The organism is Kineosporia sp. A_224 (assembly GCF_002198655.1).
Taxonomy (GTDB): Bacteria; Actinomycetota; Actinomycetes; order Actinomycetales; family Kineosporiaceae; genus R-H-3.
In genome coordinates this window covers 1-54,575 of record NZ_MWLN01000107.1, presented here as the reverse complement: position 1 = coordinate 54,575, position 54,575 = coordinate 1, and the positions used below count along the sequence as shown (strand labels likewise).

The 54,575-nt window shown below is 74.4% G+C and carries 54 protein-coding genes and 1 riboswitch (1 of these 55 running past the window's edge); of the genes, 28 read left to right on the top strand and 26 right to left on the bottom strand.

Annotation, left to right across the window (positions count from 1 at the left end; genetic code table 11):
* A protein-coding gene (locus tag EDJALFJO_RS08905) for a PadR family transcriptional regulator (RefSeq protein WP_198950142.1) crosses the window boundary here: on the bottom strand, positions 1-476 show its 5' portion. Its footprint begins 169 nt before the window's first position; 476 of the gene's 645 nt are visible here — the first part of the coding sequence; its start codon is at positions 474-476; its stop codon lies beyond the left edge, outside the window.
* Positions 477-534: 58 nt separating this feature from the next.
* On the opposite strand from EDJALFJO_RS08905, the gene EDJALFJO_RS08900 reads away from it, so the two are divergent.
* A complete protein-coding gene (locus tag EDJALFJO_RS08900) occupies positions 535-1,395 on the top strand; it encodes a class I SAM-dependent methyltransferase (protein ID WP_198950141.1) in 861 nt (286 codons plus the stop codon).
* Here EDJALFJO_RS08900 and EDJALFJO_RS08895 read toward each other — a convergent pair.
* Positions 1,367-1,807, bottom strand: coding sequence for a hypothetical protein (locus tag EDJALFJO_RS08895; RefSeq protein WP_088284287.1), 441 nt, complete (start codon positions 1,805-1,807; stop codon positions 1,367-1,369). The two genes, EDJALFJO_RS08900 and EDJALFJO_RS08895, sit on opposite strands and share 29 nt — an antisense overlap.
* Before the next feature lie 64 nt (positions 1,808-1,871).
* On the opposite strand from EDJALFJO_RS08895, the gene EDJALFJO_RS08890 reads away from it, so the two are divergent.
* Together EDJALFJO_RS08890 and EDJALFJO_RS08885 are read left to right on the top strand one after the other, a co-directional pair.
* Positions 1,872-2,243, top strand: a complete 372-nt coding sequence (locus tag EDJALFJO_RS08890) for a hypothetical protein (RefSeq protein ID WP_088284285.1) — start codon at positions 1,872-1,874, stop codon at positions 2,241-2,243.
* Between the two features lie 73 nt (positions 2,244-2,316).
* Positions 2,317-2,943 (top strand): cupin domain-containing protein, encoded by a 627-nt coding sequence (locus tag EDJALFJO_RS08885; protein ID WP_088284283.1) that lies wholly within the window; start codon positions 2,317-2,319, stop codon positions 2,941-2,943.
* A 12-nt stretch (positions 2,944-2,955) separates the two neighbouring features.
* Here the strand turns inward: EDJALFJO_RS08885 and EDJALFJO_RS08880 are convergent, their stop codons facing one another.
* Positions 2,956-3,915, bottom strand: coding sequence for a hypothetical protein (locus tag EDJALFJO_RS08880; protein WP_088284367.1), 960 nt, complete (start codon positions 3,913-3,915; stop codon positions 2,956-2,958).
* A gap of 91 nt (positions 3,916-4,006) precedes the next feature.
* Positions 4,007-5,947, bottom strand: coding sequence for a substrate-binding and VWA domain-containing protein (locus EDJALFJO_RS08875; RefSeq protein WP_088284281.1), 1,941 nt, complete (start codon positions 5,945-5,947; stop codon positions 4,007-4,009).
* Positions 5,948-6,131: 184 nt separating this feature from the next.
* Between EDJALFJO_RS08875 and EDJALFJO_RS08870 the strand changes: the two genes are divergently transcribed.
* The 6 genes from EDJALFJO_RS08870 to EDJALFJO_RS08845 all read left to right on the top strand — a co-directional run bounded on the left by EDJALFJO_RS08870 (position 6,132) and on the right by EDJALFJO_RS08845 (position 11,075).
* The gene (locus tag EDJALFJO_RS08870; protein ID WP_369812504.1) at positions 6,132-7,028 is read left to right on the top strand and encodes an ABC transporter ATP-binding protein; all 897 of its coding nucleotides are present in this window, start codon (positions 6,132-6,134) and stop codon (positions 7,026-7,028) included.
* Positions 7,012-7,926, top strand: a complete 915-nt coding sequence (locus EDJALFJO_RS08865; RefSeq protein ID WP_088284279.1) for a hypothetical protein — start codon at positions 7,012-7,014, stop codon at positions 7,924-7,926. Before EDJALFJO_RS08870 ends, EDJALFJO_RS08865 begins: the two co-directional genes overlap by 17 nt.
* Positions 7,923-8,834, top strand: coding sequence for an ABC transporter ATP-binding protein (locus EDJALFJO_RS08860; RefSeq protein ID WP_088284277.1), 912 nt, complete (start codon positions 7,923-7,925; stop codon positions 8,832-8,834). Before EDJALFJO_RS08865 ends, EDJALFJO_RS08860 begins: the two co-directional genes overlap by 4 nt.
* Entirely contained in the window at positions 8,831-9,559 is a 729-nt protein-coding gene (locus EDJALFJO_RS08855) for an ABC transporter permease subunit (protein ID WP_088284275.1), read from the top strand. Before EDJALFJO_RS08860 ends, EDJALFJO_RS08855 begins: the two co-directional genes overlap by 4 nt.
* 149 nt (positions 9,560-9,708) lie before the next feature.
* The gene (locus tag EDJALFJO_RS08850) at positions 9,709-10,629 is read left to right on the top strand and encodes a 4Fe-4S binding protein (protein WP_088284273.1); all 921 of its coding nucleotides are present in this window, start codon (positions 9,709-9,711) and stop codon (positions 10,627-10,629) included.
* Entirely contained in the window at positions 10,626-11,075 is a 450-nt protein-coding gene (locus tag EDJALFJO_RS08845; RefSeq protein WP_088284271.1) for a hypothetical protein, read from the top strand. The genes EDJALFJO_RS08850 and EDJALFJO_RS08845 overlap by 4 nt, the downstream gene beginning before the upstream one ends.
* Before the next feature lie 27 nt (positions 11,076-11,102).
* Here the strand turns inward: EDJALFJO_RS08845 and EDJALFJO_RS08840 are convergent, their stop codons facing one another.
* Positions 11,103-11,837, bottom strand: coding sequence for a 1-acyl-sn-glycerol-3-phosphate acyltransferase (locus EDJALFJO_RS08840; protein ID WP_158220349.1), 735 nt, complete (start codon positions 11,835-11,837; stop codon positions 11,103-11,105).
* A 153-nt stretch (positions 11,838-11,990) separates the two neighbouring features.
* On the opposite strand from EDJALFJO_RS08840, the gene EDJALFJO_RS08835 reads away from it, so the two are divergent.
* The 4 genes from EDJALFJO_RS08835 (at position 11,991) to mraY (ending at position 16,263) form a co-directional block, all read left to right on the top strand.
* Complete coding sequence (locus EDJALFJO_RS08835; RefSeq protein WP_088284267.1) at positions 11,991-12,458, top strand: hypothetical protein; 468 nt, start codon at positions 11,991-11,993, stop codon at positions 12,456-12,458.
* Entirely contained in the window at positions 12,455-14,269 is a 1,815-nt protein-coding gene (locus tag EDJALFJO_RS08830) for a DUF5671 domain-containing protein (RefSeq protein ID WP_143448392.1), read from the top strand. The genes EDJALFJO_RS08835 and EDJALFJO_RS08830 overlap by 4 nt, the downstream gene beginning before the upstream one ends.
* 9 nt (positions 14,270-14,278) lie before the next feature.
* Positions 14,279-15,073: a deoxyribonuclease IV gene (locus EDJALFJO_RS08825; RefSeq protein ID WP_088284263.1), complete on the top strand. Its 795-nt coding sequence runs from the start codon at positions 14,279-14,281 to the stop codon at positions 15,071-15,073.
* A gap of 89 nt (positions 15,074-15,162) precedes the next feature.
* Positions 15,163-16,263 carry a phospho-N-acetylmuramoyl-pentapeptide-transferase gene (gene mraY, locus EDJALFJO_RS08820; RefSeq protein ID WP_088284261.1) on the top strand — a complete coding sequence of 367 codons (1,101 nt, stop codon included), beginning with the start codon at positions 15,163-15,165 and terminating at the stop codon, positions 16,261-16,263.
* 29 nt (positions 16,264-16,292) lie between these two features.
* Here the strand turns inward: mraY and EDJALFJO_RS08815 are convergent, their stop codons facing one another.
* From EDJALFJO_RS08815 to EDJALFJO_RS34890, 6 genes are all read right to left on the bottom strand, one after another.
* Positions 16,293-17,393 carry a PotD/PotF family extracellular solute-binding protein gene (locus tag EDJALFJO_RS08815; RefSeq protein ID WP_088284259.1) on the bottom strand — a complete coding sequence of 367 codons (1,101 nt, stop codon included), beginning with the start codon at positions 17,391-17,393 and terminating at the stop codon, positions 16,293-16,295.
* A complete protein-coding gene (locus tag EDJALFJO_RS08810; protein ID WP_088284257.1) occupies positions 17,393-17,911 on the bottom strand; it encodes a universal stress protein in 519 nt (172 codons plus the stop codon). The genes EDJALFJO_RS08815 and EDJALFJO_RS08810 overlap by 1 nt, the downstream gene beginning before the upstream one ends.
* Positions 17,908-19,368 carry an APC family permease gene (locus EDJALFJO_RS08805; RefSeq protein WP_088284255.1) on the bottom strand — a complete coding sequence of 487 codons (1,461 nt, stop codon included), beginning with the start codon at positions 19,366-19,368 and terminating at the stop codon, positions 17,908-17,910. The genes EDJALFJO_RS08810 and EDJALFJO_RS08805 overlap by 4 nt, the downstream gene beginning before the upstream one ends.
* A gap of 93 nt (positions 19,369-19,461) precedes the next feature.
* Positions 19,462-20,505: a DNA polymerase IV gene (locus EDJALFJO_RS08800; RefSeq protein WP_198950140.1), complete on the bottom strand. Its 1,044-nt coding sequence runs from the start codon at positions 20,503-20,505 to the stop codon at positions 19,462-19,464.
* Positions 20,506-20,563: 58 nt separating this feature from the next.
* Entirely contained in the window at positions 20,564-22,042 is a 1,479-nt protein-coding gene (gene hemG / locus EDJALFJO_RS08795) for a protoporphyrinogen oxidase (RefSeq protein WP_088284253.1), read from the bottom strand.
* Between the two features lie 120 nt (positions 22,043-22,162).
* The gene (locus tag EDJALFJO_RS34890) at positions 22,163-23,017 is read right to left on the bottom strand and encodes a hypothetical protein (RefSeq protein ID WP_198950139.1); all 855 of its coding nucleotides are present in this window, start codon (positions 23,015-23,017) and stop codon (positions 22,163-22,165) included.
* A 91-nt stretch (positions 23,018-23,108) separates the two neighbouring features.
* On the opposite strand from EDJALFJO_RS34890, the gene EDJALFJO_RS08780 reads away from it, so the two are divergent.
* Positions 23,109-23,930, top strand: coding sequence for a hypothetical protein (locus EDJALFJO_RS08780; RefSeq protein ID WP_143448391.1), 822 nt, complete (start codon positions 23,109-23,111; stop codon positions 23,928-23,930).
* 63 nt (positions 23,931-23,993) lie between these two features.
* Here EDJALFJO_RS08780 and mctP read toward each other — a convergent pair whose 3' ends face one another.
* Positions 23,994-25,685 (bottom strand): monocarboxylate uptake permease MctP, encoded by a 1,692-nt coding sequence (gene mctP, locus EDJALFJO_RS08775; RefSeq protein ID WP_088284249.1) that lies wholly within the window; start codon positions 25,683-25,685, stop codon positions 23,994-23,996.
* On the bottom strand, positions 25,682-25,933 hold the full coding sequence (locus tag EDJALFJO_RS08770) for a DUF3311 domain-containing protein (protein ID WP_088284247.1): 252 nt from the start codon (positions 25,931-25,933) through the stop codon (positions 25,682-25,684). Before EDJALFJO_RS08770 ends, mctP begins: the two co-directional genes overlap by 4 nt.
* A 113-nt stretch (positions 25,934-26,046) precedes the next feature.
* Here EDJALFJO_RS08770 and EDJALFJO_RS08765 point away from each other — a divergent pair, with 113 nt between their 5' ends.
* The 3 genes from EDJALFJO_RS08765 to EDJALFJO_RS33315 are packed head-to-tail and all read left to right on the top strand — an operon-like array spanning position 26,047 to position 28,600.
* A complete protein-coding gene (locus EDJALFJO_RS08765; RefSeq protein ID WP_198950138.1) occupies positions 26,047-27,654 on the top strand; it encodes a sodium:solute symporter in 1,608 nt (535 codons plus the stop codon).
* Positions 27,651-28,259: an RNA polymerase sigma factor gene (locus EDJALFJO_RS08760; RefSeq protein WP_088284245.1), complete on the top strand. Its 609-nt coding sequence runs from the start codon at positions 27,651-27,653 to the stop codon at positions 28,257-28,259. Before EDJALFJO_RS08765 ends, EDJALFJO_RS08760 begins: the two co-directional genes overlap by 4 nt.
* Positions 28,256-28,600 carry a hypothetical protein gene (locus EDJALFJO_RS33315; protein ID WP_143448390.1) on the top strand — a complete coding sequence of 115 codons (345 nt, stop codon included), beginning with the start codon at positions 28,256-28,258 and terminating at the stop codon, positions 28,598-28,600. The genes EDJALFJO_RS08760 and EDJALFJO_RS33315 overlap by 4 nt, the downstream gene beginning before the upstream one ends.
* On the opposite strand, the gene EDJALFJO_RS08750 is transcribed toward EDJALFJO_RS33315, so the two are convergent.
* The 4 genes from EDJALFJO_RS08750 to EDJALFJO_RS34165 are packed head-to-tail and all read right to left on the bottom strand — an operon-like array spanning position 28,578 to position 31,684.
* The gene (locus EDJALFJO_RS08750; RefSeq protein WP_088284243.1) at positions 28,578-29,810 is read right to left on the bottom strand and encodes a DUF480 domain-containing protein; all 1,233 of its coding nucleotides are present in this window, start codon (positions 29,808-29,810) and stop codon (positions 28,578-28,580) included. The two genes, EDJALFJO_RS33315 and EDJALFJO_RS08750, sit on opposite strands and share 23 nt — an antisense overlap.
* A gap of 18 nt (positions 29,811-29,828) precedes the next feature.
* Positions 29,829-30,440: a hypothetical protein gene (locus EDJALFJO_RS34885; protein ID WP_088284241.1), complete on the bottom strand. Its 612-nt coding sequence runs from the start codon at positions 30,438-30,440 to the stop codon at positions 29,829-29,831.
* Complete coding sequence (locus EDJALFJO_RS08740; protein ID WP_088284239.1) at positions 30,422-30,955, bottom strand: hypothetical protein; 534 nt, start codon at positions 30,953-30,955, stop codon at positions 30,422-30,424. The genes EDJALFJO_RS34885 and EDJALFJO_RS08740 overlap by 19 nt, the downstream gene beginning before the upstream one ends.
* 15 nt (positions 30,956-30,970) lie before the next feature.
* Positions 30,971-31,684, bottom strand: coding sequence for a hypothetical protein (locus EDJALFJO_RS34165; protein WP_158220348.1), 714 nt, complete (start codon positions 31,682-31,684; stop codon positions 30,971-30,973).
* A gap of 60 nt (positions 31,685-31,744) precedes the next feature.
* Between EDJALFJO_RS34165 and EDJALFJO_RS08725 the strand changes: the two genes are divergently transcribed.
* Positions 31,745-34,549, top strand: coding sequence for an AAA family ATPase (locus tag EDJALFJO_RS08725; protein ID WP_088284233.1), 2,805 nt, complete (start codon positions 31,745-31,747; stop codon positions 34,547-34,549).
* 32 nt (positions 34,550-34,581) lie between these two features.
* Here the strand turns inward: EDJALFJO_RS08725 and sohB are convergent, their stop codons facing one another.
* A complete protein-coding gene (gene sohB, locus EDJALFJO_RS08720) occupies positions 34,582-35,637 on the bottom strand; it encodes a protease SohB (protein ID WP_198950137.1) in 1,056 nt (351 codons plus the stop codon).
* Positions 35,638-35,772: 135 nt separating this feature from the next.
* A riboswitch (cyclic di-GMP riboswitch) is annotated at positions 35,773-35,852 on the top strand.
* 10 nt (positions 35,853-35,862) lie between these two features.
* Here sohB and EDJALFJO_RS08715 point away from each other — a divergent pair.
* Both EDJALFJO_RS08715 and EDJALFJO_RS34160 read left to right on the top strand, forming a co-directional pair.
* Positions 35,863-36,924, top strand: a complete 1,062-nt coding sequence (locus EDJALFJO_RS08715; protein ID WP_088284231.1) for a Midasin — start codon at positions 35,863-35,865, stop codon at positions 36,922-36,924.
* Between the two features lie 220 nt (positions 36,925-37,144).
* On the top strand, positions 37,145-39,223 hold the full coding sequence (locus tag EDJALFJO_RS34160) for a hypothetical protein (RefSeq protein ID WP_158220346.1): 2,079 nt from the start codon (positions 37,145-37,147) through the stop codon (positions 39,221-39,223).
* Between the two features lie 27 nt (positions 39,224-39,250).
* Here the strand turns inward: EDJALFJO_RS34160 and EDJALFJO_RS08705 are convergent, their stop codons facing one another.
* Positions 39,251-39,850 (bottom strand): TetR/AcrR family transcriptional regulator, encoded by a 600-nt coding sequence (locus tag EDJALFJO_RS08705; RefSeq protein ID WP_088284229.1) that lies wholly within the window; start codon positions 39,848-39,850, stop codon positions 39,251-39,253.
* A 198-nt stretch (positions 39,851-40,048) separates the two neighbouring features.
* Between EDJALFJO_RS08705 and EDJALFJO_RS08700 the strand changes: the two genes are divergently transcribed.
* Positions 40,049-40,726 (top strand): hypothetical protein, encoded by a 678-nt coding sequence (locus EDJALFJO_RS08700; protein WP_088284227.1) that lies wholly within the window; start codon positions 40,049-40,051, stop codon positions 40,724-40,726.
* A gap of 118 nt (positions 40,727-40,844) precedes the next feature.
* On the top strand, positions 40,845-41,738 hold the full coding sequence (locus tag EDJALFJO_RS08695; RefSeq protein ID WP_088284354.1) for an alpha/beta fold hydrolase: 894 nt from the start codon (positions 40,845-40,847) through the stop codon (positions 41,736-41,738).
* Between the two features lie 2 nt (positions 41,739-41,740).
* Here the strand turns inward: EDJALFJO_RS08695 and EDJALFJO_RS08690 are convergent, their stop codons facing one another.
* The gene (locus tag EDJALFJO_RS08690) at positions 41,741-42,157 is read right to left on the bottom strand and encodes a helix-turn-helix domain-containing protein (RefSeq protein WP_088284225.1); all 417 of its coding nucleotides are present in this window, start codon (positions 42,155-42,157) and stop codon (positions 41,741-41,743) included.
* 123 nt (positions 42,158-42,280) lie between these two features.
* Between EDJALFJO_RS08690 and EDJALFJO_RS08685 the strand changes: the two genes are divergently transcribed.
* Positions 42,281-43,135 carry an SDR family oxidoreductase gene (locus EDJALFJO_RS08685; RefSeq protein ID WP_088284223.1) on the top strand — a complete coding sequence of 285 codons (855 nt, stop codon included), beginning with the start codon at positions 42,281-42,283 and terminating at the stop codon, positions 43,133-43,135.
* A 98-nt stretch (positions 43,136-43,233) separates the two neighbouring features.
* Here EDJALFJO_RS08685 and EDJALFJO_RS08680 read toward each other — a convergent pair whose 3' ends face one another.
* Positions 43,234-44,259 carry a uroporphyrinogen decarboxylase family protein gene (locus tag EDJALFJO_RS08680; RefSeq protein ID WP_198950136.1) on the bottom strand — a complete coding sequence of 342 codons (1,026 nt, stop codon included), beginning with the start codon at positions 44,257-44,259 and terminating at the stop codon, positions 43,234-43,236.
* Between the two features lie 160 nt (positions 44,260-44,419).
* Here EDJALFJO_RS08680 and EDJALFJO_RS08675 point away from each other — a divergent pair, with 160 nt between their 5' ends.
* Positions 44,420-46,429, top strand: a complete 2,010-nt coding sequence (locus tag EDJALFJO_RS08675; protein WP_088284219.1) for a S9 family peptidase — start codon at positions 44,420-44,422, stop codon at positions 46,427-46,429.
* Positions 46,426-46,872: an oxidoreductase gene (locus EDJALFJO_RS08670; RefSeq protein WP_088284217.1), complete on the top strand. Its 447-nt coding sequence runs from the start codon at positions 46,426-46,428 to the stop codon at positions 46,870-46,872. Before EDJALFJO_RS08675 ends, EDJALFJO_RS08670 begins: the two co-directional genes overlap by 4 nt.
* Positions 46,873-46,884: 12 nt before the next feature.
* Here EDJALFJO_RS08670 and EDJALFJO_RS08665 read toward each other — a convergent pair whose 3' ends face one another.
* The 3 genes from EDJALFJO_RS08665 to EDJALFJO_RS34155 all read right to left on the bottom strand — a co-directional run bounded on the left by EDJALFJO_RS08665 (position 46,885) and on the right by EDJALFJO_RS34155 (position 50,007).
* Positions 46,885-48,081, bottom strand: coding sequence for an amidohydrolase family protein (locus EDJALFJO_RS08665; RefSeq protein ID WP_088284215.1), 1,197 nt, complete (start codon positions 48,079-48,081; stop codon positions 46,885-46,887).
* Positions 48,082-48,177: 96 nt separating this feature from the next.
* A complete protein-coding gene (locus tag EDJALFJO_RS08660; RefSeq protein ID WP_088284213.1) occupies positions 48,178-48,759 on the bottom strand; it encodes a DUF6221 family protein in 582 nt (193 codons plus the stop codon).
* A 114-nt stretch (positions 48,760-48,873) separates the two neighbouring features.
* Entirely contained in the window at positions 48,874-50,007 is a 1,134-nt protein-coding gene (locus EDJALFJO_RS34155) for a hypothetical protein (protein WP_088284211.1), read from the bottom strand.
* Positions 50,008-50,201: 194 nt separating this feature from the next.
* On the opposite strand from EDJALFJO_RS34155, the gene EDJALFJO_RS08650 reads away from it, so the two are divergent.
* On the top strand, positions 50,202-50,711 hold the full coding sequence (locus EDJALFJO_RS08650) for an STAS domain-containing protein (protein WP_198950135.1): 510 nt from the start codon (positions 50,202-50,204) through the stop codon (positions 50,709-50,711).
* A 28-nt stretch (positions 50,712-50,739) separates the two neighbouring features.
* On the opposite strand, the gene EDJALFJO_RS08645 is transcribed toward EDJALFJO_RS08650, so the two are convergent.
* Positions 50,740-51,486, bottom strand: coding sequence for a DUF6636 domain-containing protein (locus tag EDJALFJO_RS08645; protein ID WP_088284209.1), 747 nt, complete (start codon positions 51,484-51,486; stop codon positions 50,740-50,742).
* A gap of 126 nt (positions 51,487-51,612) precedes the next feature.
* Here EDJALFJO_RS08645 and EDJALFJO_RS08640 point away from each other — a divergent pair, with 126 nt between their 5' ends.
* The gene (locus EDJALFJO_RS08640) at positions 51,613-53,127 is read left to right on the top strand and encodes a catalase (RefSeq protein ID WP_088284207.1); all 1,515 of its coding nucleotides are present in this window, start codon (positions 51,613-51,615) and stop codon (positions 53,125-53,127) included.
* A gap of 123 nt (positions 53,128-53,250) precedes the next feature.
* On the opposite strand, the gene EDJALFJO_RS08635 is transcribed toward EDJALFJO_RS08640, so the two are convergent.
* Positions 53,251-54,168, bottom strand: coding sequence for an SDR family oxidoreductase (locus tag EDJALFJO_RS08635; protein WP_233149756.1), 918 nt, complete (start codon positions 54,166-54,168; stop codon positions 53,251-53,253).
* Between the two features lie 186 nt (positions 54,169-54,354).
* Between EDJALFJO_RS08635 and EDJALFJO_RS08630 the strand changes: the two genes are divergently transcribed.
* On the top strand, positions 54,355-54,575 hold a 221-nt coding region (locus tag EDJALFJO_RS08630), incomplete at its 3' end, for a hypothetical protein (protein WP_143448388.1).

The window sequence follows — 54,575 nt, the reverse complement described above, 5'->3', positions numbered from 1 at the left end:
GCGAGCATCGCCTGGGCCGCCCGGTGCTGGAACGGACCCTCCCCGGCGGCGTACTGCTGCGCGGCGGCGAGATTCTCGACGTTGCGCTCCTCGGCCCAGGTGCGCGCAGCGGCGATGGTACGCAGGGCATCGTTCCGTGTTCCGTGTTCGGCGAAGCTCAGCTTCACCAGCTGCTCGAACTCCAGGACAGGACCTTCGCCCGGCTCCTGGAGCCACTCGGCGAGTGCTCGTCGTCCGGCGTCGGTGATCGAGTACACCGTGCGTGGTCGACGACCGACGGTCTCGTCCACCGCCTCGGCGAGTCCTCGGGCGACCAGCTTCTTGGGCTCCTCGTACAGCTTGCTCTGGGCCCGCGGCCAGACCCGGCCCAGAGTGCGGTCCATCTGGCGGGTCAGCTCGTAGGTGCTCCACGGCTGCACGGCCAGCAGGCCGAGGACGGCGTAGGTGGTCGCGGTCAGGCGAGGAGGAGTTGACACATAGTCTCCTTGGGATGATTCTGGTTACTCCCATAGAGACTACCCGGTTGGAGGAACTGTGACGACGATCGAGACACCGGTCGACGAGTCGAACGCCGACCAGGCCCGGGCCTGGGACGGCGGGGAGGGCGCCTGCTGGGCCGTCCACCACGAGATCCTCGAGTCCTGCCTCGCCCGCTACGACCCGGCGTTCATGGCCGCCGCGGACATCTCCTCGTCGGACCGGGTGCTCGACATCGGGTGCGGAACAGGCGTCTCGACGAGGGGCGCCGCTCGCGCCGCGAGTGCGGGACACGCGCTCGGCGTCGATCTGTCCTCGCGGATGATCGACGTCGCCCGCAGCATCGCCGACGACGAAGGCCTGAGGAACGTCTCCTTCGCCCGGGCCGACGCCCAGGTGCACCCGTTCGCGACGGACGCCTACGACGTGGTCATCAGTCGCACCGGCGCCATGTTCTTCGGCGACCCGACCAAGGCCTTCACCAACCTGAGGCGAAGCCTGCGACCCGGTGGCCGGCTGGCGCTGCTGACCTGGCAACCCCCCGACCGTCAGGAGTGGATCAACGCGTTCTCCCTGGCGCTGGCCGGACGCACCCCGCCCGCTCCGGCGCCTGGAGCCGCCGGGCCGTTCGCCCTGAGCGACCCCGACCATGTGCGTGCTCTCCTCGAGCAGGCGGGATTCACCGAGATCGGTCTCGCCGGGTTCGCGGAGACCACCAGCTACGGGCGGACGGTCCGGGAGGCCCACGCCCTCGTCGTCGGCCTGCTCGGCTGGATGCTCGAGGGGCACGAACCGGGACGTCGTGACGCCGCCGTGGAGGCCCTGCGCACCACGCTCGCCGCGCACCAGACCGACGACGGCGTCCGCTTCGGCTTTGCCGCCTGGGTCGTCACCGCCCGTCGTCCCCGGCAGAGATGAGGGGACCTGCGAGATCCCCGGTGTCAGCCGGAGGCGGCGCTTCCAGGGTGGCTGCGCACATCGCGTCGCCGATCCAGTGCTCGTACTGCTCACCGCTCCAGCCGCGCGAGCCGGTCAGCAGGTGCCATACCTGCACGCTGTTCAGGGTCCAGATGCGATCTCGGGCCTGCTCGACGGTGACGCCGGGTGCCAGTGCGTCCAGGGCGGCGAGCCGCTGGGCGACCATGGTGGTGCCCGCGAGCCGTTCGCCGTCGGTCACGCGCTGCTGGGCGACGAGGTCCTCCTCGCCGGCTGCCGCCCCCGCGGTGACCTGCAGCATGAGTGGTCCCACCCGGTCGAGCAGCTCGCGGCCGAGGCGGGCGTAGCCCTGCAGGAACTCCCGGGCGTCCGGCGTCTCGTACAGGGCGCGCACGTCAGGTCGCTCCGACAGCGGGACCGCCGCGTACTCGACCGCCCTCGGCTGGCAGGCGCAGCTCGTGTCGTACCCGCTGTACCGCGCTGTGGCCCCGGCGGCCTTCGCTGCCTATCACCAGCAGTACAACGAAGCCATCCCCGTCGTCGTCATCGCGCCGGGCTTCCTGACCTTCCTGGCCGGTGCGGCGTTCTACTGGACGCGACCCGCCTCCACACCACGCCCGGTCGCCGCGCTCGTCAGCGTCGCCGGCCTCACCTCGCTGCTGTCGACGGTGCTGTGGGCCGTCCCGCTGCACGACCGCCTCGACGATGTCGGCCGGTCCGCAGCGACCATCGACGGCCTCCTCGACGCCAACCTGCTGCGCACGGCCGCACTGAGCGCCGCCACCGTGGCGTTGCTGTGGTGCCAGGTGCGCTCCGGTCGAGAGGCCTGACCTCGTCACTGCTCGTTCCGCACGACTCGAACGCCGTGCGGCGTTCTTGCCCCGGCTTCGTAGGAGCCATCCCATGAGCTATGCCGTCATCGAGAACCCCGTCACCGGCGAGCGCGCCCTCAGGCGCCACGCACCCAGCGACGGTTCGCCGCTGGTCGCCGACCTGTACGCCCGCCCGGGCGCCGCGGTCGTGGGCGAGCACGTCCATCCGCACGCCCGTGAGACCTTCACCGTCGTCCGCGGCACCCTGGGCGTCCGGGTCGGCGGGGTCGAGAGCCACGCCGTCCCCGGCACGCGGGTGGTGGTCCCGCCCGGCACCCCCCACGACTGGTGGACCGTCGGCGACGAGACCGCGTTCGTCATCGTCGAGGTCGACCCCGGTCACCGCTTCGAAGCCATGATCCGCAACCTGTTCGGCCTGGCGGCTGACGGTCGCGCCGACTCCGCCGGGCGCCCGGGCCTGCTGCAGGCGGCCCTGCTCGCCCGCGAGTTCGACGACACCATCCGTTTCACGAGCCCGCCGCGAGCGGTGCAGCGACCGTTGTTCGCAGCCCTCGCCCCCATCGCCCGAATGCGCGGGTTGCAGGGGCGGTACGAGAAGTACGAGCAGCACACCGGAGCCACGGTCGAGGAGCTGGAGACCATCCCGCCCGAGATCGCCGTTCTTCTGCCCGCGCTGACCCCGGACCACCGCGGCTGACCGCGGGGGCCCTCAGGGTCGGGCGGAGCCGTACCACCGCAGCACCCGCAGCGCGCGCAACGTGTTCCAGCGGCTGGGCCTCCCGTCGCCGTCCTCGAGCTCGAAGTGCACGAGCCCGGGGTAGGTGTTCTCCAGGAGCCAGGTCCCGTCGGGCTGCTGCGTGTCGCGGACGTGCTGCACCGCGTCCGCGAGCCGTGGGTCCGGGGTGCCCCCGACGGCCCGGAAGTACTCGAGCCCCCGCAGGACGTCGTAGTGCCACTGCGGGGGGAACGAGAACCGCAGCCAGTCGGGGTCGACGGTCGCCCCGGTGCTCGCGCGACGGAAGAGGCTGCGCGTGAGCAGGTACTCCTCGCCGCGTCGCCGTGCCTGCGCGACCGGACGGGCGCCGCCTGCGCGTTCGTACTCGAGCAGGCCCTCGAGCACGCAGAGCGTCGAGTGGAAGGACGACCTGACGGACCCGTTCTCCGCCTCGCAGTTCCAGCCGCCGTCCTCGAGCTGCTCGCCGAGCAGCCGGGCGACGATGCCGTCGACGTCCTCGCCGAAGTAGGCGCCGATCGTCGCGGTCCCGCCGTTGATGCACGGCTCGACCTCACCGGCGAAGAACGGCTCACCGGCGTACTCCCACCGGCAGTGCTCCCGGACGCCGGCCACGGCCGCGCGCACGGCCGGATGGTCCGGCTCGACGCCGAGCTCGCGCAGCAGCCGCAGGGTCGGCAGCGTCGAGGTCCACGGCTGGCCCTCGGGGTCGCCCACGACCGGCTGCGCCGGCCGCCAGTCCTTGCCGGGGAAGCATGCCCCGCCGGCCCACTGCCCGCCGTCCTGCAGGTCGAGAAGCCGCTTGCCCCAACCGGTCTCGGCCACCCGGGCCCGCTCCGCGGCCACCTCGGCGGGCGGCGCGTCGGTGAGGTCGCGGAGCACCTGCCACCGGACGGCCGGGTCGGCGTCCAGCAGCCACGCCACGACATCGCTCATCGTCTCCTCCAGGCTCACCTCGGGGACCTCGGCGCTGGACGCTAGCCAGGATTCCGGACGGAAGCCGTCCTGGTTCGAGACGCCCCGCCGGTCAGAGGTTCGACAGCGCGGCGGAGTAGATCTTCGGGATGTCGGCGGGCGTGGCGGCGACGTAGCTGGCCCCCTTGGTCGCGCGCGCGATCTCGGCGAGGCTCTCGGCGTCGGCATCGGGGCCGTAGGCGATCGTGATGACGCGGATCTCCCGGCCGCCCGAGATGCTCTTGATGAGCTTGAGCAGGCCTGGCAGCTGGAGGCCGCCGTCGGCGTCGTTCCTGCCGTCGGTGAGGACGACGACGGCGTTGATACGGTCGTCGCGGTAGCGGTCGAGGACGCTCTGGTACGCCGCTGCGACGCTGTTGTACAGGCCGGTGTCGCCGTTCGGCCGCAGGTCGCGCAGGGCCGCGGCGATCGCCTTCCGGCGGACTTGGTCACCCACCGCGCCGTCCATCGGGCCGACCGGGACGAGCTCCTCCGAGTCCTGCACGCCGCGGACGCCGCCGGAGAACGTCCACAGGCCGACCTCGTCGTGGTCGGTGAACAGCCCGAGCGACGCCTCGGACGCCTCCACGGCGGCGTCCAGCCTGGTCTTCGACGACCCCGGGACCGGCTCCGCCATCGACCCGGACACGTCGACGAGGCTGATCACGTTGGCGGTCTTGCGCAGCTCGGCCCAGCTGTCGAGGATCTCGCCGGTGATCCGCGGGGACGGCGGCGTGAGCACCCGCCGCGGCTGGTCGGGGATGACGCCCTGCGCCAGGCCGTCGTCGCCGGGCCGGCCGGCGGCGTCGCGGAAGTGGTTGTCCTGCCACTGCTTCTGGACACCCGGACTGAGCAGGTACGCCAGGAACGCGTCGGCGGCCTGCCGTTTCGCCGGTGTCACCCAGGGAGCGCTGAGGAGCGCGTACGGGTGGTCCGCGACGAAGGTGCCCTCCTTCGGGTACACCGCGACCAGCGGCACCTGCGGTGCCGGGTGCTTGCCCGCCAGGGCGGGGTCCCCCGTCGGGTTGCCCTCGTTGTACGACGGGACGAGGTTCTCCTCGGTGACCAGGGCGGAGATGTACTGCAGCGCCTTGCCCTTGTCGTCGGCGCGCAGCCAGTCGGACTGGAACGACGCCGTCGTGTCGCCGTACCGGACGACGGACTGCTCGACCCCGGCGACGAACCGGCGGGTGGTGGCGGCGGAGATGTCCTTCGAGCGCAGCCCCGACATCCGCCCGACGGCCGCGTAGTACGTGGCGACGGTGCCCTCGAGGCCGGCGTGGGAGAAGTTCGGGTTGGTCTTGCCCAGGCTGAACCGGCCCCACTCCGGGTGCCCGTAGGCGCCCCAGCCCTTGCGCGACGACGCGAGCGTGAGCAGGTCCGCCCACCCGATCGGCTTCTCCGGCCAGCCGAGCGCCGTCGCCATCGGGCGGGGCATGGCGACGACCATGGGGGACGACGCCAGGTGCGGCACGTCGTCCGGCGTCGGGATGAGGCTCGAGCGCTGCGCCTTGACGAGCCGGTCCTCCAGCAGCGGCAGCCAGATCGAGCCCGTCGGCGACCAGACGTCCGGGCGCTCGCCGTCCCGCTCGGGCCAGCCCGCGGCGAGCGCGGTGGCCGCGGCACCGGACGACTTGGGGACCACGGTGACCTGCACGCAGCGACCGGCCCCGTCCTTGCCGGACCGGGAGAACTCCTCGCCGAAGCGGGTCATCAGGGCGGCCTTGTCCGCCGACGCGGCGACGACGAGCGGCGTCGCCGGAGTGCTGCACCGGGCGGCCGCCAGGGCGGCCGGGACGGCGGTGGCGTCGTCGCCCCCGTGCCGCGTCACGACGACGGCCGCGGCGGCACCGAGGGCGGCGACGAGCGCGGCCGCGGTCAGGACCCTGGTACGACGCCGCCGGCGGCGTCGGTGCTCGGCTACGGCCGCCAGGAACTCCGGCGGCGCGACGAACTGCGGCATGCCCCACTCCCCGATGAGCACGATCCACGAGGACCGTGCGGCACGAAGCATGCCCGGATCATGGCGTCGGCGAAAGGCCGGATTCGTACCGTGTCCGGCCTGTCACGATCAGGTCCCGACCGGTGCTGCACTGGGGGCCGGCAGCAGCGCAGGAGGGGGGCTGGCTGCAGGGTCCGCCCCCGTCCGCGCGCCTAGGGTGTTCGTCGTGCCTCTGATCGTCACCGACGCGCTCACGATGCGTTTCGGCTCCATCACCGCGCTCGACGCCCTCACCCTGGACGTCGAGCCCGGTGTCGTCGGGCTCGTGGGCGCCAACGGCGCGGGCAAGTCCACGCTCATCAAGATCCTGCTCGGTCTGCTCCCGGCGACCGAAGGGCGTGCCGAGGTGCTCGGGCTCGACGTCCGCGAGGCCGGCGAGGCCATCCGGGAGCGCGTCGGGTACATGCCGGAGCACGACTGCCTGCCAGCCGACACCACGGCGACGGAGTTCGTCGTCCACATGGCGCGGATGTCCGGGCTCCCGGCGACCGCCGCCCGCGAACGCACCGCCGACGTCCTGCGGCACGTCGGCCTCTACGAGGAGCGCTACCGCTCGATCGGCGGCTACTCCACCGGTATGCGGCAGCGGGTCAAGCTCGCGCAGGCGCTCGTCCACGACCCGCAGCTCGTGCTCCTCGACGAGCCGACGAACGGCCTCGACCCCGCGGGCCGCGACGAGATGCTCGGGCTGATCCGCCGGGTGGGCAGCGACTTCGGCATCTCCGTGCTCGTCACCTCGCACCTGCTCGGTGAGCTCGAGCGGATCTGCGACCACGTCGTCGTGATCGACGGCGGGCGCCTCCTGCGGTCGTCGTCCACGGCCGACGTCACCGGGGTGAGCGGGGTGCTCGTCGTCGAGGTGGACGACCGGGCCGGCGACGTCGCCCGGCTGCTGCGCGAGGGCGGCCTCGACGTCCGCCCGGCGGGCCGCCTGCTCGAGGTCGTGCTGGACGGCGAGGGCACCTTCGACGCCGTCCGGGACGCCGTCGCCGGGCTCGGGCTCGGCCTCGTGCGCATGGAGCGCCGTCGGCACCGCATGGCCGAGCTCTTCGAGACGCCGCGCGAGGAGGCGCACGATGTCGACGTCCCCTGACGGCCGGACGGCGTCCGCGCCGCCCGGCGGCGGTGTCATCCACGACATCGGCTACCGGCACTACGAGGGTGCGCGCCTGGGTCGCGCCGCGATCGTCCGGGCGCTGTACGTCGACAGCCTGCGCAGTGCCTTCGGTCTGGGGCGGTCGGCGAAGAGCAAGGTGATGCCGTTCCTGCTGCTCGCGGCGATCGCCTTCCCGGCCTTCGTCGTGGCCATCGTCATCAACGTGACCGGCCAGGACGAGTTCCCGTTCGAGCTCACGTCGTACGCGTTCCTGCTCTACGTCCCGCTCTCGCTCTACGTCGCCGGGCAGGCTCCCGCGAGCGTCAGCAGGGACCTGCGGTTCCGGGTGGTGTCGCTGTACTTCTCGCGGCAGCTGCTGCGGCAGGACTACGTCGCCGCGAAGTACGCGGCCCTGTCCACCGCGGTCCTCGGCCTCCTCGCGCTGCCGCTGCTGCTGCTCGGCGCCGGAGGGCTGCTCGCCGGTTTCCCGGCGTCCGACACGCTCGCGCAGCTCGGCCAGGGGCTGGTCGGCGCGGCGGTCACGGCGCCGGTGATGGCCGGTGTCGGCCTGCTGCTGGCGTCCGTCACCCCGCGTCGCGGGCTCGGGGTCGCGGCCGTCATCGCGTTCTTCGTCGTCGTCACCGGTGTCCAGAACGCGCTCCAGGGCCTCGCGGTCACGCAGGGCCGCGACGACCTGGCGACGTGGACGACCCTCGCCGCGCCGATCTCGACGGTGGACACGATGATCGCGTGGCTCTTCGGCACCGAGCCGACGGCGAGTGTGGTGCTGCCGGACGGCGCGCAGGGGCTGGCCTGGGTCGCCGCGGCCGCGGCGCTCGTCGTCGTCCCGTACCTGCTCCTGCTGGTCCGGTACCGCACGGTGTCCGTCTCATGAGCACCGTCGTCATCGACCAGGTCTCGCGCTGGTTCGGCAACGTGGTCGCCGTCAACGACGTGAGCATGACGATCGGCCCGGGCGTCACCGGGCTGCTCGGACCCAACGGTGCGGGCAAGTCGACGCTCATCGCGATGATGGCCGGCTTCCTCGCGCCCTCGGCCGGCAGCGTGACGATCGACGGCGAGCCGACGTGGCGCAACGAGCAGATCTACCGTCGCCTGGGCCTGGTGCCCGAGCGCGAGGGTATGTACGACGTCGTCACCGGCCGCGAGCTCGTGCTCGCGAACGCGCGGCTGCACCTGCTGCCCGACCCCGAGTCGGCGGCAGCCCGCGCGGTGGCGACGGTCGACATGGAGGCGGCGCAGGACCGCGAGATCTCGACGTACTCCAAGGGCATGAAGCAGCGCATCAAGATGGCGACCGCGCTCGTGCACGACCCGTCGGTCCTGCTGCTCGACGAGCCGTTCAACGGCATGGACCCGCGCCAGCGGCTGCACCTCATGGAGCTGCTGCACCGGATGGCGGACGACGGACGCACGGTCCTGTTCTCCTCGCACATCCTCGAGGAGGTCGAGCAGCTCGCCGGCAGCATCGAGGTGATGGTCGCGGGACGGCACGCGGCGTCCGGCGACTTCCGGGAGATCCGCCGTCTCATGACCGAACGGCCGCACCAGTACACGATCAGGTCCAGCGACGACCGGGCGCTCGCCGCCGCGTTGATCGCGCACGGGTCGACGTCCGGGGTCGAGCTGCGCGAGGCCGCGCTGCACGTCCGGGCCGCCGACCGCGCGGCCTTCGTGCACGTGCTGCCCCTGCTCGCCCGGCACCACGACGTGCGCCTGTACGAGGTGGCACCGGCCGACGAGTCGCTCGAGAGCGTCTTCTCCTACCTGGTGGAGCGATGAACGCCACTGTCGCCCGGCTGACCGTCCGCGGGCTCCTCGGCCGCCGCCGTGCCCTGCTGCTGCTCGTGCTCCCGCTCGTCCTCGTCGGGATGGCGGCGGTCGTCCGTCTCGTCGCCGGGGCGGACGACGGGACGGCGGTCGGCCTGGTGGGCGGGTTCGGCCTCGGCACGATCGTCCCCCTGGTGGCCCTCCTCGCCGGGACCGGGTCGATCGGCCCGGAGATCGACGACGGCTCGATCGTCTACCTGCTGTCCAAGCCGATCAGCCGGTTCACGATCCTGGTCAGCAAGCTGGCCACGGCGGTGGTCGTCGCGCTGGGGTTCGGCGCGCTCCCGGTGGGCGCCGCCATGCTGGTGCTCGCGCAGTCGCCCGGCGCGCTCGTCGTCCCGTACCTCGTCGGAGCCGCCGCGGCGTGCACGGCCTACGCGGCGCTGTTCCTCTGCCTGGCCGTCGTGACCCGCAACGCGGTCATCGTCGGTCTGCTCTACGCCATCGTGTGGGAGACGACCGTCGCCGGCTTCGTGCCCGGCGCCCAGAACCTGTCGGTGCGGCAGTGGTCGCTCGGCCTCACGGAGGCGATGCTCGGCGCGGACGCCGACCGGTTCGGTGTCGCCGCCGCCGTCGCGGCGTCGACGGGCGGGGCGCTGCTCGCCGTCCTCACGGTCGCCGCGACGTACTACGGCGCCCGGCGCCTGGAGACCCTACCGCTCACGTCGGCCGAGTGAGGCATCACCACCGTCTCGGGCAGGAGTGATCGGTCTCCACACCGTCTCCATCCCGGATCCACCGGCTCTCCCGACGCCACCCACAGCCTGGCCTGACGAGCCAGAGCCCCAGGCGGTCGATCGGACCTCCTGGGCGGGAGGAGCCAGTGATGACCGGGTCGAGTGCGCGGACGGCCGGCAGCGGCGCTGCCGCCGGGGTCCGCATCAGGGTGCCGCGACGTCCCGCGGGCTGGGGGACCAGGGTGCGCCTGGCGCGCCATGGCACGCAGGCCGTGGTCGTCGGGCTCGTCGTCTGGCAGGTGGTGCAGCACGCCCGGTCCGGAGCGGCGTCCGCCGAGGCGTTCTGCCCCTTCGGAGGCTTCGAGACCGCCTGGACCTGGGTGACCACCGGTCGGACGGTGGCCCACGTCCACACCGCGAACCTCGTGCTCGCCGCGGCCGTGGTGGTCCTGGCCCTGGTCGGCCGTGGGTTCTTCTGCGGCTGGCTCTGCCCGCTCGGCACGCTGCAGGGGCTGGTGCACGCCGCGGGCCGCGCGGTCGGCGACCGGGTGGCGCCCCTGCGCCGGCTGCGGCGCCGGCTGGGGCAGGGCGCCCCGGCAGCCCGCTGGGGCCGGGTGGACCGGGTGCTCCGGTGGGGGCGGTGGCTGGTGCTCGGCTGGGCGGTCGGCGGCGCCGCACTCACCGGGACGATGGTCTTCCGGGAGGTCGACCCGTGGGTGGCCGTACTGTCGGTCGTCGAGTTCGAGATCAGCACGGCGTTCGTGGTGCTGCTCGTGACCCTGGTCGCCTCGGTCGTCGTCGAGCGGCCGTTCTGCCGCTACGCGTGCCCGCTCGGAGCGGCGCAGTCGCTGCTCGGCCGGCTCAGCCCGATCGCCGTCCAGCGGGACGCGTCGGCCTGCCTCGGGTGCGACCTGTGCAACCGGGCCTGCCCGATGGGGATCCCCGTGAACACCCGGACCCGGGTCACCGACACCACCTGCCTCGGGTGCCTCGAGTGCGTCGCTGCCTGCCCCAGCGAGAAGGGCCTGGCTCTCACCGTCGCCCTCCCGTTCCCGGGGCGGCGGTCATGAAGCGCCCGCCGGAGAACCTGCTCCTGCCCCGCAGCGCCCGTGCCCTGCCGACCCGGACCCGGCTGCGGACCCGACCGGTCCCCGTGATCCTGTACGTCGTCGGCCTGCTCCTGCTGCCCGTGCTCGTGGTCGGCGCCGGGGTCGGCGCCGGCTGGTGGGCCACGACCGGTGCGACCGCCGTGCGGCAGGCCGACGGGGCGCAGCCCGGCGCGGACGGCGGCACCGCACCGGCGGCCCCCGTCGACCCGGCCGACGTCAAGGGCTCGATGACGGTCCAGCAGGTGGTCGACGCCTTCCCGCCCGTCACCGCGGCCGAGGTCCTCGCCCGCTTCGGTGCGCCCGCCGGCACCCCGGCGTCCACCCCGCTGAAGACGCTGGTGGAGGCCGGCGACGGCACGGACATCCCCGCGATCAGGACCTGGCTCGCGGAGCGCACGACCGGGTGAGCGGTCCCGGGGCAGCGACCCGGACTGTCACGCGGGCGGCTCCGGCCGCCGCTCCGCCTTCGCCTCACGGGCCGACCGGTCGACGTACGTCTGGCCGCCGAGCGCCAGCAGGGTGTCGCGGAGGACGGCGACGATCTCGTCGGCGGCCATGGTCCGCGCGTCGATGGGCAGCGGCGGCGAGACGCGCACCTGCACGAGCGGCCGGCGGCCGGGGCGGCGGGTGTACCGCGTCGTGACCGCATGCACGGGGACGTCGGGGCTGCCCTGCAGGACCGGCAGCAGCACCCGGCCGTGCAGCCGGTGCAGCTTCGTCGGGTCGGGCGAGCGCGTGCCCTCCGGGTAGAGCCCGACCATGCCGCCGTCCGCGAGCGCGAGGGCGGCCATGCCGATCGCCCAGTCGGTGGCTGCGGCGTCGCCGCGGCGCAGCGGGATCTGGCCCATGAGTCGGAAGAACGCGGCACCACGGCCCTGGAAGACCTCGAGCTTGGTGAACGCGGTGACCCGCCACCAGGCGCTGATCACCAGGACGACGGGGTCGAGCGCGGACACGTGGTTGCCCACGAGGACCGCAGCCCCCGGTGCGACGTTCTCCGCGCCCTCGACGTCGACCCGCCAGCGCAGGCGCAGCGCGCGCATCAGGGCGATGACCAGCCAGTAGGAGCGGGCCCGGCCGGGCCGGCCCAGGCGGATGCCGGGGTACAGCACGCGGCCGGCCGCGAGGTGTGCGGCGTAGCCGTCGGCGGGTGCGGCGGTCGGTCCCATGCCGACCATCATCGTCGCTCGGCCGGGCCGAGCGACCAACGGCCCAGGTCGGCGGTCCGCCGCGCGACGAGGCTGAAGGTGACGCGACCCCGGCCCGCGGGTGGTGCGGCCCCCGCGCCGCCAGGCCGGTCAGCGCGCCGGGCGGTGATGTCCATGACGACCATCGGACCGGACCGGACCAGCGAGCGCCGCCGTGCCCTGGTCCCCGTCGTCGCTGTCGTGGGGCTGGTCGCGGTGCTCGCGGTCGTCCTGTTCGCGGTGACCCGGCCGGCGAAGGTCTGGGACCCGGCGACGCCGCAGGGCGTGGTCCAGACGTACGTGACCGCCGTCCTCGCCGGTGACACCGTGGCGGCGGCGGACCTGCTCGCACCTGGCAGCCCTTGCGCTGCAACCGATCTCGACCGGACCTTCCTCGACCGGGACACCCGGGTCGACCTCGTCGGCTCGACCGTGCAGGGCACGCAGGCGCAGGTCCGCGTGCGCGTCGGTGTCGACCCCGGGGCGGACCCGTTGGGCGACAACGGCGAGGAGCGCACGTTCAGGCTGACCCGTACCACCTCGGGATGGCGCATCGACGGCATCCCGTGGCCGCTCTACGAGTGCACCGGGAGGCTGACATGATCGCCTCGGTCCTTCTTCTCGCCCTGCTCGTCGTCGGGGTGGTCGTCGTCGTCCGGGCGGTGGCCCACCGGCCCGGTGCCACCGCGGCCCGGACCTCCTCGCTGCGCGAGCTGTTCACGTACGTGCTGCTGCTCGTCGCCGTCCTCGTGACATCGACCGGCACCGCGGGCCTGCTCGGCCAGCTGCTCGACCGCTACGCCACGGACGGCCCGCTCGTCACCGGGTCCGTCGAAGCCGCCCGGAACGGCGCGTTCGTCGTCGTGGGCCTCCCGCTGGGCCTGCTCGTCGGGCTCGTCATCCGGCGGGCCCTGCGCGACGACCCGGCCGAGCGGACCTCGTTCGGCTGGGCGGCCTACGTCACCGCCGGCACCGTCGTCCCGCTCGTCGTCGCCATGGTGGCCGTCCACGACAGCCTCGGTTGGGCCCTCGGTGTCGACCCCGAGAACCCGCGCGCGGTGGCCCGGGCGGTCGTGTGGTCGCTCGTCTGGCTCGTGCACTGGCGGCTGGACCGCGCCCTGACCCCCTCGGACCACGCGACACCGCATCTGCTGCTCGGGTCGGCGCTCGGCCTCGGGACGACGGTCGTCGGCGCCGTGGGCACCGTCGGCAACTCGCTCGACCTGGCGTTCGGGCTGCAGCGGGACACGTTCGTCGACCCGCAGGACCAGCTCCGCCGGGCGGCGGCGACCCTGCTCGTCGGCGCCGGCGTGTGGACGCTCTACTGGTGGCGGCACGCCTCGGCCCGGCCCCGGGGGCAGTTCACCGACGCCTACGCCCTGGCCGCCGGCACCCTCGTCGGCATCGTCGCCGGTGTCGTCGGCACGGTCTGGGCGGTGAGCGACGGCCTCGTCTGGGCCCTGGGCTCGCCCGCCGCGGCGGGTGCCGTCGAGCACTTCCGGAACACGCCGCACCTGCTCGCGACCGCCGCGGCCGGGGCCCTGCTGTGGTGGTACCACACGGGTCTGCTGGCCCGGCCGGTCGCGACGGCACGGCCCGGGCGGGACGAGGCGCACCGGCTGCGCGACTACGCGTCCGCCGCCCTGGGGCTGCTCGCGACCTGCGTCGGCGGGGTGATGCTCGTCGTCGCGCTCGTCGACGCGCTGACCCGCTCCGTCGCGGTCGCCGGCACCCCGGCGGCGAACGTCGCGCTCGTCGCGGTGTCCGCGCTCGTCGTCGGCCTGCCCGTCTGGTGGCTCGCCTGGCGGACGGCGCAGGCCGCCTGCCGGACCGCCCCCGGGCCGGAGCGGGCGTCGGTGACCCGGCGCACGTACCTCGTCGCGGTCACCGGGGTCGGTGTCCTCGTGGCGGTCGGCGCCCTCATCGGCGTCGTCTACCTCCTGCTCGAGGACCTCTTCGCCGGCGCCCTCACGCTGGGGACGCTGCGGTCGCTGCGGTACGCCCTCGGCGTCCTCGTCGTGGCCGCGGCGGTGGCCGGCGCGCACGCCGCGCTGTTCCGCGCCGAGCGGGCGCTGCGCCCGCACGCGGTGCAGCGGGTGCGGTACGTCGTCCTCGTCGGTGCGGGCGACCCCGCGGTCGCCCACGAGGTCGCGGCCACCACCGGGGCGCGGGTGCTCTCCTGGCCGCGCACGGACGGCGCCGGACCGGTCTGGTCCGTCGCGGACGTCGCGCGGCTCGTCGCGGCGTCCCCGGGCCCGGACGTCGTGGTCGTCCAGACCCCGGACGGCCTGCTCGCCGTCCCCGTCGACCGGCAGCGCGGTGACGTCGCGGCGGTGACGGTGCCGCTCGTGCCGCCGGGCCCGCCGGCCGTCCCGGCGCCGTCCGCGGACGGCGGGACGGTGACGACCTCCTAGGGTTGGTGCATGGCGCTCTCCATCGGTGCACACGTCGACCAGGAAGACCCCGTCGCAGAGGCGGTGGCCCGCGGCACGGACGTCGTGCAGATGTTCCTCGGCGACCCCCAGAGCTACAAGGGTCCCGTCGTCCGGTACCCGGGCGGCGCGGCCGCGCTCCGGGCGGCCGCCGAGGCCGCGGGGGTCGCCCTGTACGTCCACGCGCCGTACCCGATCAACGTCGCGGCGACGAACAACCGGATCCGGATCCCCGGCCGCAAGCTCCTCCAGCAGCACGTCCACGCCGCCGCCGAGATCGGCGCCCGCGGTGTCGTCGTCCACGGTGGTCACCTCGGCGCCGAGGAGGACGCGGGCGCCGGCTTCGACAACTGGCGCAAGTGCGTCGACGGGCTGGACCTGCCGGTCCCGCTGCTCATCGAGAACACGGCGGGCGGCGACAACGCGATGGCCCGCAGGCTCGAGGCGATCGACCGGCTCTGGGAGGCGGTCGGCCGGGCCTCCGGCGCCGAGAACGTCGGGTTCTGCCTCGACACCTGTCACGCGCACGCCGGGGGCATCGACCTCGTCGACGCCGCGGCGAAGATCAAGGCCATCACCGGCCGGATCGACCTGGTCCACGCGAACGACTCACGCGACGAGTTCGACTCCGGGGCCGACCGGCACACGAACTTCGGGTCCGGGTTCGTCGACGGCGACTCGCTCGTGGCCGTCGTCCGGGAGGCCGGCGCACCGGTCGTCTGCGAGACCCCGGGCGGTGTCGAGGGCCAGACCGCCGACATCGAGTGGCTCCGCGCGCGGGTCTGATCGGGTGGCTCGAACCGCCCGCGGCGCCGATCCGAGGTGCGTAGGCTCCCCGGCATCCTGACCACAGCCCTGCATCCAGGAGGCCGCCGGTGACGCGCGTGCTCATCGGTGCGTTCGCCGCGCTGGTCATCGCGCTGGGTGGCACGCGGGCGTTCATCCCGCTGGCCACCCGCCGGGGGTGGGGCCAGTTCGTCCGGCACGACGGCCCGACCATGCACAGCACCAAGCGCGGCACGCCCCAGATGGGCGGCCTCGTCATCATCGCCGGCTCGGCGGCCGGGTACGCGATCGCTCACCTGCTCACCCGGTCCGGCCCGACCGTGTCCGGGATGCTCGTGCTCTTCCTCATGGCCGGGATCGGGTTCGTCGGCTTCCTCGACGACTGGACCAAGATCTCCCGCGAGCGGTCGCTCGGCCTGCGGCCGGCGCAGAAGCTCGTCGGGCAGACCGCCGTCGCGGTCGTCTTCGCCCTCCTGGCGACCCGGTTCTCCCGCGACGGTGTCACGCCGGCGAGCTACCGGATCTCCGTCGTGCGGGACACCTGGCTGGACCTCGGCTTCCAGGGTGCCGTCGTCGGGGTCGTGCTGTTCGTGCTGTGGGCGAACCTCATGATCGCCGGCGCGAGCAACGGTGTGAACGTCACCGACGGGCTCGACGGTCTGGCTGCCGGAGCCTGCGCCATGGTGTTCGGCGCCTACGTGCTCATCGGCGTCTGGCAGTTCAACCAGAGCTGCCGCTCCGTGGGTTCGCCCCGGTGCTACGACGTGCGCGACCCGCTCGACCTGGCGGTGGTCGCCGCCTGCGTGGCCGGTGCCTGCATCGGCTTCCTGTGGTGGAACGCCTCACCGGCGCGGGTCTTCATGGGTGACACCGGCTCCCTCGGGCTCGGCGGGGCGCTCGCCGGGCTGGCGATCATGACCCGTACCGAGCTGCTCATGATCGTGCTGGGCGGGCTCTTCGTGCTCGAGACGATGTCGGTGATCCTCCAGGTGGGCTTCTTCAAGGCGACGAAGCGCCGAAACGGCGGCGTCGGCAGGCGGCTGTTCCGGATGACCCCGATCCACCACCACTTCGAGCTGCTCGGCTGGGAGCAGATCACCGTGACGATCCGGTTCTGGATCATCTGCGGCGTGTGCGTGGCGACGGGTCTCGGGGCCTTCTACGCCGAGTGGGTCGTCGACGGACTCTGACCCGGGGCCGCTGGTACGGGCTCCGGGCGTCAGGACCGCGCCTTGGTCACCCGCTCCCACGCGGCGTCGTAGAGGTCCCCGGCGGCGCCCAGGTCCTTGATCTCGATGAGGGTGGCCACGACCGACTCGGGCGGGAACACCGCCGGGTCGTTCAGCAGGTCGGCCGGCACGAACTCGCGGGCGGCCTGGTTTCCGGTCGACACGAGGTTGTACGCGGCGTTGGTCGCCGAGACCTTCGGGTCGAGGTAGAACGCGACGAGCCGGTTGGCGCCGTCGGAGTTCGGGGCGTCCTTCGGGATGCACAGCAGGTCGACCCAGCGGGTGCCGCCCTGCGGCGGGATCGTGAAGGCCAGCTTCGGGTTGCGCTTGCGGGCCTGGAGGACGTCGGTGTTGTACCCCTGCGCGGCGACGACCGTGCCGTCGGCGAGGGCGTCGAGGTAGCCGGCGGAGTCGAACCTTGCGTTGGCCGCGAAGGCGAGGAGCCGGTCCGCGGCCGCGTCGACGTCCGCGGCCGTCGTCGTGTTCGGGTCCTTGCCGAGGGCGAGCAGCGCCGCCGCGAACGCCTCCCGGCGCTCGGCGAGGAGCGACATCTTCCCGGCGTGGGTGCTGTCGGCGAAGACGTCCCACGTCGGCGGCGTGCTGAACACGCTCGTGTCGTAGCCGATCCCGGTCGTGCCGGTGCCCCACGGGACCGCGTAGCGGTTGCCGGTGTCGACCTCGAGCCGGCGCATCTCCGGTGCGAGGTTGCCGAGGAGGGCCTCGGTGACCACCGACGTGTCCAGCGGTTGGAGGGCGTCCGCCTCCCGCAGCCGGCGGAACAGGTCCGTGCTCGGGACGACGAGGTCGAACGTCGTCGCCTTGCGGCCGCCCTTGCGGATCACCCCGGCCGCGGCGAGCCGCTCCTCGAGCGCGTCGTTGCTCTCGTAGGTCTCGTAGCCGACGTCCAGCCCGGTCTTCGCGGTGAAGTCGGGCAGCAGGGTCGGGTCGACGTAGTCCTGCCAGTTGAGGAAGCTGACCCGGCCGTCCGCTGCCTGCTTCGAGCAGCCGCCCAGCGTGCCGAGCAGCGCGGCCCCGCCGAGGGTCGAGGACGCGGCGAGGAAGCCGCGCCGGCTGACCCCGCGCGCAGACATCACGACACCACCAGGACGGGCACCGGGGAGTGCCGGACGACCTTGTCGGCCACGCCGCCCTGGAGCATGTCGCGCATGCGGTCGAGAGCACCGGTGACGCCGCCGACCTCCGCGGACAGGCCCTGCCGGCCGATGACGATCAGGTCGCAGGCCTCGGACTCGGCCATGTCGAGGATCGCCCGCGGGACGTCGCCCTTGACGACGATCCCGCGCGAGCGCACCCCGCGGGCGACGAGCAGCCCGACCGCCTCGGCGGCCAGCTCCTTGGCCTCGGTCTCGAGGTCCTCGCGGACGGACTCGATGTACGGGGCGCCGCGACCGCGCATGGTGAGCGGCTGCTCGTAGCCGACGAGGACGACGACCTCGCCGTCCGTCGCGCTCGCCGTCGTGGCGGCCCAGGCCAGGGCACGCTCGGCGTTGTGGGAGCCGTCGAAGGGGACCAGGAGCCGCCGGGGCACGCTCACCTCGGGCAGCCGGACCGGCTCCTCCCAGTCCTCGGGTCGGGCCTGGACGTTCATCCGCGCAGCTCCCCTGTCTCGAAGTCGACCCGTTTGTCGATGCCGCGCCGAGCCCTGGTCCCGCGGAACGCGAGGTAGGCGACGACGCCGGTGGAGAGGGCGATGACGGCGTACCCGATGCCGCCCATCCAGCCCGACTCCAGCACGGTGAAGTAGACGGCCGTGGCGATGACCGCGGCCGGGAGCGTGATGAGCAGGTACGGCACCCAGTCCCCGCCCGGCACCCGGAACGGCCGCACCAGCTCGGGGTGCCGCCGCCGCATGACGATGAGGGTGATGAACTCCAGCATGATCACGCAGCCGCCGACGAGCACCGACAGGCTCGCGAGCTGCCCGAACGAGTCCTCGTCGAGGGACGCCCAGAAGGTGACCACCGAGCAGATGACCGCTGCGACGACGATCGTGCGGACCGGGGTGCCCCGGCGTGGGTGCACCCGGACCAGGCCCGCCGGAAGGTACCCGTCGTTGGCGAGGGCGAAGGGGATCCGCGAGTAGCTGAGCAGCCAGGCGGAGAACAGGCCGATCGCGGAGACGACGGCGGCGAAGGCGAGGAACAGCCCGAGCCACCGCCCGCCGACCCCCTCGGCGACGACCGTGAAGGCGCCCGCGGTCCACTCGACGTCCTCGGTGCCGACGACGGAGAGGGCCACCACGGTCGGGATCAGGTAGATGAGGGTGATCATCGGGATGGTGATCGCCAGCGCCCGCGGGTAGTTCCGGCGCGGGTTGTCGATGTCCCCGGCGACGGTGCTCAGACCGTCCCAGCCGGAGTAGTTCCACATGATGACGAACAGGCCGGCGCCGAACGCCTCGGCGGGTGAGAGCCCGTCCGGGACGAACGGGGTCGCCGGGTTGGCGTCCATCTTGAACAGCCCGATGAGCACGATGAGCAGGAACGGTGCGAGCACGATGACGAGGAAGAGCTTCGAGGAGTCGCCGACGATGGACGACCCGGCCATGTTCATCGCGGCGAAGGCCCAGATGAAGGCGAGCTCGACGACCCACTTCACCGGGAGGCCGGCGATCGACTCGGTCTCGAGCCACGGCAGGAAGTAGGCGCTGAACTCGACGAAGAGCACCGGGTAGATCGCCAGGTCGAACCAGCTCGCCACCCAGGCCCACCAGCCGGCCTGGAAGCCCCAGAACGGGCCGAGCGCCTCCTTGACCCACTGGTAGTAGCCGCCGGAGACGGGCATCAGCGTCGCGAGCTCCGCGACCATGAGCGCGATCGGCAGGCTGTAGATGAGCGGGGTGAGGACGATGAGCAGGATCGCCATCCCCGCGCCGGAGGAGCCGACGACGTCCTCGAGGCCGTACGGGCCGCCGGAGACCGAGAAGAAGATGATCCCGATGATCGCGCCCAGGCCCAGCTTGCGGGTGACGGTGACGACGTCGACGACCGGGGTCGCCGTGGCCACGCCGTCGCCCGGCGGGGCCGGCTCGGAACCTACGGACATCACGTCCTCCTGCCCACCCGATCAGGGGGTCGTCCGACGACGCCGGATCGATCTTGGGCCGAAGGTAACAGGACCGGTGCCCGGGAGAACAGGTCACGGCGGCGGCGTCATCTCCATCCGCAGGCCCAGCAGCCGGACCGCCCGGCCCTCCTCGCGCCGGGCGACGAGCGCGAGTGACTCGCCTTCCAGGAGGGCCGCGTCGGTGGTCGGCGCCTTCAACGTGCGGCTGAACGTCTTGGTGAAGAAGGGTTTGTAGCGCACCTTGAGCGTCAGGCGGACGACGGGGCGGCCCTCGGCGACGATGTCCGCCAGCACCTCGGTGACCAGGGCCCGCAGTGCGGCCGCGATCTCCTCGGGTGCCGTGAGGTCCTGCTGGTAGGTGTGCTCGCGGCTGTGCCCGCGGGCGACCCAGGGGGTGTCGTCGACCGTCGCGGAACCGCGCCCGTGGCCGAGATCGGCGTACCAGGTGCCGATCCGCGGACCGAACTCGGCGACGAGGGTAGGGACGTCGGCGTCCGCGAGCTCGCGGACGGTCGTGATCCCGTGCGTCGCCAGGCGCGCGGAGACCTTCGCGCCGACGCCCCACAGGGCCCGGGTCGGCCGGTCCGCCATGACGTCGAACCAGTTCGCGGCCGTCAGCCGGAAGACCCCGCGCGGCTTGCCGAAGTCGGTCGCGATCTTCGCCCGGACCTTGGTGTCCCCGATGCCGACCGAGCAGTGCAGCCGGGTGGCGGCGAGCACCGCGGCCTGCAGGGCGCGGGCGACGGCCTCCGGGTCGTCGGTGCGGACCCCGACGAACGCCTCGTCCCAGCCGAGCACCTCGACGACGGCGCCCTCGTGGGCGCGCAGCACCGCCATGACCTGCTCGGACGCCGCGGTGTAGGCGGGCGCGTCGACCGGCAGCAGGACGGCGTCCGGCACCTTGCGGGCCGCGATCCGCAGCGGCATCCCGGAGCCGACACCGAAGGCGCGCGCCTCGTACGACGCGGTCGAGACGACGGCCCGCTCGGTCGGGTCGCCGCGGCCGCCGACGATGACCGGCAGGCCGGCGAGCTCCGGGCGCCGCAGCACCTCGACCGCCGCGATGAACTGGTCGAGGTCCACGTGCAGCACCCAGGGGCGGGTCGCGCCGTCCATCGGACCAGTGAACCCGACGCGGCACGTGCCGCACGAGGGCCCGCCGCGCTCGCCGGGTTCAGCCGGCCGGCCGGACCGGCTCGGCCCTGCGGGCCGCGGCGAGCGCGATCCGGGTCGCGAGCGCGTCGGCCTGGGCGATGCAGCCGGACAGGCCCACGCCGCGGTAGCCGGCACCCGTGAGGTGGACGCCGGGCAGGGCGGCGAGCTCGGTGTCGAGGACGGCGAGGCGTGCCTCGTGCCCGACGGTGTACTGCGGCATCGCACCCGGCCAGCGCTGCACGGCCGTCTCGAGAGGGCGGGTGCGGACGTCCAGCGCCTCGGCCACCTCGAGGTGGACGGCGTCGACGACCGCGCCGTCGTCCATGCCCTGCCAGCGCCGGTCGCCGTGCCGGCCGACGGCGCACCGGACGACGGTGACGCCGCGCGCGACCGTGTCGGCGTGGTGCTCCCACTTGGCGGTGGTCCACGTGCAGCCGACGAGGAACCGGTCCTCGCTCGGCGGGACGAGGAAGCCCGTGCCGTCGAGCGGGCGGCCGACGTCCTGCGTGCGGTAGGCGAGGTAGACGGTCGCGACGCCGGCGTACGGGATGGCGTCGAGGGCGTCGGCGGCAGCCGCCGAGTGGGGCAGGAGGAGCCGTGCGGTCGCGTGCGCCGGGGCGGCGAGGACGACCACGTCGGCCGTGAGCTCCTCGCCGTCCGCGAGCCGGACCGTCCAGGTGCCGTCCTCGACCCGGTCCAGGGCGGCGACGAGGGCGCCGGTGCGCAGGTCGGCGCCGGGGGTGGCCGCGGCGATCGCGTCGGTGAGGCCCTGGAGCCCGCCGGGCAGGGTGACCATCCCCGGGGCGATCCGGGGCGTCCCGTCGGGCGTCGTCCGGCCCGGGTCCGCGGGGACCGACGCGCGGCGCCGCCGCTCGCGCAGCGACAGGTACGCGCTGCGGCCGGCGGTGACGGCCCGGTGCACGTCCGGGACGGCGCTGCGCGCGCTGAGCTCCGCGGCGCGGCCGGCGTGCACCCCGCCGAGCATCGGCTCGACGAGCAGGTCGAAGACCTCGGCGCCGAGGCGGGGGCGCAGCAGCTCGGCGATGCTCGGGTCCGCGGGCAGCCGGCGCCGCGGGAGGACCAGGTCGGCCGCCGCGCGGACCGCGCCGCGCACGGTGAGGATCCCGGTGCGGACGAGGGCGAACGGGTTGTCCGGCACGCCGAAGAGCGACATCGCGGGCAGCGGCCGCAGGGCGCCCCGGGCCCAGACGTAGGCCCGCCGGGAGGCCGGTCGGCTCAGGGCGTCGGCGAGCCCGAGGTCGAGGAGCAGGTCCCGGACGCAGGCGTCCCGGACGAGGAGCGCGTCCGGGCCGGTGTCGACGGCGATGCCGGCGACGTGCCGCGTCGTCACCTTGCCGCCGAGCCGCTCACCGGCCTCCAGCAGCGTGATCGACGGTGCGACGCCGGTCTCGGCCGGGAGCCGGTGCGCGAGGTGGTAGGCGGCGGTGAGGCCGCTGACCCCGCCGCCCACGACGACGACACGCAGCGGCACTGGCACGGCGGACCCCCTGGAGGTGGATGTCGGGTGTCTCCACCGTGGTCGACGCCCAGGGGGTGCCTCCGGGTCGAACGTCCCTGCGAACTCCTGCTCGGACTCCGACGCGGAGGCGGACGGCGGTCAGCCGCAGAGCATGCAGCGCCCGGTGACGGGGAGCTCCACGAAGCACGTCGGGCAGACTGCGCCGCGGCGCTCGGGGCGCTGGGCGGCCGCCCGGTCCTTGCGGCGCTGGACGGCGGGGGTCAGGGCCGGGCGGCCACCGCCGGCCGGGATCGTCGCGCCGAAGTGCTTGTAGCAGGCGAGCCGCTCGAGGGCCGCGTGGTCCTCGGCGTCCTTGGGCTCGGCGCCGCGCAGCGAGGCGACCGACGGTGCGTAGCTCGGGCCGACCGACCCCTCGGCGTTGACGCACAGCGACGAGAGCAGGGGTTCCTCGCGGCGGGCGCAGTCGAGCGCGACGAGCCCGAGGACGTCGCCGATCCAGTAGTGCATGAGCTGCGTCGTCCGGACCCCGGAGTCGTCCTGGACCTGCTTCGAGAGCTCCTTGTACGTCGTGATCGCGTGGTAGACCCCGGCGACGGCGATGAGCCGGTCACGGGCGGCGTCCGCCCACAGCGCCTGGGCGTCGGCGAAGGCGACCGGGCTCTCGTCGTCCGCCCAGTGGGTGCCCGGGCGGCGCGCGGCGGCCGGGCCGGTCGGTTCCGGGCTCTGGACGACGAACTCCAGGCGACGGAGCACGGCCGCGGACCCGGCCCTGCCGCCGCGGAAGTCGTCGGACGACAGGCTCTCGCCCGTCGCGAGCTCGTACGCGACGCCGGCGATCGCCTTGGAGTCGTAGAGGTTCCCCTCGTGCTCGAGCAGGTATCCCGTCGCCGGGCCGAAGCCGTGCCGGGCGAGGAACTCCGCCTGGCCGACCTGGTCGTACTCGTGCACCGCGGCGACGACGGCGTCGCGCGTCACTCTCTTCCAGTCAGCCATACCTGTGACCCTAGCGCCGCTTCGGAGCGCCTCCGTCCGCCGGAGGGGCCCGGAGCGGCCCGGAGCGGCCGGCGGCGGGCCACACTGGGGCATGGTCTGGTCCACGACCCGGGACGCGGCGGCCTTCCGGGCAGCCGCAGAACCCTTCCTGGCGCATGATCCCTTGGCCTGCACCGTGCTCCTCACCGAGGCCGCCTACCTCGAGGCACGACCCTCGAAGGCCCCGGGCCTGCTTCTCGGCTGGTGGCGGGACGACGTCGGCGAGGTCGCCGGGGCGGTCGTCGTGGCCCCAGGGCACCGGCCGGTGCTGTCGCCGATGCCGCGGCCCGCGCTGGAGCAGCTCGTCGACCTGCTGCCGGACCTCGCGCCGTGCGAGGTCGACGGCCGGGACGAGGGGGCCGCGACGCGGGTGTGGCAGGCACGGCACGGGAGCAGGCTCGTCGCAGCGCGCCGCACCCAGGTTCACCGGCTCGGCCCCGACGGCCCGGGAGTCGTGGCCCCGGGGCGGGCGCGGACGGCGACCCTGGCCGACCGTGGCCTGCTCGTCTCCTGGTACGGCGACCTCCTCGCCGGCGTCCCCGACGAGCCGACCGACCTCGCGTACCTCGTCGACGAGCCGCTCTCGTACGGCGGTGCCGTCCTGTGGGAGGTCGACGGCGTCCCCGAGGGGGTCGCGACACGGAGCCGCTGCGTCGCGGGCATGGTCCGCGTCGGCGCGGTCTACGCGCCCCGGGACGAGGTGTTCGGCCGGGCCGCGTTCGCCGCCCTCTGCGAGATGTCGAGGAGCGTCGCCGACCACGTCGTCGTCCTCGGTCGTGCGGACGACGGGGCCGCTGGGGTCTGGTACCGCGGGCTCGGGTTCGCGCCGGCCGGTCAGCGCGTCCTGATGGCCGTCGCGGCGCCGGACGCCTGACGCGCGAACGGCCCGGCCGACGTGGCCGGGCCGCCCGCTCGTCGACGGTGGTTTCGTCGGCGCCTAGTACTGCACCGGCTCCTCCCGCACCGTGACGGGCGCGTGCAGGTCGAGGTCGTGCACGCGCGGGTCGCCGGCGTCGGCGTCGTAGTCCGGCCCGGACGTCGCGTCCCGGCCGTCGGCGACGCCGGCCGCCCGCAGCGCGAGCGTCACGAGGACGGCGACGACGAGGTTGACGAGCACGGCGAGGAAGCCCGCGTAGACCGTGACGGTCGTGTCGAACCCGAGCTCGCTGAGCTTGAAGGCCGAGCCGCCGAAGTGCTCGCGAAGGATCTTCGGACCGGCCGCCGTGACGGCTGTCTGCGGGACGTTCCACAGCAGCCACCAGCCGGCCGCCATCCCGGCGGCCCAGCCGGCGACGAGCCCGCCACGGTGGAACCAGCGGGTGAACAGCCCCAGGCCCACGGCGGGCAGGGTCTGCAGGATGATCACGCCGCCGATGAGCTGCAGGTCGATGGAGAACTGCGGGTCGAGGGCGAGGATCGCGACGAGGGCCCCGAGCTTGACGACGAGCGAGGCGATCTTGCTGCTGCGCGCCTCCTGGGCGGGGGTCGCGTCCTTGTTGAGGTACTCGCGGTAGACGTTGCGGGTCCACAGGTTCGCGGCCGCGATGCTCATGATCGCCGCCGGCACGAGGGCGCCGATCGCGACCGCCGCGAACGCCACACCGGCGAACCAGTGCGGGAACATCTGGTCGAAGAGCAAGGGGATCACGGTGTTGCCGTCGGTCTTCGGGCCGATCACCGTGCCGTCGGTCGCCACGAGCGTGTCGCCCGTCGGCAACGGCTTGGTGCCCGCGGCGATCGCCATGTACCCGAGCAGGGCGAGCAGCCCGAGGAGCAGCGAGTACGCGGGCAACGCGGCCATGTTCCGCTTGATCGTGCCCCGGTCCTTCGAGGCGAGGACGCCGGTCACCGAGTGCGGGTAGAGGAACAGCGCGAGCGCCGAGCCGAAGGCGAGCGTCGCGTACTGGACCTGGCCGGCGCCGGGGAGCAGCGTGCCGTCCCCGGGGTTCGGGGACTTCGCGAACTTCGCGTCCGCCGCGTCGAAGACCGCCCCCCAGCCGCCGAGCTTCGCCGGGATGTAGATCACCGCCGCGATGATGACGACGTAGATGAGCGCGTCCTTGACGAACGCGATGAGCGCCGGCGCCCGCAGCCCCGAGTTGTACGTGTACGCCGCGAGGATCGCGAACGCCACGACGATCGGGACGTGCCCGCGCACCCCGACGGTCTTGAGGACGGCCTCGATCCCGACGAGCTGGAGCGCGATGTAGGGCATCGTCGCGACGATGCCGGTGACCGCGACGACGAGGGCGAGGGTCGGGCTGCCGAACCGGGCCCGGACGAAGTCGGCCGGGGTGACGAACCCGTGGACGTGGCTCACCGACCACAGCCGCAGCAGCACGTAGAAGACGATCGGGTAGACGACGATCGTGTACGGGACGGCGAAGAAGCCGGCCGCGCCGGCCCCGAAGAGCAGCGCCGGCACCGCGACGAACGTGTAGGCGGTGTAGAGGTCACCGCCGATGAGGAACCACGTGATCCACGAGCCGAAGCTGCGCCCGCCCAGGCCCCACTCGTCGAGGTGCTCCATGGTGCTCGGCCGGCGCCAGCGCGCCGCGAAGAAGCCGAGCCCGCTCACGAGGACGAACAGCGCGACGAAGACGGCGATCTCCACGCCGTGCTCGCTCATCGCGTGCTCCCGCGGCGGGTACGGCGACCGGTGAAGTAGACGACCGTCGTGCAGACGACGCTCACCGGGATCACGGCCAGCTGGTACCAGTAGAAGAACGGGATCCCGAACAGCTCCGGGTCCGTGCGGTTGTACAGCGGCGGGTAGACGACGAGCAGCAGCGGCAGGAGCAGCAACCAGCCGGTCGGCAGACCGGTCGTGGATCGGTCGCGCCGACCGGCGGGCACGTCGTCGGGGACGTCGGTCATGGGAACTCCCTCGGAGGCGGGGACACGGGTCGTGGAGAGAGTTGCCCCGTTCCGGGCAGAAGTTGCCACCGTCGCGGGTAAACCTTCGGGGCCCGCCCCGCAACTGCATGGACATGACCGCAGTGCCGCGGAGCGTCGTCGAGGCGGTGCCGCCCGGACCCGACCGGGCGGCACTGCTCGCGTTCGCGCTCGTGCTCGGCGCGGCGTCCCTCGTCACGCTCGTCGCGCACCGGCGGCCGGTCTGGCGGCGCAGCGTGGCACCGGGCCAGGAGCTCGTCGAGTGGGCGCTGCTGGGCCGCAGCCTCGGCACCGTCCGCACCTGGTTCCTCCTCGGCGGCGCGATCTTCACGGCGTACACCTTCGTCGCCGTCCCGGCCCTCGTCTACGGCGTCGGCGGCCTCGGCTTCTTCGCCGTGCCGTACGTCGTCGTCGTCTTCCAGCTCGGGTACGTCGTGCTGCCGTGGCTGTGGCGGCTCGCCCGCCGGCACGGCTGGCTCACGCCCGCGGACGCCGTCCGGGCCCGGTTCGACAGCCCGACCCTCGCGCTCGCCGTCGCCGTGACCGGGCTGCTCGCGACGATGCCGTACGTGGCGCTCCAGCTGCTCGGCCTGTCGGCCGCGCTCACCGTCATGGGGCTCCCGGCGGACAGCGTCGCGGCCGATCTCGCGATGGCCGCGACGTTCACGGTGCTCGCCGTCGGCACGTTCCGGCACGGGCTCGGTGCGCCCGCCGCCGTCGCCCCCGTCAAGGGCGTCCTCGCGTTCGCCGCGACGGCGCTGCTCGTCGTCCTCGGGCTGCGGGCCACCGGAGGGGCCGCAGACCTGTTCCGGGAGAGCGGGTCCGCGCTCGCGGGCACGCCGTCCGGGCAGGGCTCCCTGCTCCTGCCCGACGGGCTCGGGTCGGCCTACGTGAGCCTCGCGGTGGGGTCCGCGCTCGCCCTCGTGCTGTACCCGCACGTGCTGACGCCCACGTTCGCCGCCCGCTCCGAGGGGGTCGTCCGGCGGGTGAGCATCGGGCTGCTCGGGTGGACGGCGCTGCTCGCCGTCCTCGCCCTCGGCGGGCTCGCCGCGCGGGCCGACGGGATCCGGGTGCCGCCGGGGCACGCCGAGCTCGCGCTCCCGGCGCTCGTGCGGGACCTGCTGCCGTCCGGGGCGTCCGGCGCCGTCCTCGGGGCGTTCGGGATCGGCGCGCTCGTGCCCGCCGCGGTGATGTCCGTGGCCGCCGCGACGACCTTCGCGAACAACGTCTACCTCGAGTACCTCAACCCCACGGCGCTGCCCGAGCAGGTCGCCCGGGTGGCCCGCTGGGTCTCGGTGCTCGTCAAGGTCGGGGCGCTCGCGTTCGTCGTCGGGCTGCGCGCCCAGGACGCGATCACCCTCCAGCTCCTCGGCGGGGTGTGGATCCTGCAGACGCTGCCTGCCGTCGTCCTCGGGCTGCTCCTGCGCCGGCCGCACCGGTACGCGCTGCTCGCCGGCCTCGTCGCGGGCGTCGCCGTCGGGACCTGGCTCGTCGCGGCCCAGGGCTTCGTCGCGGTGACCCGGGTCGACGTCGGCGGGACGACGGTCGGCGTCTACGCGGGGCTCGTCGCGCTCGCCGTGAACCTCGGGCTCGTCGCGGCCCTCACCCCGCTGCTCGACCGGGCCGGGGTCGCCCGCGGCCTGGACTCCACAGGGACCGGGATCGATGGGAAGATCGCCAGCGAGTGGGAGGTCGGCGCATGACCCAGCACCCCGCACCGGTGCCTGCAGCACCGCCCGATGTCGGGACGCCCGCCCCGGACGCCGGGACGCCGTCCGCGCGGCGGCCCGGCCTGCCCGGCTGGGGCGGGCTGCGCGACCTCGAGCGCGAGGCCGCGGTGACGGCGCTGTTCGACCGGCACCACACCGAGCTCGTCCGGCTCGCGGTCCTGGTCGGGGCGCAGGGCGACGCCGAGGACATCGCCTCCGAGGCGTTCTGCGAGCTCTACCTGCGCTGGCCGCGGCTGCGCGACCCCGCCGCGGCGCCGGCGTACCTGCGGTCGGTCGTCTGCAACCTCGTCCGGATGCGGCTGCGGCACCTGCAGGTCGTCCGGCGGCACCCCGAACCCGGCCTGCCCGACGCCGGCTCCGCCGAGCAGGAGGTCGTGCTCCGCGAGGACCACCGCGAGGTCGTCGACGCGTTGCGCGGCCTGCCGGACCGGCAGCGCGAGGCGCTCGTCCTGCGGTACTGGCTCGACCTCAGCGAGGCCGAGGTCGCCGCGACGATGGGGATCTCGTGCGGTGCGGTGAAGTCGCACACCGCCCGCGGGATGGCGGCCCTCACCAAGGCCCTCAAGGAGTGCCGATGAACGAGACCGAGAGCGTCGCGCGGCTCCGCGAGGCGCTCGGCGCGATGGCGGGCACCGTCCGGACGAGCCCGGACGCCTACGAGCGCGCGCTCCTCGACTGGCGGCGCCGCGAGCGCCGGCGCCGGCTCACCGGGCTCGCGGTCGCCGCCGTGCTGCTCGCCGCCGCGGACGGCGTCGGGCTGTGGGCGCTCAACCGCAGCGCCCCGGCGGCGCCGGTCGTCTTCGACGCCCCGGCGCCCGCGGTCGCGCCCTCCGGTGCCGCGCCGTCCGGTACCGCGCCGTCCGGTGCCGCTCCGACCGGTACCGCTCCGTCCGCGGTCAGCCCGCCCGGCGCGCCATGACGTAGAGCCGCTGCGTCGTCTCGCCGCGACCCTCGAGCGGGCCGCGCAGGTACCACTCGACGTCGGTGAGCCCGGCCGCCGTGACCGCCGCGACGACGTCCGCCGGCTCGTGGAGCACGAGGTCGAGCTCGACGTCCTCGTCGAACCACGACGTGAGGTGCCGGACCTCCTGGCCGGCGTGCAGCCCGAGGAGCAGGACGCCACCGGGTGCGAGCGGCCGGGCCAGCGCCCCGACCGCCGCGGGCAGCTCGGAACCGGCGAGGTGGATCAGCGAGTACCAGCCGAGGACAGCGCCCCAGCCGTCGGCGGTCTCGGGGCGGATGAGCCGGGTCAGGTCCCCGACGTCGAACCGCAGGTCGGGGAAGCGCTCCCGGGCCTGGTCGACCATGGCGGGGGTGAGGTCGAGCCCGCGGGCGTCGGCGCCCGCCGCGGCGAGGTGGGCCGTGACGTGCCCCGGGCCGCAGCCCGCGTCGACGACGGGCCGGTGGCCCGCCGCGGCGGCGGTGCGGTCGAGGAGCCAGCGCTCGAAGGGCAGGTCGTCGAGCTCGGTCGTCAGGCGGGCGGCGTAGGTGACCGCGACGGCCGCGTAGGAGGAGCGCACCCGGGCGTCCCGGGCGTCCGGCCCGTCGGCGATCGGGCGGTCGCGGTCCACGGCCGGGGCCGTGGCGGCCGCGCCGGCGGCTGCTGTCTCCGGGCCGCTGTCGGCGACCGGCCCGAGCAGGTGCACCCAGCGGTGGTCCTGCTCGCGCGGCCGCCGCTCGAGCTGGCGGACGAGCGGCTCGTCGCGGTCCGCGAGCCGCTGCAGGCAGGCCGCGACGGCATCCCGGTCAGCGAAGCCGTGGAGCCGCTCGGTGCGCACCTTGAGCTCGCCCGGCGCCTGCGGGCCACGCAGCAGGAGCACCGTGACGAGGGCGCGCTCGTCGTCCGCCAGGCCCAGCACCTCGGTGAGGGTCTGGTGGTACTTGAGCACGCGCCGCCCGGTGTCGGCCCAGACGATCCGCAGCAGCCCGCGGTCGCGCAGCGCCCGGGCGGTGGTCTCCACGGCGTGCTCGTCGAGGTCCATGACCGGCTCGCGGCTCGACGTCTGGTTGCACGCGGTGCGCAGCGCGTTGAGCGTCAGCGGGTAGGTCGCCGGGACGGTCACCTGCTTCTCGAGGAGGCAGCCGAGAACCCGTTGCTCGACGGCGTCCAGAACGGGGAGGTCGGTCATGACCGTCAGCGTAGGCCGCTACGGTCCGGTGCGCCGGAGCCGGTCGGCCACCTCGACGCCGAGGGTGACCAGCTGGTCGAGCGCCGCGGCACCGGCCCACCAGCCGTGCGCGGTGACCTCCAGGCCCTGCGCCCCGAGGAGGACGGCGTCGAGCCGGGCCGGGCGCTCGTCGGCCGGTCCCCACCGGGCCGGTGGCCAGTGCAGGACGAGCGGGACGAGGTCGTCGTCGAGGACACCGCCCGGGTCGTCGACGGTCCAGCCCGGGCCGAGGCAGCCGCCCGGGCCGGGGCCGCCGCGCCGGACGCCGAACCGGCGGCCGGGGCCGTCGGGTGCGGCGGCCGTGACGGCGGGATCCGCGCAGCACCAGACGATCCGGGGCGGGACGGCGTCCCGGGCCGTCGTGCCCGGCGAGCCCGGCGAGCCCGGCGAGCCCGGCGAGCCCGGCGAGCCCGGCAGGAGCGTGACGGACCACGGGACGCCGTCCGTCCGGCCGACGAGCAGGTGCCGGACGCCGCCGCGCACGTCGTCGTCCGCGGGCGCGGTCCGCGGGTGCAGGGTGGCGCCGCGCCGGGCCGCGACGTCGAGGACGAAACCGTCGTCGGTGGCCGACGTCAGCTCGTCGTCCCGCACTTCTTCTCCAGGCGGGCGTTGACGGCCTGCAGCTCGGGGGAGTCGAACCGGCCGCCGTCGGAGATGTCGGCGTGGGTCGTGATGCTCGCGGCGACCTTGTCCATCTCCGTGGCGTAGTCGGTGAGGATCGCGTCGAGGTCGGCGTCACCGGTGCGGCCGACCTGGCCCCGCATCGCTCCGGCCCACGCGACGAAGATCCCGTGGATGGCGTCCGCGCTGCGCTGCTGGGCCGCGGCGTCCTGCGCGGCGGCGCCCGTCGCGTTCGACGTCAGGGCCTCGGCGAACTTCCCCGTCGCCTCGTCGACGGCCTTCGCGACGGCGTCGCAGGCGGCCGTGAGGGACTTCGGTGCCGGCTGCGCCGCGGCGCTGCCCGGCGACGTGCCCGCACCGGACGGCGGGGCGGCCGACGAGCCGCCGGGACCGCACGCGGTGAGAGCGAGGGTGCACAGGCCCACGGCCGCGACGGCCCGGACGCAGCGCAGGACCGTGCCGGTGGTGCTCGGGTTCGTGCTCATGACGGGCTCCTGGGGTCAGTTGACGTAGCAGGTGACCGGCACGCGACCCGCGGGCCGGGGGAACGGCAGGTCGACCGAGACGCCGAGCCGGTTGTCGGCGTCCGCGTCGTCGGGGAGGTTCTGCGGGGCCATCGAGAGCGTGAGCTGCGCGGTGTACGGCGCCGTCGGGGCGAAGACCGTGGCGCGCACCGACACCGGCGCCCCGTGGCTGCCGCCGGGGAGCCGGACGACGGCCGCGGACTGGTCGTCCCGGCCGGCCGCGACCGCGCGCAGCGACACCTGGAACGGCCGGCTCAGCGCGTCCCCGACGACGCGGCTGCTCACGACGACGGCGTCGTCGTCGCCCGAGGCCGACGGCACGTAGACGCACCCGAGGGTGTCGAGGTCGATCCGGACCTGGCCGCGGACCGGGCCGGGGTCGCTCGCCGACGAGGTCGTCGACGACGAGGGCCGCTTCGACGTGCTCGGCCGGGCCGCAGGACGCCTCGTGGTGGACGACGCGGCCGGGCGGGCCGCACCGCCGGTCGACGGGGCTGATGTGTTGCCGGTCGCGCCGGCCGCCGCGCTGCCCGGAGCGGCGGCCGCGGTGACCGTGACGGTGACCGCGGGCGCGGGGCCGGCGGTGGTCGACCCGCCCGAGCAGGCGGTGAGCACGAGGGCGAGGGCGAGGCCGAGTCCGAGTCCGCAGACCGTGCGTACCCGGTTGGCCCGGGAACCGGTGGAGATCATGCCGTCGACGCTAGGAAGATCCCCGGTCCCCTACATCAGGTGATCTCCTATGGTTGGCGGATGTCCGCCCCCCTGACGGGCCGCGACGCCGAGCAGGACCGGGTGGCCGCGCTGCTCGACGCGAGCCCCGCGGGCCTCGCCGTCGCGCTCGTCGAGGGCGAGGCCGGGGTGGGCAAGTCCGCGCTCGCGCGGGCCGTCGCGGACCGTGCCCGGGCGCGCGGCTGGCAGGTCGTCCGCTGCTCGCCGACCCAGGCCGAGGCCGGGTACGCCTACGCCGCGCTCGCCGACCTCGTCGGTCCGGTCGCGACCCCCGAGGCGCTCGCGGCGGTCCCGGACGTGCGCCGGCGGGCCCTGCTCACCGCGGTGCGCCTGGAGGAGGGGCCGGCCGACGGCCCGGTCCACGCCGACGTCCCGAGCGCCGGGGCGGCGCTGCACCACCTGCTGCTCACGGCCGGCCGGGAGCGACCGGTCCTCGTGCTCGTCGACGACGTCCAGTGGCTCGACTCGGCCACCGCGGGCGTGCTCGGGTTCGCGCTGCGCCGGGTGGACGCCGCCGACGGTGCCCGGGTGGCCGTTCTCGTGACCCGCCGCGCCACCGAGCCGGGTGCGCTGCCGCTCGACCTCGACCGGTCGGTCGCGCCGGACGCCACCGTGACGCTCTGGCTCGAGGGGCTCGGCCCGACCGCGCTCCACGAGGTCCTCGCGGAGCGTCTCGGGGTGCGCCTGGGGCGCCCGCTGCTGCACCGGCTGCACGCCCTCTGCCGCGGGAACCCGTTCTACGCGCTGCAGATCGTGCAGTCGCTGCTCGCCCGGCACGGCGGCGTCCCCGCCGACGCGGACCTGCGGCTGCCCGAGTCCCTCGCGGCGACCGTCGACGAGCGGATCGCGCAGACCGATGCGGCGCTGCGCTCGTTGCTGCTCGTCGTCTCCGCCCTGGCCGTACCGACGCCGGGCCGGCTCCGCGAGGCGCTCGACGGGTTGCCCGGACCCGTTGCGGCAGAAGGGGTCGAACCGGTGCTGGGGCGGGCGGAGGCGGCCGGCCTGCTCGCGGTCGAGGGGGACCGGCTCGTCTTCGCGCACCCGCTGTTCGCCTCCGCCGTCCGCGACCGGGCGCCGGCCGCCGCGCGGCGCGCGGTGCACGCCCGCCTCGCCGAGGTAGAGCCGGAGCCCGAGGCGCGGGCGCGGCACCTCGGGCTGGCCACCCTCGGACCGGACGGTGTCGTCGCCGACGCGCTCGAGGTCGCGGCCCAGGACGCCCGCGCCCGCGGGGCGACCGAGGTGGCGTCCGAGCTGCTGCGCGTCGCCGTCGTCAGGACGCCGCCCGCGGACGACGCCGCGCGCTGGCGGCGCGCGGTGCTCCTCGGGGACGTCCTGCTCGAGGCGGGGGATCTCGAGGCGGCCGCGACCTGGCTCGACCTGCAGGTCCCGGTGCTGCCCGCCGGGGCGGACCGGGCCCGGGCGCGGCTGACCCGGGCCGTCGTGCACTGGTACGCCGACGGCGGCGACGCGGCGAGCGAGGCCGTCCGCGCGGCGGTCCCGGACGCGGGCGACGACCCGGTGCTCCTCGGCACGATCCACAGCCGGCTGGCGATCTTCTCCGAGTCCGACACCGTCGCGGCCCGCGACCACGGCGCGCGGGCCGTCGCCGAGCTGCGCCGGTGCGGGGAGTCCGACCTGCTCGGCTCGGCGCTGTGCAACCTCTTCTACTACGAGGTGCTCACCGGTGCGGTGCCGCGCCTGGACCTGCTCGCTGAGGGCCTGCGGCTGGAGGACCCGCGCGGCTCGACGGACCGCAGCACGACACCGGGCTACTGGTACCTCGCGACCGACGCCTGGGACCTGGCCCGGGAGCGCTTCCGCACGACGCTCGAGCAGGAGCGGGCCCGCGGCGACCTGTCGAGCGAGCCCGACCTGCTGAGCCGGCTCGGCGAGGTCGAGCAGTGGTACGGCGACTGGCCGGCCGCCCGCCGCTACGCCGAGGCCGCCACGACCTCGGCCCGGGAGAACGGCAGCGACGCGAGCTACCAGCCCGGCGGGCGGCTGCTCCTCATGCTCGACCTGCTCGAGGGCCGGCTCGACGACGCGGAGGCGACGGCGCGCGCCCGTGCTGACAGGTTCGAGGCCGCCGGGCACCGGCTCGCGGTCGTGTCCTACCTCGCCGCCGCGACGTTCGCCCGGGCCAGCGCCGCCGACCACCACGGCGTGCTCGCGACGACCGCGCGGGCGGCGGCGCACCTGGAGGCGATCGGGCTCGTGGAGCCGCTCGGCCGGCTCGACCCGGCCCCGGAACGGCTCGCCGCCCTCGTGGCCCTCGGTGAGCTCGACGAGGCCGAGCAGCTCCTGGCCGCCGTCGGCGAGCGGCTGCGGCGGGTCCCCCGGCCGTGGCTGGCCGCGGCGCACCTGCGGGCCGCTGCCGGGCTCGCCGCGGCCCGCAGGGACCTCGCCGGCGCCGTCGCGCTCACCGAGCCCGCCGCGGACGGCGGCCCCGGGCAGCCGTTCGAGCAGGCGCGCACGTTGCTCGTCCGGGGCCGGCTGCTGCGCCGGGCCCGGCGCAGCGGGGACGCCGACCGCTGCCTCGAACGCGCCGGCCGGGTCTTCGACAGCCTCGGCGCCGCGGCCTGGTCGGCCCAGGTGGCGCAGGAGCTGGGCCGCTCACGGCGCCGCGGCGAGGACCCGACGGCGCTCACCGCGACCGAGCGCCGGGTCGCCGAGCTCGCCGCCGGCGGCGCGACGAACAAGGAGGTCGCGACGGCCCTGCACATGAGCCCGAAGACCGTCGAGGTGCACCTCACCCGGCTCTACCGCAAGCTCGGCATCCGCTCGCGCGCCGAGCTGGGCTCGGTCGTGGGCTCCGGGGGGCTCTGACCTCCGGCGCACCTCGACCGCCGAGATCTCTTTCAGCGCAACGGGTCCGCCGACGTCATCGAGGTCAACGACGACACGAGCGAGGCGAGCCGGCGTGCCGTCCGGTGGCCCTGGGTCCAGCGCACCGAGTACAGGTCCGCCTCGGCCGCCCGCGCCAGCAGGTAGTCGTCGCTCGTCACGAGCTCGTCGACGAGCCCGAGCTCGACGGCCCGCGTGCCGTACCAGTGCTCGCCGGTGGCGACCCGCTCGATGTCGACCTGCGGCCGGTTCGTCGCCACCCACTCCTTGAACAGCGCGTGGATGTCGGCGACCTGCTCGGTGAGCTTCTCCCGCTTGGCCGGCGTGGTCTGCGTGAAGGGCGTGACGGTCCGCTTGTACTCCCCGCCCGTCACCTGCTCGAACTCCACGCCCGCACGCTCGAGGAGCCGGAAGACGTTGGGGATCTCGGTGATGACGCCGATCGAGCCGACGACCGCGAACGGCGCGGCGATGATCCGGTCCGCGACGCAGGCCATCATGTAGCCACCGCTCGCGGCGACCTTGTCGACGGCGACGACGAGCCGCACCCCGCGGCTGCGCACCCGCAGCAGCTGGGCCGCGGCGAAGCCCTGGTCGTGGACCGTGCCGCCGGGGTTCTCCAGCCGGACGACGACCTCGTCACCCGGTCGGGCCACCGAGACGACCGCGGTCACCTCCTCCCGCAACCCGGCCACCTCCGTGGCGCGGATGTCGCCGTGGAAGTCGAGGACGAAGACCCGCGGGCGGCCGGACGCCGTGCCCGCCGTCCCCGCCGGTCCCTCGGCCGCACCGGTGACCGGCCCCTTGGCGTCGAGCGCCTTGCGCTGCTTGCGCAGCGCCCTGGCCTGCGCCTTGGCGACCTTGCGCGGCACGGTGTGCGACCGCAGCGCGATCCCGAGGTCCTCGAACGTGCGGTTGAGGTTGCGCACGCGCAGGCCCCGGGCGTCCGGACGGCGGGCGCGCGCCGTCCGGCCGACGAGTACCGCGACCGTGACCAGCACGGTGACGATCGCCGCCACGACCGTGAGGGTCTCCAGGAGGAACAGCCCGTACTCGCGCAGGAAGCTCACCCGAGCATCATCGGCGATCCGGTCCCGGACCGCCGAACGGGTGGCCGGAACGGCCCACGATGCTCCGAAGCGGTGAACCGCGTCGCGGCCCGTACCCCGGCGGGCACGCCGCGCGATTGCCTGGACGTACCGCCCGACACGAAACGGCAAACCCATCGCGAGGTGGGGACGCAAAGCCATGAGGCCTCGTCCGACGAGGTTGCTCAGCTACCGAATGGGGATCCCGTGGGAACGAAGACCACCCGCACCGTGCTCGCCACCTGTGCCGCGCTCGCGATGACCGGAGCGCTCTGCGGCCCGGCCTCGGCCGGCACGCCGGACACCGACCGCGACGGCATGCCCAACGTGTGGGAGGTCCGCAACCACCTGAACCCGCGGTCGAAGGCCGACGCGAAGACCGACCCCGACCGGGACGGCCTGACGAACCTCTGGGAGTACAAGCTCCGGACGAAGCCGCGCAAGGCCGACAGCGACGGCGACCGCCGGCGCGACGGCTCCGAGGACTTCGACCACGACGGCATCGCGAACGGCTGGGAGATCCGCGCCCGGCTCGACCCGAGGTCGCCGGCGGACGCCGCGGCCGACCCGGACCGGGACGGCGCGAAGAACATCCAGGAGTACAAGAACCACGGCAACGTCCGCGACGAGGACACCGACGGCGACGGGCAGGACGACGGCGACGAGCTGCGGACGCACACGTCGATGACCGTCGCGGACACCGACCACGACGGCACCGTCGACGGGGACGAGGACGCCGACCACGACGGCGTCGCCAACGAGGACGAGGACGACGCGACCGAGGCCTGCGTCGCGGACGACGACGACGTGGACGGCGACCACGTCGCCGACGAGGACGAGAACGAGCTCGGCGGCAGCGCGACCGACGCAGACAGCGACGACGACGGGGTCTCCGACGGGGCCGAGGACGGCGACGACGACGGCCGCCAGGACGAGGACGACGACGACTCGGCGAGCGACTCCTGCTCCGGCGACCACGACGGCGACGGCCGGGACGACGAGGACGAGGGCGACCGCTTCGGCACCGTGACGTCGTACGACGACGCGTCGCACGTGCTCGTCCTGACGACCGACGGCGGCGAGACGGTCACGGTGACGCTGTCGGTCGGCACCGAGGTCAAGTACGAGGACGCGGACGACCTCGAGTGCGAGTCCGACGACGAGACCACGGCGCTCGCCGCACTCGTCCCGACCGCGCTCGTCACCGAGCTCGAGGTCGAGGACGGCGAGGTCCACGAGGTCAAGGTGCTGCGGACGACCTGCGCCTGACCGACCGACCGACGGCCCGCCACGCCGTCCCCCGGCCCGCACGCCGGACCAGCGCCCGGTGGCCTCCCCGCACGGAGGCCGCCGGGCGCTCGGCATGTCCTCGAACATCTCCGCGAGCCGGCACGAACTGCCCGGCCCCGACCCCTGTCGCTGCGGGCGCAGCGGCCCTATCCTCCCGTTATTGGATCAGATGATCCGTCAACGACGAAGGGGTCGCCGTATGTCCACGCCCCCGCTCCGCCGCCGTCTCGTCGCCGTCGCGACCGCCGCCCTCGTCCCCGCCGCGCTCCTCGTGGCCGCGGGCGGGCTGCCGGCCGCGGTCGCCGCCACCGCCGTCACCGCCGCCCCGGACGCCCTCGACGGCACGTGCGCGACGCTCCAGGTCTTCTCCGGGTCGTCGTCCCAGGGCTACGTCGTCCGCAACGGCAACGGCTACGGGTTCACGTCCAGCGCCGCGGGGGCCACCCCGTTCCGGCTCGAGGCGACCCAGCTCTCCCGCTACATGCTCTACGACGCCGGTGGGGCGCCCGCCTACATGAGTGTCCTCAACTGGGTCATGCCCGGCACGACCTACGGGGACCGGGCGGACTGGACGGTCGCCGCGAGCGGTGCGCGCTACGCCGTCACGGCGACGGCCACCGGGCAACGGCTCGGCTCCTACCTGTGGAGCCTCGGCGCGGGCGGTGGCACGAGCACGGTCGCGCTCGCGGCCGCGGCCGGCTGCTTCACGCCGCCCGACGTCGCGACCGGGGTGACCGGGACGGCGGCGCCCGGGGTCGACGCGAACGGCAGGATCATCGGCGCGATCGACGCCCACATGCACGTCACCGCGGCGGCCGGCTTCGGCGGGCAGCTGCACTGCGGCGAGGCCTGGTCGCCGGGCGGGGTCGTCACCGCGCTGTCCGGATGCGCGACGCACGGCTCGCTCAACGTCGGGGCGGTGCTCGAGGGCGTCCTCGCCGGCACCGACATCACGAGCTCGCCGGAGGACGGCTGGCCGACGTTCGGCGACTGGCCCCAGCACAACAGCGAGCTCCACGAGCAGGCGTACTTCCGCAGCATCGAGCGGGCCTACCGCTCCGGCGTCCGGGTCGTCGACGCCCTCCTCGTGACGAACCGGGTCATCTGCGAGCTGTTCCCCTACCGCGACGGCTCGTGCGACGAGATGGCGTCGGTGCGCGCGCAGGCGCAGTACCTGCGGTCGATGCAGGACTACGTCGACGCCCAGAACGGTGGTGCGGGCAAGGGCTGGTTCCGGATCGCGACCACCCCGGCGCAGGTCCGCAGCATCGCTGCGCAGGGCAGGCTCGCGGTGCTCGTCGGGATGGAGATCTCCGAGCCGTTCGGCTGCCGGGAGGTCAAGGGGGTCCCGCAGTGCACGGCGGCCCAGGTCGACGCCGGGCTCGACGAGATGCAGGCGCTCGGCGTGAGCGGGATGTTCCCCGTCCACAAGTTCGACAACGCCTTCGGCGGGACGCGGATGGACGGCGGTGTCGCCGGGGCGGCCGTGAACCTCGGCAACCTGCTCTCGACGGGGCACTGGTGGGAGGTACGCAGCTGCACCGGCCCCGCCGACATGGCGCAGCCCGTCACGAACGACGACCTCGCGCGGCTGCTGTCCTTCGGCGTCATGTCGCTGCCCGCGGGCGCCGTCCTGCCGGTGTACCCGACCGGGCCCACGTGCAACGTCCGCGGCCTCACGCCGCTCGGCGAGCACCTGCTGCGTCAGCTCATGGCGCGCGGCATGGTCGTCCACATCGACCACATGAGCGTGCGGACCGCGCAGGCGACGCTCGACATCCTCGAGGCCGCGCACTACCCGGGCGTCACCTCGGACCACTCGTGGTCCGACCCCGCGATCGTCGACCGGGTGCTCGGCCTCGGCGGCTTCGTCGCGGGCTACGCCTACCCGGCCGGCGAGGCGGTCGTCGGGCAGCCGACCTTCGTCGGCGAGTGGCGCCGGACCAGGGCGCTGCCGCACGGCAGCGCGATCACCGGCTACGGGTTCGGCAGCGACGTCAACGGTCTCGCCGACCAGGCGCCGCCCCGGGTGTCGTCGACGACCCGCCCGTTCGCCTACCCGTTCACCTCCCTCGCGGGGACGACGGTGTCCCGGCACGTCATGGGCCGGCGCACCTTCGACCTCAACACCGACGGCGTCGCGCAGTACGGGCTCTACGCCGACTGGCTCCTCGACGTCGTGCTCGAGGCCGGTGCGGACGGCCCGGAGCTGCGCCGCGAGCTGCTCGGCGGCGCCGAGGCCTACACGGCGATGTGGGAGCGGGCCGTCGCCTGGTGACGGCCCGTCTGCTGACGGCGCGCCGGGTCAGTGCGCACGCAGGTCGTCGACGAACGCGTCGGCGATCCGGTGCAGCCGCTCGACCCGGCCGTCGTCGTGCCGGCCGTCGACGAGGGTGAGCAGGGTGCTGCCCTCGACGGCGACGACGAACCCGTCGAGCACCTCGTCGTCGACGACGTCGGGGCGCAGCTCGCCGAGCGCCCGGGCCTCGGCGAGGATCCCGAGCAGCAGGCCGCGGATCCGCGCGTGGCTGCTCTGCCGGGCCTGCGCGATGAGCGGGTTCGACAGCGCCGCGCCCGCGAAGGCGACGTTGACGTGGGCGTCGGCCTCGCGCTCCTCGTCGAGCGGCAGCACGGCCTCGAACGCCGCCCGCAGCGCCGCCAGCCCGTCGAGGTCGCCCCCGAGGGTGAAGGCCCGTTCGACGATCCGTTCGTAGACCGCGGTCTGGGCCGCGACGAGGATGTCGTCCTTGCCGCCGAGGAAGTGCGCGAGCACGCTCAGCGAGCAGCCCGCCTCGTCGGCGATGGCCCGGGTCGTCGTGCCGCCGACGCCGCGCGTGCGGACGACCCGCCAGGTCGCGGCGAGCAGGCCGGCCCGGCGCTCCGCGTGGTCGACGAGGCGTGGCACCCGGCCAGGGTAATGACCGGCCCGCGCCGGACGGCCCGGCGGACGGCCCGCCGGGCGTGTTCCGCCGCACCGCCGTGGCGCTTGGTGCCAGGCTCTGACGGTGCCGCGGCGACGCGGCCGGGCCGGGGTGCACCGGGCCCGCGGCGTGATCGAGGGAGCAGCACCGTGATGCGTGTCCGGACGTCGGGCGGTCCCCGGGTGGCGGTCCTGCTGGGGACGGCGGGCGCGGTGCTCGCGCTCGGGGCCTGCGGGTCGGCGGGCAGCGGCTCCGCGGCGTCCTCCGCCACGACGCCCGCGGCCCCGACGTCGTCGGCGTCGGCGGTGACGTCGTCCGCCGCGCCGTCGACGCCGGTGAGCCCGCCGAGCCCCTCGAGGACGGCGAGCCCGTCGAAGACACCGGCGACGGCAGAGCCGGTGGCACGCCCGGTCCTCGTCCTCGAGAGCGACGGGCTGGGGTACGTCGTCGGCGACGCGGCGATCCGGCACCTGCCGTTCGGCAGCGACGGCACCGCCGTCGTCACGGCGGTCGGCACCGCCCTCGGTGGCTCGCTGACGCGGAACGACCTGCCCGAGTGCGGCCAGGGGCCGCGCACCGGTGCCGGCCGCGCCGGGTTCTCGGTGCTCCTGGACGGCACGAAGTTCGTCGGCTGGACGGACCAGGGCGCCAAGGGCCGGCACCTGACGACCGCGGACGGCCTGGGGATCGGCTCGACGCTGCGGGACATCAAGGCGGGCCGGCCGGGGACGACGACGAGCGAGGGCTCCGTCGGCACCGAGTTCATCGACGGCGACGGGTTCGGCGGGATCCTCGGCGGGGCGTCCCTCACGAGCCGTGCGACGCTCGTCTACGCGGGGGAGACCTGCTTCTTCCGCTGACGGTCTTCCCGCTGACGGTCTTCCCGCTGACGGTCTTCCCGCTGACGGTCGCCCCGACCGACGGTCGCCCCGACCGACGGTCGTGCCGACCGTCGTCCGCCGAACCGTGGAGGCGCCCGTGGGCTGGTTCGAGGGGTTCGAGGCCGCGTCGTACGACCTCGGCGACGTCCGGCTGTTCGCGCGCACCGGTGGCCGCCCCGACGGGCCGCCGCTGCTGCTCCTGCACGGCTTCCCGCAGACGCACGCGCTGTGGCACCGGGTCGCGGTCGCGCTCGCACCGCACTTCCGGCTCGTGCTGCCGGACCTGCGCGGGTACGGCGACTCGTCGGCCCCGGACGGCGGCCCGCGGCACGAGGGCTACGCCAAGCGGACGACGGCCCACGACCTGGTCCGCCTCATGCACGGCCTGGGGCACGACGCGTTCGGGGTCGCCGGCCACGACCGCGGCGGCCGGGTCGCGCACCGGATGGCGCTCGACCACCCCGCGGCGGTGACCCGGCTCGCCGTCCTCGACATCGCGCCGACGCTCGACATGTACGCGGCGACGGACCAGCGGTTCGCCACCGCGTACTACCACTGGTTCCACCTGATCCAGCCGGTGCCGCTGCCCGAGATGATGATCGGCGGGGACCCGATCGGCTACCTGCGGGCGACGCTCGGCGGCTGGGGCGCGGGGGGCCTGGAGCACATCGAGCCGACGGCGCTCGCCGAGTACGAGCGGTGCTTCACACCGGCCGCCGTGCACGCCATGTGCGAGGACTACCGGGCCGCGGCCTCCGTCGACCTCGAGCACGACCGCGCCTCCCGGGATGCGGGCGAGAGGATCGGCTGCGACCTGCTCGTGCTGTGGGGCGCGGACGGTGTCGTGGAGCGGTTGTTCGACCCGGTCGCGCTGTGGCAGGCCCGGTGCTCGGGTCGGGTGGTCGCGCAGGCGCTGCCGTGCGGGCACTTCCTGCCCGAGGAGCAGCCCGCGGCCACCGCCGCCGCGCTCGCGGAGTTCTTCGGGGCCTGAGGTCAGCGGGCGGGCGCGGTGGCGGCGTTCTCGACGATCGCCGGGGCGTTCGCGGCGAGCCAGCCCATGAGCGGCAGCAGGTGCCCGACGAGGTCGACGCCGAGGTCGGTGAGGCTGTACTCGACGTGCGGCGGGATGACGGGCAGCGCCCGGCGGTGGACGAGGCCGTCGCGCTCGAGCACCTGGAGCGTCTGGGCGAGCATCTTCTCGCTCACGCCCTCCACGGAGCGGCGCAGCTCGCCCCAGCGCAGGGTGCGGTCGGCCAGGGAGACGAGCACGAGGACGCCCCACTTGCTCGTCACGTGGTCGAGCACGACCCGCGACGGGCAGGCCGACGCCAGCACCCGGTCGGGGAAGTAGGTCTGCAGCCGGGCGATCTGGTCGCTGATCTGCTCCCTGACCTCGTTGCTCACCGTCATGCCAGTACCTTACCAAAAGGTGGGTACTGCATCGCGGGAAGTGTCACGGACGATGGCCGGTTGTGGGTCGACGACAGCAGACCGAGCGGCGGGACCTCCCGCCCGTGCCCCAAGGAGCTCCTCATGTCCGTCGTCGTCACCGGTGCCACCGGCCACCTCGGCCGCCTCGCCGTCGAGTCCCTCCTGGCGAAGGGCGTCCCCGCGGGCGACATCGTCGCCGGCGGCCGCAGCGTCGAGAAGCTCGCGGACCTCGCGGAGCGCGGCGTCCGCACGGCGCGGATCGACTACGACGACCCGGCGACGCTCGCGGAGGCCTTCAAGGGCGCCGACAAGGTCCTCCTCGTCTCCGGCACCGACTTCGGCCGGCGGGTGGAGCAGCACACCGCCGCCGCCCGGGCCGCCCAGGAGGCGGGCGCGTCGGTCGTCTACACGAGCGCGCCGTACGCCGACACGACGTCCCTCCAGCTCGCGGTCGAGCACCGCGGCACCGAGGAGGCCATCCGGGCGCTCGGCGTCCCGTTCACCTTCCTGCGCAACGGCTGGTACTTCGAGAACTACACCCCGCAGATCCCGACCTACCTCGAGCACGGCGCCGTCCTCGGCAGCGCGGGCGACGGCCGGGTCAGCGGCGCCCCGCGCGCCGAGTACGCCGAGGCCGCCGCGGCCGTGCTCACGAGCGAGGGCCACGAGGGCACGGTCTACGAGCTCGGCGGCGACTCGTCGTTCACGCTCGCCGAGCTCGCGGCGTCCGTCGCGAAGCACAGCGGCAAGGACGTCGTCTACACCGAGCTGCCGGTCGAGGGCCTGGCCAAGGTGCTCGAGGGTGCCGGGCTGCCCGCCCCGGTCGCGGCGATGCTCGCCGACACCGACCGGTCGATCCGCGCCGGGGAGCTCGAGGTCACGACCGGCGACCTGAGCCGCCTCATCGGCCGCCCGACGGGCTCGCTCGACGACGCCGTCGCGGCCGCGCTGGCCTGACGCCCGCCCGGCGGGGACGCCTCTGAGGTAGATCGCCGTAGATATGGACGGTGATCTACCTCAGAGGGGCCCCACGGGGTGGGGCGTGGTGCGGGAGATCAGCCCCGGAGCAGCTTCGCGCCGTCCGCGAGCGCCCGGAGCTTGCCCTCGGCCGACTCGCGCGGCAGGTACTTCATGCCGCAGTCGGTCGCGACGACGATGTTCTCGGGGGCCACGTACGGCAGCGCGCGCTCGACCCGGCGGGCGACCGTCGCGGGTTCCTCGACGGCGTGGTCGTCGAGGTCGATGACGCCGAGGATGATCGTCTTGCCGGCCAGCTCGGCGAGCACGGCGCAGTCGAGGTTCGACTGCGCCGTCTCGATGGAGATCTGGTCGCACGTGGCCTCGGCGAGCTCGGGGAGGAACGAGTAGCCCGAGGGGCGCTCGTGGATGATCGCGGCGTAGCCGAAGCACAGGTGGACGGCGGTCGTCCCGGTGAGCCCCTCGAGGGCCCGGTTGAGCACCCGGACGCCGAACTGCTTCGCGGCGTCGGGGCGGGCCTGCAGGTAGGGCTCGTCGAACTGGACGATGTCGACGCCGGCCGCGAAGAGGTCGCGCGCCTCGGCGTTGACCGCCTCGGCGTACGCCATCGCGACCGCCTCGAGGTCGCCGTAGTGGTCGTCCTGCGCCTGCTGCGCCATGGTGAACGGCCCGGGGATCGTCATCTTCGTCGTCCGGCCGGTGTGCGCGCGCAGGAAGCGGACGTCGTCCACCTCCACGGGGCGCGTCCGGCGGACCGGGCCGACGACGCGCGGCACCGGGTTCGGGTGGCCGCTGCGGTCGAGCGCGGTGCCGGGGTTGTCGACGTCGACGCCCTCGAGCGCCGTCGCGAAGTGGTTCGAGTAGCTCTCGCGGCGCATCTCGCCGTCGGTGACGATGTCGAGCCCGGCGACCTCCTGGGCCCGGATCGCGAGCAGGGTCGCGTCGTCCTGGGCCTGCGCGAGCCACTCCGGTGCCGGGCGCCAGAGCTCGCGGGCCCGGGTGCGCGGCGGGAACCGGCCGGCGAGCTTCGCCCGGTCGATGAGCCAGTCCGGCTGGGCGTAGCTGCCGACGAGGGACGACGGGAACAGCGGCAGGTCGGGCACGACGGGCTCCATCCTGCGGCAGCCGGGGTGGACGCACCGGGTGCGGGCTGCGCTGCCGCGCTCGGATCCCACCACATCGCGGGCCCGCCTGCCCAGGGCGCCCGTCCGAACGCCGGTACGTCGGTCGCCCCCGACCCGGCATGCGCCCTACCGTGGCCGGATGCTTCCTGAGGACATCGGCCGGCTCGTCACGGTCGGGGACCCGCGGGTCTCGCCGGACGGCGGTCACGTCGCGTTCGTCGTGACGCACGTCGACCTGCCGGGCAACCGCTACCGCAGCGCGGTGTGGGTCGCGGCCGCCGACGGCTCGCAGCCGCCGCGGCCGCTCACCGCGGGCGACCGGCGGGCCGGGACGCCCCGCTGGTCGCCGGACGGCAGCCGGGTCGCCGTGACGACGATCGGGGACGACAGCACCTGCGCGCTCGAGGTCGTCCCGTTCTCGGTGCCGGGCGAGACCTTCCCGGTCTGCGAGCGGCCCGAGGCCTTCACCGACGTGGCCTGGTCGCCGGACGGCACCCGCCTCGCGTTCGTCTCGCGGGAGCGGACGCGGCGCTGGACGGACGGCGACGACGACCGGTCGCGGCCGCCGCGACGGATCGACCGGCTCTTCTCCCGGCTCGACGACGTCGGCTGGACGATCGACCGCCCGGCCGGGCTGTTCGTCGTCCCCGCCGACGGCACCGCCGCACCCGTGCTCCTGCTCGGCGGGCCGGCCGACCACGCGGGTGCCGCGTGGTCGCCGGACGGCGGCACGCTCGCCACCTGTGCGTCCCGCGGCGACGACCTGGCGCCGGTGACGGACGTGCACCTCGTCGACGCGCGGTCGGTCCGCGGGCCGGTCGGACCGCGCACCCTGTCCCGGCCCCGGACGTCGAGCTTCGCCCCGGCGTTCTCCCCGGACGGCGCGCTGCTCGCGGTGCTCGGCGAGGACGCCGTCGTCTGGCCGGCGTTCCTGCGGCTCGCGTTCGTCGACGTCAAGACCGGCGAGACCCGTTCTGCTGCAACGGTCCCCGACCTCAACTGTGCTGCGCTGCGCGAGATGCTCTGGGACGGCGACGCGGTCGTCGTCGCGCTCGAGGACCGCGGTGACGTGCACCTCTACCGGGTGCCGGCGGACGGCGAGGCCGCGCTGCTCGTCGGCGGCGGTCATGCCGTCACCGGCTACGACCTCGCGGGCGGCACGCTCGCCTTCACCGCGTCCGACCCGGGCGCGCTGCCGGAGGTGCACGTCGTCCGCGACGGCGTCGAGCGGTGCCTCACGTCGTTCGGGGCGGGGTTCCACGCGGCGGTGCCGACCGGCGTCCCCGAGCAGTTCACGGTGCCGTCCCCGAAGGGCGACGGGGACCTCGACGTCTGGCTGCTGCGGCCGGCGGAACCCGCGGGGACCGGCCGGACGCCCGTGCTGCTGTCGATCCACGGCGGCCCCGCGGCGCAGTACACCAACGCGTTCTTCGACGAGTTCCACCTCTGGGCCGCCGCCGGCTACGCGGTCGTCTGGACGAACCCGCACGGCTCCACGGGCCGCACCGAGGCCTGGACGCAGGAGGTCCGGCCGCCCGAGGCGGAGGAGGCGCCCGGCTCGGGCTGGGGCGGCGTCGACGCCGACGACGTCCTCGCCGCGCTCGACGGCGCGCTCGCCCGCGACCCGGGCCTCGACCCGGACCGGCTCGGCGTCCTCGGCGGGTCGTACGGCGGCTTCCTCACGAGCTGGCTCGTCGGGCACACGGACCGGTTCGCCGCCGCGTGCAGCGAGCGGGCCGTGAACAACCTCGAGTCCGAGGAGTGGAGCGCCGACATGGCGGGCACGTTCCGCTACGAGATGGGCGTGACGCACCTCGACGCCCCCGAGGTCTACCGGCGGATGTCGCCGGTCACGTACGTCCGCGACATCACGACCCCGATGCTCCTGCTGCACTCCGAGAACGACCTGCGCTGCCACGTCGAGCAGGCCGACGCGCTCTACCTCGCGCTGCGGATGCTCGGGAAGGACGTCGAGTACTGGCGCTTCCCCGAGGAGAGCCACGAGCTCTCGCGCAGCGGCTCGCCCGCGCACCGGGTGCAGCGGGTGCAGATCATCCTCGACTTCTTCGGCCGCCGGCTCGGCGGCCGCCGGCCCCGGATCACCTGGGACCACCCCGCCCGCACCGACGGACCGACGGAGGACGCATGACGACCTCGCTCTACGACCACGCCGGCGGCGGCCCTGCCCTCCTGGCCCTCGCGGACGCCCACCACACCCGCTGCCTCGCCGACCCGCTGCTCGAGCACCCGTTCTCGCACACGACGAACCACCCCGAGCACGTCGCCCGGCTCGCGGCCTACTGGGCGCAGGTGCTCGGCGGCCCGGACGACTTCTCCGCCTCGCTCGGCAGCCAGCGGGCCGTCGTCGACATGCACTGCGTCGAGGACGACCTCAGCGAGATGGGCCGGCGGTTCCTCGCGTGCTTCGTCGCCGCGATGGACGACGCGGGGCTGCCCGGCGACGCGCCGTTCCGGGCCGCCATGACGGCGTACATGCGCTGGGCCGTCGACCAGTTCACGGTGCCGGGCGTCGAGCGGCCGGCGACGGACGGCGTCCCGCGCTGGACGTGGGACGGGCTCGCGGCCGGCTGACCGCCGTCCGCCCTACAGCGGCCCGGGACCGCGGACGACCCGGCCGCGGGAGACGACCGTGCGCACCCGGGTGACCGCCGTGACGTCGGTGCCCGCGTCGCCGTCGACGAGGAGCAGGTCGGCGTCGAGCCCGGCGCGGAGCCGGCCGGTGCGGGCGCCGAGGCCGATCGCGTCGGCCGCGTGCGCCGTCGCCGCGGCGAGCGCCACGACCGGCGGGGCGCCCGCCTCGACGAGCTCGACGAGCGCCCACGGCAGGACGCCGTGCCGCTTGTCGGGGTAGATCCCCGAGTCGGAGCCCGCGACGAGCCGGACGCCGCCCTCGACGAGCGTGCGGACGTGGTCGACGATGCCCTCGGGGGTGATCCCGGTGCGCTCCATGACGGCCCGGATGTTCGGCGGGTAGGTCGAGCCGGGGACGTGGCCCTGGGTCGGGCAGACGACGACGCCGGACGCCGCGAGCCGGGCGACGAGGTCCGGCGGGGCGTGCATGCCGAGGGTCGCGCCCCCGACGCACGTGCAGTGCTCGATGCCGTCGACCCCGGCCTGCAGGCACAGCTCGACGGCGGCGACGGCGTGCGCGTGGGCGGTCACGGGCAGCCCGGCGGCGTGCGCGGCCCGGACGACGAGGCGCAGGTCGTCGAGCGGGTACTGCGGCTTGGTGACGTCCGTCGTCGCGGTGATCATGCCGCCGCTCGCCATCACCTTGACGACGTCGGCGCCGCGCTCGGCGCGCTCCCGGACGGCCGCGCGCAGGGCCTGCGGGCCGTCGGCCTCGCCGCCCATGTTCCAGCAGTGGCCGGCCGTCACGGTGACGGGCGGGCCGGACGCGACGACGGTCGGGCCGTCCGGGTGGTGGCGGTGCCGGTCGACGACCGTCCAGTGCGCGTCGCCGAGGTCGCGGACGGCGGTCACCCCGGCGGCGAGCTGCTCGGCGAGGGACCGGCGGACGATCGCGTCGAGGTCGTCGTCCGTCAGCTCGGGGAGCTGCTCGAGCGCCCGCGGGCCGGAGTCGCCGCACAGGTGCGTGTGGGTCTCGACGAGCCCGGGCATCAGTGTCGTGCCGGGCAGGTGGGTGACGGGGCAGCCGTCGGGCACGGCGGCGGAGCCGGGCTCGACGCCGACGATCGTCGTCCCCTCGACGAGGACGAGCGCGCCGCCGGGCAGCATCCGGGTGCCGTCGAAGGCGTGGTCGGCGCGGTAGGCGTGCAATCGGGCTGCCGGACGGACTGCCGGACGGACTGCCGGAGGGACTGCCGGACGGTCTGCGGGCACGGCTGCCTCCCGGGGGACCGGAGCGAGAAGCGGTCAGCCTACGGGGGCGACCCCTGCGACGGGAGCCCTCGGCGCGGCAGCCGGTGCGGCAGGCACGGCAGGTGCGGAGGCCTCGGCGGCCCGCGCCTCGGCGGCGGCCTGCGCGAAGCCCTCCGGCGCTGCCTCCTCCTGCGGCTCCCACTCCGCGCGGAAGCCCGCGTGCTCGCGGTACGGCGCGGCGAGGGCGAGCAGGACGGCGCCCGCCTGGCGGCGTTCGCGGCGCGTCACCTCGACCCCGGGCGCGGCGCACACGGTGCGGGCGCACAGCTCGACGACCGCCCGCCGGGCCTCGACGTCGGCGAGCGCACGGACCGGGTTCTGCGCCTGGAAGTAGACGCTGTCCGCGGCCATCCGCAGCCGGGTGATCGCGGTGTCCGGCATCGCGGTGAACCGGGCGACGAGCGTCCACTGGCCGTGGACCGCGTCGCCCTCGGTCCGGGCGGACCGGACCTGGACGACGTTGTCGCCCTCGAAGTGGTTCTGGACCAGCCACCACGGCCCCGGCGACGCGGACCGGACGGTGGCCTCGTCCTCGTCGAGGCGTGCCCGGAGGAAGTCGACGAGCTCGTGGCCCATGTCGCCTCCTCGGGTCCGGCACCGGTGCGGTGCTGCGGCGCCGGGTCCCGGCGACCGTCCTTCGGGTCACCTGTCGGCGGCCGCTCCGCGGATCTGAGCCGTCGGACCGAGCTGTCAGGCGCTGTAGCGCAGCCGGCGCTTGCCCGCGATGCCGAGGATCTCCTCGTAGGTGCTCCGCAGGCTCTCGGCGATCCGGACCCGCTCGCTCCAGCGCTCCTCGGTGTCGGAGCGGGGGGCCGGGGTGGAGGCGGCCGTCGCGAGGGCCGCGGCGAGGTCGTCCGCCCGTGCGGCGGGTCCGGCGTCCCGGCGGTAGGTGAGGCACGGTCGCTGGGCGGCGGCGAAGCTGTCCTGGGCGAGGACCGCCCAGGTGCCGAGGTCGGCGCAGGCCTCCGGCCAGATCGAGTGCGCGCCGGGGAGGTCAGGGACGACGGAGACGTCGAGCCCGGCGAGGTGGTCCCAGAGGGCGCCGTCGCTCAGCCGGTCGTGGAGCACGAGCCGGCCGCCCGCGGACCGGACGGCCGCCTCGACATGCTGGAAGGCGTCCGAGCAGCTCAGGGCCCCGGCATCGCGCACGGTGCGGTGCGCGTGGACGACGAGGTCGGCGTTCGGGGTGCGGCGGACGGCGTCCGCGAGGGCGGTGACGAGCTCCACCTGCTCGGGGCCGCCGAGCATGCTGCCGAGGTGGGTGCCGACGCGCAGCCGGCCGCGGCCGGAGGGGTGCGGGACGGGCCGGTCCTGGCGCATCCGGACGAAGTTCACGACGTGCGGGTGCGGCAGGACGACGGGCTCGACGTCCCAGCGCTTGCGCATCTGCTGCGCTGCGGGCTCGGTGAGGGTGACGACCGCGTCGGCGGCGGGGACGAGGATGTCCAGCTGCTCGGCGAGGCGGGCCCCCTCGGGGCTGTCCGGGTCGCCGAGGTTGTAGCCGGTGACGACGAGCGGGGTGCCCGAGCCGCGGACGAGGTCGACGGCGGCGCGGACGTCGTCCGGGTGCTGCCCGGGGCGCAGGCCCAGCACATGCACGACGTCCGTCTCCGGCAGCCGCGCCCGCAGCCACGCCGTGGAGAACGCGCCGCCGCGGCTCGGGCCGCCCGCCCAGCCCACGGTGGGGCGGTGGACGGCGTCCACGCCCTCGGGGTTGGCGAGGTGCCGGACGTACAGGCCGCGCCCGGGCAGGGTCGCGACGTTGATCCGGCGGCGGCCTTCCCACAGGACGGTCGTGGCGCGTTGGCGGGGTGCTCGGGGCATGGCTGTGCTCCTTGGGGGAGGGGCGGTCTGCGGCGGTTCACCGTCGACCGTCGCGACCAGACCTTTCCCAACCGGCCCGTGTCTCAATCCTGATTCGTCAAACTCAGATCATCTTTCTGGCCGGGGCGCCTCGTGTTGCGGTTCTGCGGGAGGCGTCCGACGATCCCTCTCGTCCACGACCGAAGGAGCACGACGTGACCGACTCGATGGTGTCCGCCCCGAGGCTGTCCGACGCCTCGACGTCCGGCGGTGCGCCGTCCGGGGGTTCGCCGTCCGGCCCGCAGGCGCAGCCGGACCCCGAGCCCGGGCTGGGCCTGTCCGTCGAGACGCTGGTCGTCTCCGCGCCGGACAGCGACGGCACCGGGACGGCGGAGTGGGCCGTCGTGCGGGTGGACGGCGAGATCGACGTCGCGACCGGGCCCGAGCTGCGTCGCCGGCTCATCGCGCTCGTCGACGAGGGCGTCCGGCACGTCGTCCTCGACCTGTCGACCGTGCCCTTCCTCGACTCCTCGGCCCTCGGCGTCTTCGTCACCGGGCTCAAGCGGCTCCGGATCGCCGGCGGCACGATGCGCCTGGCGGCCTGCCGGCCGCCGGTCCGGGCGGTCCTGAAGATCACCTCGCTCGACCGGGTGTTCTTCCTCTACCCGTCGGTCGAGGCCGCGCTCGCAGACGAGACGGAGTACGTCGCGCCGACGGGGGCGTGACGGCCTGCTCCGCCGGTCCGAGCGGTGGTCAGTAGAGCTTGTAGGCGGCCCGGGACACCCGGAAGCCGTGGTTCGAGCCGTCGACCGTGAGGCACTCGACACCGGTGGTCCGGCTGATGCAGAGGATCGAGCCGGCGAGCACGGCCTTGCCGTAGCCGAGCGCGACGGGGCCGTCGGTCGCGACGTCGCCGACGCAGGCGAACCGGGCCTTGCCGGCACCCTGGGTGACCTCGACCGACGAGCCCCAGTCGAGCTCGCAGTCCGCCGGCTTGGGCGGGTTCTTCCAGGTGTTGTCGATGACGTCGCAGCGCGCGCTGCCGGGGTCGGCGCCGTCGGAGTCCCGGACGGCGCAGAGGATCCGGCCCGACGGGCTGCGGAAACCGATCTGGCCGAACTGCGCCATCCCGGCGTCGACCGGGTCGACGAGTGTCACGCCGAAGGCCTTCGCGACGCCGAGGGGGTCGTCGGGGTCGACGTCGCCGCGCTGGACGGGGCCGATGCTCGGGTCGTCCGCGGGGTCCTCGGCCGGGTCGTCTGCCGGGTCGTCCGTGGCGTCGTCCGACGCCTGCGCGTCGTCGGAGGGGGTGTCGTCGTCCGTGGCCGTGCCGTCGTCCGGGGCGACGGTGGCGCTGCCCGGGGCGACCCCGACCGTGCCGATCGGGGCCGGACCCACGGTGGCCTCGGTGTCGTCGTCCGACCCGAGGACGGAGCAGCTCGCCAGCAGCAGGGCGGCGGTGACGGACAGGACGGCGACGCGGACCCCCGACATGCGCATGGGGCGGAGTATGCCAGTCGATCACCGCGGTGATCCGGTCCGGCGGCGAGGTGCATCCAGAATTGACCGGTTCCAGAATCGGACGAAACTGGGCGAACTGTGTCGAGCTGAGAGGTCGATGGACGAATGACGACGACAGATCCCCGACAGACGCCGGACGCCGTGCAGGCTGCCGCTCCGCAGTCGTCGCAGGACGGGCAGCGGCCGTGGACGACGACGGACGGTGGCGTGCCGGTCGCGAGCGACGAGTTCTCGCTGACGGTCGGCCCCGACGGCCCGGTCCTGCTGCAGGACCACTACCTGCTCGAGCAGATGGCGAACTTCAACCGCGAGAACATCCCCGAGCGGCAGCCGCACGCCAAGGGCGGCGGAGCCTTCGGCACGTTCGTCGTGACGGCCGACGTGAGCGCCTACACGCACGCCGCCGTGTTCCAGCCCGGGACGCAGACGCAGACGCTCGTCCGCTTCTCCACCGTGGCCGGCGAGCGCGGGTCGCCCGACACCTGGCGCGACCCGCGTGGCTTCTCCGTGAAGCTCTACACGAGCGAGGGCAACTTCGACCTCGTCGGCAACAACACCCCGGTCTTCTTCGTCCGGGACCCGATGAAGTTCCAGCACTTCATCCGTTCGCAGAAGCGGCGCCTGGACAACAACCTGCGCGACCACGACATGCAGTGGGACTTCTGGACCCTCTCGCCCGAGTCCGCGCACCAGGTGACCTGGCTCATGGGTGACCGGGGCATCCCGCGCTCGTGGCGCACGATGAACGGGTACTCGAGCCACACGTACTCCTGGGCGAACGCTGCCGGGGAGAAGTTCTGGGTCAAGTACCACTGGCGCAGCGACCAGGGCGTCGACTTCCTCCCGCAGGAGGAGGCCGACCGGCTCGCCGGGTCGGACGCCGACTACCACCAGCGTGACCTCTACACGGCGATCGAGAGCGGCGACCTCCCGTCGTGGACGCTCAAGGTCCAGGTCATGCCGTACGAGGACGCGAAGACATACTCCATCAACCCGTTCGACCTCACGAAGGTGTGGCCGCACGGGGACTACCCGCTCGTCGAGGTCGGCCGGATGACGTTGGACCGCAACGTCACCGACTACCACACCGAGATCGAGCAGGCCGCGTTCGAGCCGAACAACCTCGTGCCGGGCACGGGCCTCTCGCCCGACAAGATGCTCCTCGCGCGCGGGTTCTCGTACGCCGACGCGCACCGCGCACGGCTCGGCGTGAACTACAAGCACATCCCGGTCAACCAGCCGAAGTCACCGGTGCACGCGTACTCCAAGGGCGGGGCGATGCGCACCGTCAACGCCGCCGACCCGGTGTACGCGCCGAACTCGTACGGCGGCCCCGCCGCCGACCCGGTACGGGCCGGCAGCGCCGGGACGTGGGAGTCGGACGGAGACATGGTGCGCTCGGCGTACACGCTGCGGGAGCGGGACGACGACTTCGGCCAGGCCGGCACCCTTGTCCGCGAGGTGATGGACGACGCGCAGCGCAACCGGCTCGTGTCGAACGTGTCGGGGCACCTGCTCCAGGGCGTCTCGGAGCCGGTGCTGCTGCGCGCGTTCGAGTACTGGCGGAACATCGACAAGACGATCGGCGACCGGATCGAGGCCGCCGTCCGGGCGGGGTGACCCGCCGTCCCGTCGTTCGTGAACGTCCCGTCGTTCGTGAACGGTCGTCGGCCCCCGCCTCGTCAGGGACGGGGGCCGATGCGTGGGCGCTGCTCTCGGCGTTCGCCTCGGGGACAAGGGGTCTCAGTGGACCGGGGTCCCGCCGTTGACGGCGATCGTCTCCGAGGTGATGTAGCCGGACTCCGCGCTCGCGAGGAACACGTAGGTCGGGGCGAGCTCGGCCGGCTGGGCGGCCCGGCCCGTCGGGGACTGCTCGCCGAACGAGGCGACCTTCTCGGCGTCCATCGTGGCGGGGATGAGTGGCGTCCAGACCGGGCCTGGCGCGACGGCGTTGACCCGGACACCCTGGTCGGCGAGCTGCTGGCCCAGGCCCCGGGTGAAGTTGACGATCGCGGCCTTGCTCGTCGCGTAGTCGAGCAGGTTCGGCGACGGCGTGAACCCCTGCACCGACGCGGTGTTGATGATCGAGGCGCCGGGCATGAGGTGCGGCAGCGCGTGCTTGCTCAGCCAGAACATCGCGTAGACGTTCGTCTTCATGACCCGGTCGAGCTGCTCGGTCGTGATGTCGGCCAGACCGCCGTCCTGCGACATCTGGTAGGCCGCGTTGTTCACGAGGATGTCCAGGCCGCCGAGCTCGGCGACCGTCGTCCCGACGGCTTTCTCGCAGAACGACTCCTCGCGGATGTCGCCGGGGATCCGCACGCAGCGCCGCCCGGCGTCCTCGACGAGCGCCGCGGTCTGGCCCGCGTCGCTCTCCTCGGCGTCGAGGTAGACGATCGCGACGTCGGCACCCTCGCGGGCGTAGGCCAGGGCGACGGCCCGACCGATGCCCGAGTCGCCCCCGGTGACGAGGGCCTTCCGGCCCGTCAGCCGGTCGGTGCCGCGGTAGGTGTCCTCGCCGTGGTCGGGCGTCTCGCGCATCTCGTCGGTACGGCCCGGGTGGGCGATCTGCTCGCCCTCGCCCGTCGGTGCGCCGGTGTGGGCGCTCGGGTCGGTGGGGGTGAACTGGTCCTGCTGGGGTTGCTGGTCCTGCGGGTTCACGGGGCGGCTCCTCGGGTTTCGTGGGGTTCCTCGTGCCGTGCCCGTCGGGGGGCGGGTCATGCCTCGTGGGGTCGTTGCCTGCACTGCCACGACTGGTCGTGAGTGATGGTGACTCACGCAAAGTTGTTGCGCCGGAACGGGTCTCGCGGGGTCAGACTGTCGGACCCCGTCCGTAGTGTTGTTCTCGTGAGCAGCGACGAGCAGACGTGGGGCGAGGTGCCCGGCCATGAGCCGGACGCCGCGCTTCCTGCTGCGTCGGCTGGTCACCGGGTGTCGGAGGGGTCGTTGCCGGTGCACGACCTGGTCGCCGGGGTGGAGGCGATGAAGGCTGCGGCGGCGATGGTGCTGGAGGCGTCGCGGTGCGCGTGGTCGCTGTCCGGTGAGGAGGTCCGTGGCGTGGTCGAGGA

What these genes read in the sequence shown, in the direction of transcription:
- EDJALFJO_RS08885 (WP_088284283.1), top strand. Translation starts at nt 2,317, where the DNA reads ATGAGCTATGCCGTCATCGAGAACCCCGTCACCGGCGAGCGCGCCCTC.
- EDJALFJO_RS08880 (WP_088284367.1), bottom strand. Translation starts at nt 3,915, where the DNA reads ATGAGCGATGTCGTGGCGTGGCTGCTGGACGCCGACCCGGCCGTCCGG.
- EDJALFJO_RS08875 (WP_088284281.1), bottom strand. Translation starts at nt 5,947, where the DNA reads ATGCTTCGTGCCGCACGGTCCTCGTGGATCGTGCTCATCGGGGAGTGG.
- EDJALFJO_RS08870 (WP_369812504.1), top strand. Translation starts at nt 6,132, where the DNA reads ATGCGTTTCGGCTCCATCACCGCGCTCGACGCCCTCACCCTGGACGTC.
- EDJALFJO_RS08865 (WP_088284279.1), top strand. Translation starts at nt 7,012, where the DNA reads ATGTCGACGTCCCCTGACGGCCGGACGGCGTCCGCGCCGCCCGGCGGC.
- EDJALFJO_RS08860 (WP_088284277.1), top strand. Translation starts at nt 7,923, where the DNA reads ATGAGCACCGTCGTCATCGACCAGGTCTCGCGCTGGTTCGGCAACGTG.
- EDJALFJO_RS08855 (WP_088284275.1), top strand. Translation starts at nt 8,831, where the DNA reads ATGAACGCCACTGTCGCCCGGCTGACCGTCCGCGGGCTCCTCGGCCGC.
- EDJALFJO_RS08850 (WP_088284273.1), top strand. Translation starts at nt 9,709, where the DNA reads ATGACCGGGTCGAGTGCGCGGACGGCCGGCAGCGGCGCTGCCGCCGGG.
- EDJALFJO_RS08845 (WP_088284271.1), top strand. Translation starts at nt 10,626, where the DNA reads ATGAAGCGCCCGCCGGAGAACCTGCTCCTGCCCCGCAGCGCCCGTGCC.
- EDJALFJO_RS08840 (WP_158220349.1), bottom strand. Translation starts at nt 11,837, where the DNA reads ATGGGACCGACCGCCGCACCCGCCGACGGCTACGCCGCACACCTCGCG.
- EDJALFJO_RS08835 (WP_088284267.1), top strand. Translation starts at nt 11,991, where the DNA reads ATGACGACCATCGGACCGGACCGGACCAGCGAGCGCCGCCGTGCCCTG.
- EDJALFJO_RS08830 (WP_143448392.1), top strand. Translation starts at nt 12,455, where the DNA reads ATGATCGCCTCGGTCCTTCTTCTCGCCCTGCTCGTCGTCGGGGTGGTC.
- EDJALFJO_RS08825 (WP_088284263.1), top strand. Translation starts at nt 14,279, where the DNA reads ATGGCGCTCTCCATCGGTGCACACGTCGACCAGGAAGACCCCGTCGCA.
- EDJALFJO_RS08815 (WP_088284259.1), bottom strand. Translation starts at nt 17,393, where the DNA reads ATGTCTGCGCGCGGGGTCAGCCGGCGCGGCTTCCTCGCCGCGTCCTCG.
- EDJALFJO_RS08810 (WP_088284257.1), bottom strand. Translation starts at nt 17,911, where the DNA reads ATGAACGTCCAGGCCCGACCCGAGGACTGGGAGGAGCCGGTCCGGCTG.
- EDJALFJO_RS08805 (WP_088284255.1), bottom strand. Translation starts at nt 19,368, where the DNA reads ATGTCCGTAGGTTCCGAGCCGGCCCCGCCGGGCGACGGCGTGGCCACG.
- EDJALFJO_RS08800 (WP_198950140.1), bottom strand. Translation starts at nt 20,505, where the DNA reads ATGGACGGCGCGACCCGCCCCTGGGTGCTGCACGTGGACCTCGACCAG.
- EDJALFJO_RS34890 (WP_198950139.1), bottom strand. Translation starts at nt 23,017, where the DNA reads ATGGCTGACTGGAAGAGAGTGACGCGCGACGCCGTCGTCGCCGCGGTG.
- EDJALFJO_RS08780 (WP_143448391.1), top strand. Translation starts at nt 23,109, where the DNA reads ATGGTCTGGTCCACGACCCGGGACGCGGCGGCCTTCCGGGCAGCCGCA.
- mctP (WP_088284249.1), bottom strand. Translation starts at nt 25,685, where the DNA reads ATGAGCGAGCACGGCGTGGAGATCGCCGTCTTCGTCGCGCTGTTCGTC.
- EDJALFJO_RS08770 (WP_088284247.1), bottom strand. Translation starts at nt 25,933, where the DNA reads ATGACCGACGTCCCCGACGACGTGCCCGCCGGTCGGCGCGACCGATCC.
- EDJALFJO_RS08765 (WP_198950138.1), top strand. Translation starts at nt 26,047, where the DNA reads ATGACCGCAGTGCCGCGGAGCGTCGTCGAGGCGGTGCCGCCCGGACCC.
- EDJALFJO_RS08760 (WP_088284245.1), top strand. Translation starts at nt 27,651, where the DNA reads ATGACCCAGCACCCCGCACCGGTGCCTGCAGCACCGCCCGATGTCGGG.
- EDJALFJO_RS33315 (WP_143448390.1), top strand. Translation starts at nt 28,256, where the DNA reads ATGAACGAGACCGAGAGCGTCGCGCGGCTCCGCGAGGCGCTCGGCGCG.
- EDJALFJO_RS08750 (WP_088284243.1), bottom strand. Translation starts at nt 29,810, where the DNA reads ATGACCGACCTCCCCGTTCTGGACGCCGTCGAGCAACGGGTTCTCGGC.
- EDJALFJO_RS08740 (WP_088284239.1), bottom strand. Translation starts at nt 30,955, where the DNA reads ATGAGCACGAACCCGAGCACCACCGGCACGGTCCTGCGCTGCGTCCGG.
- EDJALFJO_RS34165 (WP_158220348.1), bottom strand. Translation starts at nt 31,684, where the DNA reads ATGATCTCCACCGGTTCCCGGGCCAACCGGGTACGCACGGTCTGCGGA.
- EDJALFJO_RS08725 (WP_088284233.1), top strand. Translation starts at nt 31,745, where the DNA reads ATGTCCGCCCCCCTGACGGGCCGCGACGCCGAGCAGGACCGGGTGGCC.
- EDJALFJO_RS34160 (WP_158220346.1), top strand. Translation starts at nt 37,145, where the DNA reads ATGTCCACGCCCCCGCTCCGCCGCCGTCTCGTCGCCGTCGCGACCGCC.
- EDJALFJO_RS08690 (WP_088284225.1), bottom strand. Translation starts at nt 42,157, where the DNA reads ATGACGGTGAGCAACGAGGTCAGGGAGCAGATCAGCGACCAGATCGCC.
- EDJALFJO_RS08685 (WP_088284223.1), top strand. Translation starts at nt 42,281, where the DNA reads ATGTCCGTCGTCGTCACCGGTGCCACCGGCCACCTCGGCCGCCTCGCC.
- EDJALFJO_RS08675 (WP_088284219.1), top strand. Translation starts at nt 44,420, where the DNA reads ATGCTTCCTGAGGACATCGGCCGGCTCGTCACGGTCGGGGACCCGCGG.
- EDJALFJO_RS08670 (WP_088284217.1), top strand. Translation starts at nt 46,426, where the DNA reads ATGACGACCTCGCTCTACGACCACGCCGGCGGCGGCCCTGCCCTCCTG.
- EDJALFJO_RS08660 (WP_088284213.1), bottom strand. Translation starts at nt 48,759, where the DNA reads ATGGGCCACGAGCTCGTCGACTTCCTCCGGGCACGCCTCGACGAGGAC.
- EDJALFJO_RS34155 (WP_088284211.1), bottom strand. Translation starts at nt 50,007, where the DNA reads ATGCCCCGAGCACCCCGCCAACGCGCCACGACCGTCCTGTGGGAAGGC.
- EDJALFJO_RS08645 (WP_088284209.1), bottom strand. Translation starts at nt 51,486, where the DNA reads ATGCGCATGTCGGGGGTCCGCGTCGCCGTCCTGTCCGTCACCGCCGCC.
- EDJALFJO_RS08640 (WP_088284207.1), top strand. Translation starts at nt 51,613, where the DNA reads ATGACGACGACAGATCCCCGACAGACGCCGGACGCCGTGCAGGCTGCC.